The 50,080-nt window shown below is 74.6% G+C and carries 44 protein-coding genes and 1 pseudogene; 26 read left to right on the top strand and 19 right to left on the bottom strand.

The genetic code is table 11. The annotated features are described in order from the left end of the window. Positions 1-254 precede the first annotated feature (254 nt). Positions 255-980: pseudogene (locus tag ABZY91_RS24665) on the bottom strand (XRE family transcriptional regulator). Between the two features lie 229 nt (positions 981-1,209). Then, a complete protein-coding gene (locus tag ABZY91_RS24660; protein WP_355405258.1) occupies positions 1,210-1,806 on the bottom strand; it encodes a hypothetical protein in 597 nt (198 codons plus the stop codon). A gap of 388 nt (positions 1,807-2,194) precedes the next feature. Here ABZY91_RS24660 and ABZY91_RS24655 point away from each other — a divergent pair, with 388 nt between their 5' ends. The 4 genes from ABZY91_RS24655 (at position 2,195) to ABZY91_RS24640 (ending at position 4,578) form a co-directional block, all read left to right on the top strand. Further along, entirely contained in the window at positions 2,195-3,409 is a 1,215-nt protein-coding gene (locus ABZY91_RS24655) for a helix-turn-helix domain-containing protein (RefSeq protein WP_329951126.1), read from the top strand. Between the two features lie 475 nt (positions 3,410-3,884). After that, a complete protein-coding gene (locus ABZY91_RS24650; RefSeq protein ID WP_329881792.1) occupies positions 3,885-4,121 on the top strand; it encodes a hypothetical protein in 237 nt (78 codons plus the stop codon). Continuing rightward, on the top strand, positions 4,118-4,273 hold the full coding sequence (locus tag ABZY91_RS24645; RefSeq protein ID WP_329881793.1) for a hypothetical protein: 156 nt from the start codon (positions 4,118-4,120) through the stop codon (positions 4,271-4,273). The genes ABZY91_RS24650 and ABZY91_RS24645 overlap by 4 nt, the downstream gene beginning before the upstream one ends. A 134-nt stretch (positions 4,274-4,407) precedes the next feature. After that, on the top strand, positions 4,408-4,578 hold the full coding sequence (locus ABZY91_RS24640; protein ID WP_329951125.1) for a hypothetical protein: 171 nt from the start codon (positions 4,408-4,410) through the stop codon (positions 4,576-4,578). Positions 4,579-4,734: 156 nt separating this feature from the next. Here ABZY91_RS24640 and ABZY91_RS24635 read toward each other — a convergent pair whose 3' ends face one another. The 4 genes from ABZY91_RS24635 to ABZY91_RS24620 all read right to left on the bottom strand — a co-directional run bounded on the left by ABZY91_RS24635 (position 4,735) and on the right by ABZY91_RS24620 (position 9,052). Further along, positions 4,735-6,021: an FAD-dependent oxidoreductase gene (locus ABZY91_RS24635; RefSeq protein WP_355405257.1), complete on the bottom strand. Its 1,287-nt coding sequence runs from the start codon at positions 6,019-6,021 to the stop codon at positions 4,735-4,737. Positions 6,022-6,210: 189 nt separating this feature from the next. Beyond that, positions 6,211-6,642: a nuclear transport factor 2 family protein gene (locus ABZY91_RS24630; RefSeq protein ID WP_355405256.1), complete on the bottom strand. Its 432-nt coding sequence runs from the start codon at positions 6,640-6,642 to the stop codon at positions 6,211-6,213. Positions 6,643-6,648: 6 nt separating this feature from the next. After that, positions 6,649-7,452, bottom strand: coding sequence for an MBL fold metallo-hydrolase (locus ABZY91_RS24625; protein ID WP_355405255.1), 804 nt, complete (start codon positions 7,450-7,452; stop codon positions 6,649-6,651). Positions 7,453-7,627: 175 nt separating this feature from the next. Further along, positions 7,628-9,052 (bottom strand): MFS transporter, encoded by a 1,425-nt coding sequence (locus ABZY91_RS24620; RefSeq protein WP_355405254.1) that lies wholly within the window; start codon positions 9,050-9,052, stop codon positions 7,628-7,630. A gap of 100 nt (positions 9,053-9,152) precedes the next feature. On the opposite strand from ABZY91_RS24620, the gene ABZY91_RS24615 reads away from it, so the two are divergent. Then, on the top strand, positions 9,153-10,250 hold the full coding sequence (locus tag ABZY91_RS24615; protein WP_329951120.1) for a DUF5937 family protein: 1,098 nt from the start codon (positions 9,153-9,155) through the stop codon (positions 10,248-10,250). A 167-nt stretch (positions 10,251-10,417) separates the two neighbouring features. After that, entirely contained in the window at positions 10,418-11,377 is a 960-nt protein-coding gene (locus ABZY91_RS24610; RefSeq protein ID WP_355405253.1) for a PhzF family phenazine biosynthesis isomerase, read from the top strand. Positions 11,378-11,492: 115 nt separating this feature from the next. On the opposite strand, the gene ABZY91_RS24605 is transcribed toward ABZY91_RS24610, so the two are convergent. Then, the gene (locus ABZY91_RS24605) at positions 11,493-12,053 is read right to left on the bottom strand and encodes a hypothetical protein (RefSeq protein WP_355405252.1); all 561 of its coding nucleotides are present in this window, start codon (positions 12,051-12,053) and stop codon (positions 11,493-11,495) included. Positions 12,054-12,185: 132 nt separating this feature from the next. Here ABZY91_RS24605 and ABZY91_RS24600 point away from each other — a divergent pair, with 132 nt between their 5' ends. Next, entirely contained in the window at positions 12,186-13,415 is a 1,230-nt protein-coding gene (locus tag ABZY91_RS24600; protein WP_355405251.1) for an aminoglycoside phosphotransferase family protein, read from the top strand. 90 nt (positions 13,416-13,505) lie between these two features. On the opposite strand, the gene ABZY91_RS24595 is transcribed toward ABZY91_RS24600, so the two are convergent. Next, on the bottom strand, positions 13,506-13,790 hold the full coding sequence (locus tag ABZY91_RS24595; RefSeq protein WP_355405250.1) for a ferredoxin: 285 nt from the start codon (positions 13,788-13,790) through the stop codon (positions 13,506-13,508). Between the two features lie 176 nt (positions 13,791-13,966). Then, positions 13,967-15,208: a cytochrome P450 gene (locus tag ABZY91_RS24590; RefSeq protein ID WP_355405249.1), complete on the bottom strand. Its 1,242-nt coding sequence runs from the start codon at positions 15,206-15,208 to the stop codon at positions 13,967-13,969. A gap of 445 nt (positions 15,209-15,653) precedes the next feature. Between ABZY91_RS24590 and ABZY91_RS24585 the strand changes: the two genes are divergently transcribed. The 6 genes from ABZY91_RS24585 (at position 15,654) to ABZY91_RS24560 (ending at position 19,911) form a co-directional block, all read left to right on the top strand. Then, complete coding sequence (locus ABZY91_RS24585) at positions 15,654-16,739, top strand: S-(hydroxymethyl)mycothiol dehydrogenase (RefSeq protein WP_329881805.1); 1,086 nt, start codon at positions 15,654-15,656, stop codon at positions 16,737-16,739. Beyond that, positions 16,736-17,371: an MBL fold metallo-hydrolase gene (locus ABZY91_RS24580; RefSeq protein ID WP_355405248.1), complete on the top strand. Its 636-nt coding sequence runs from the start codon at positions 16,736-16,738 to the stop codon at positions 17,369-17,371. The genes ABZY91_RS24585 and ABZY91_RS24580 overlap by 4 nt, the downstream gene beginning before the upstream one ends. Before the next feature lie 222 nt (positions 17,372-17,593). Next, complete coding sequence (locus tag ABZY91_RS24575; RefSeq protein WP_329951114.1) at positions 17,594-17,995, top strand: TIGR03618 family F420-dependent PPOX class oxidoreductase; 402 nt, start codon at positions 17,594-17,596, stop codon at positions 17,993-17,995. A gap of 225 nt (positions 17,996-18,220) precedes the next feature. Further along, entirely contained in the window at positions 18,221-19,483 is a 1,263-nt protein-coding gene (locus tag ABZY91_RS24570) for a cytochrome P450 (RefSeq protein WP_355405247.1), read from the top strand. Between the two features lie 82 nt (positions 19,484-19,565). Then, the gene (locus ABZY91_RS24565; RefSeq protein WP_329951112.1) at positions 19,566-19,730 is read left to right on the top strand and encodes a hypothetical protein; all 165 of its coding nucleotides are present in this window, start codon (positions 19,566-19,568) and stop codon (positions 19,728-19,730) included. Then, positions 19,723-19,911 (top strand): hypothetical protein, encoded by a 189-nt coding sequence (locus ABZY91_RS24560; protein WP_355405246.1) that lies wholly within the window; start codon positions 19,723-19,725, stop codon positions 19,909-19,911. Before ABZY91_RS24565 ends, ABZY91_RS24560 begins: the two co-directional genes overlap by 8 nt. On the opposite strand, the gene ABZY91_RS24555 is transcribed toward ABZY91_RS24560, so the two are convergent. Beyond that, positions 19,884-21,068: an alpha/beta hydrolase gene (locus tag ABZY91_RS24555; RefSeq protein WP_355405245.1), complete on the bottom strand. Its 1,185-nt coding sequence runs from the start codon at positions 21,066-21,068 to the stop codon at positions 19,884-19,886. The two genes, ABZY91_RS24560 and ABZY91_RS24555, sit on opposite strands and share 28 nt — an antisense overlap. A gap of 160 nt (positions 21,069-21,228) precedes the next feature. Next, positions 21,229-22,521 carry a DUF5685 family protein gene (locus ABZY91_RS24550; RefSeq protein ID WP_355405244.1) on the bottom strand — a complete coding sequence of 431 codons (1,293 nt, stop codon included), beginning with the start codon at positions 22,519-22,521 and terminating at the stop codon, positions 21,229-21,231. A 231-nt stretch (positions 22,522-22,752) separates the two neighbouring features. Between ABZY91_RS24550 and ABZY91_RS24545 the strand changes: the two genes are divergently transcribed. Genes ABZY91_RS24545 through ABZY91_RS24535 form a run of 3 tightly spaced genes read left to right on the top strand, consistent with a single transcriptional unit; the run spans position 22,753 to position 25,672 of the window. Beyond that, the gene (locus ABZY91_RS24545) at positions 22,753-23,316 is read left to right on the top strand and encodes an XRE family transcriptional regulator (RefSeq protein ID WP_329881813.1); all 564 of its coding nucleotides are present in this window, start codon (positions 22,753-22,755) and stop codon (positions 23,314-23,316) included. Continuing rightward, positions 23,313-24,917, top strand: coding sequence for an MFS transporter (locus ABZY91_RS24540; RefSeq protein WP_355405243.1), 1,605 nt, complete (start codon positions 23,313-23,315; stop codon positions 24,915-24,917). The genes ABZY91_RS24545 and ABZY91_RS24540 overlap by 4 nt, the downstream gene beginning before the upstream one ends. Positions 24,918-24,976: 59 nt before the next feature. Next, positions 24,977-25,672 (top strand): alpha/beta fold hydrolase, encoded by a 696-nt coding sequence (locus ABZY91_RS24535; RefSeq protein ID WP_355405242.1) that lies wholly within the window; start codon positions 24,977-24,979, stop codon positions 25,670-25,672. A gap of 77 nt (positions 25,673-25,749) precedes the next feature. Here ABZY91_RS24535 and ABZY91_RS24530 read toward each other — a convergent pair whose 3' ends face one another. Further along, a complete protein-coding gene (locus ABZY91_RS24530; protein WP_355405241.1) occupies positions 25,750-27,204 on the bottom strand; it encodes a DUF2252 domain-containing protein in 1,455 nt (484 codons plus the stop codon). A 296-nt stretch (positions 27,205-27,500) separates the two neighbouring features. Here ABZY91_RS24530 and ABZY91_RS24525 point away from each other — a divergent pair, with 296 nt between their 5' ends. After that, on the top strand, positions 27,501-27,908 hold the full coding sequence (locus ABZY91_RS24525; RefSeq protein ID WP_355405240.1) for a DUF2809 domain-containing protein: 408 nt from the start codon (positions 27,501-27,503) through the stop codon (positions 27,906-27,908). A gap of 154 nt (positions 27,909-28,062) precedes the next feature. Here ABZY91_RS24525 and ABZY91_RS24520 read toward each other — a convergent pair whose 3' ends face one another. Further along, positions 28,063-28,845 carry an SGNH/GDSL hydrolase family protein gene (locus ABZY91_RS24520; protein ID WP_329951105.1) on the bottom strand — a complete coding sequence of 261 codons (783 nt, stop codon included), beginning with the start codon at positions 28,843-28,845 and terminating at the stop codon, positions 28,063-28,065. A gap of 515 nt (positions 28,846-29,360) precedes the next feature. Here ABZY91_RS24520 and ddaH point away from each other — a divergent pair. Both ddaH and ABZY91_RS24510 read left to right on the top strand, forming a co-directional pair. Continuing rightward, the gene (ddaH, locus tag ABZY91_RS24515; RefSeq protein ID WP_329881819.1) at positions 29,361-30,188 is read left to right on the top strand and encodes a dimethylargininase; all 828 of its coding nucleotides are present in this window, start codon (positions 29,361-29,363) and stop codon (positions 30,186-30,188) included. Between the two features lie 190 nt (positions 30,189-30,378). Continuing rightward, positions 30,379-30,789 carry a PPOX class F420-dependent oxidoreductase gene (locus ABZY91_RS24510; protein WP_329951104.1) on the top strand — a complete coding sequence of 137 codons (411 nt, stop codon included), beginning with the start codon at positions 30,379-30,381 and terminating at the stop codon, positions 30,787-30,789. 10 nt (positions 30,790-30,799) lie between these two features. On the opposite strand, the gene ABZY91_RS24505 is transcribed toward ABZY91_RS24510, so the two are convergent. From ABZY91_RS24505 to ABZY91_RS24485, 5 genes are all read right to left on the bottom strand, one after another. Next, entirely contained in the window at positions 30,800-31,507 is a 708-nt protein-coding gene (locus ABZY91_RS24505; protein WP_355405239.1) for an LUD domain-containing protein, read from the bottom strand. Beyond that, positions 31,504-32,961 (bottom strand): lactate utilization protein B, encoded by a 1,458-nt coding sequence (locus ABZY91_RS24500; RefSeq protein ID WP_355405238.1) that lies wholly within the window; start codon positions 32,959-32,961, stop codon positions 31,504-31,506. The genes ABZY91_RS24505 and ABZY91_RS24500 overlap by 4 nt, the downstream gene beginning before the upstream one ends. Positions 32,962-32,975: 14 nt before the next feature. After that, positions 32,976-33,722, bottom strand: coding sequence for a (Fe-S)-binding protein (locus ABZY91_RS24495; RefSeq protein ID WP_355405237.1), 747 nt, complete (start codon positions 33,720-33,722; stop codon positions 32,976-32,978). A gap of 195 nt (positions 33,723-33,917) precedes the next feature. Continuing rightward, positions 33,918-35,132 (bottom strand): globin domain-containing protein, encoded by a 1,215-nt coding sequence (locus ABZY91_RS24490; RefSeq protein ID WP_355405236.1) that lies wholly within the window; start codon positions 35,130-35,132, stop codon positions 33,918-33,920. Positions 35,133-35,256: 124 nt separating this feature from the next. Continuing rightward, entirely contained in the window at positions 35,257-35,700 is a 444-nt protein-coding gene (locus tag ABZY91_RS24485) for an Rrf2 family transcriptional regulator (RefSeq protein ID WP_355405235.1), read from the bottom strand. A 438-nt stretch (positions 35,701-36,138) separates the two neighbouring features. Here ABZY91_RS24485 and ABZY91_RS24480 point away from each other — a divergent pair, with 438 nt between their 5' ends. Continuing rightward, positions 36,139-36,915 carry an SAM-dependent methyltransferase gene (locus ABZY91_RS24480; protein WP_355405259.1) on the top strand — a complete coding sequence of 259 codons (777 nt, stop codon included), beginning with the start codon at positions 36,139-36,141 and terminating at the stop codon, positions 36,913-36,915. Between the two features lie 41 nt (positions 36,916-36,956). Here ABZY91_RS24480 and ABZY91_RS24475 read toward each other — a convergent pair whose 3' ends face one another. Then, positions 36,957-37,775, bottom strand: coding sequence for an SDR family NAD(P)-dependent oxidoreductase (locus tag ABZY91_RS24475; protein ID WP_355405234.1), 819 nt, complete (start codon positions 37,773-37,775; stop codon positions 36,957-36,959). Between the two features lie 88 nt (positions 37,776-37,863). Here ABZY91_RS24475 and ABZY91_RS24470 point away from each other — a divergent pair, with 88 nt between their 5' ends. From ABZY91_RS24470 to ABZY91_RS24445, 6 genes are all read left to right on the top strand, one after another. Beyond that, on the top strand, positions 37,864-38,823 hold the full coding sequence (locus tag ABZY91_RS24470; RefSeq protein WP_355405233.1) for a helix-turn-helix transcriptional regulator: 960 nt from the start codon (positions 37,864-37,866) through the stop codon (positions 38,821-38,823). A 629-nt stretch (positions 38,824-39,452) separates the two neighbouring features. Continuing rightward, positions 39,453-40,559 (top strand): ATP-grasp domain-containing protein, encoded by a 1,107-nt coding sequence (locus ABZY91_RS24465; RefSeq protein ID WP_355405232.1) that lies wholly within the window; start codon positions 39,453-39,455, stop codon positions 40,557-40,559. A gap of 333 nt (positions 40,560-40,892) precedes the next feature. Continuing rightward, entirely contained in the window at positions 40,893-47,330 is a 6,438-nt protein-coding gene (locus tag ABZY91_RS24460; RefSeq protein WP_355405231.1) for an amino acid adenylation domain-containing protein, read from the top strand. Beyond that, the gene (locus tag ABZY91_RS24455) at positions 47,327-48,202 is read left to right on the top strand and encodes an alpha/beta fold hydrolase (RefSeq protein WP_329881831.1); all 876 of its coding nucleotides are present in this window, start codon (positions 47,327-47,329) and stop codon (positions 48,200-48,202) included. Before ABZY91_RS24460 ends, ABZY91_RS24455 begins: the two co-directional genes overlap by 4 nt. A gap of 4 nt (positions 48,203-48,206) precedes the next feature. After that, positions 48,207-49,547, top strand: coding sequence for an MFS transporter (locus tag ABZY91_RS24450; protein WP_355405230.1), 1,341 nt, complete (start codon positions 48,207-48,209; stop codon positions 49,545-49,547). Positions 49,548-49,695: 148 nt separating this feature from the next. Further along, a partial coding sequence (locus ABZY91_RS24445) for an AMP-binding protein (protein WP_355405229.1) occupies positions 49,696-50,080 on the top strand: 385 nt, incomplete at its 3' end.

Raw genomic sequence — 50,080 nt, 5'->3', positions numbered from 1 at the left:
GGACCGGCGAATGCCCCACCTGCCACCGCGAGTTACCCACCAAACACCGACCAGGGCGCACCGGACCACGCCAGACCTAACGAAGTACTACTAGGGCCGCGCACGCGTCCAGTCGGTTCCTCTGATGCGGCACGATCGACGCATCCGATACGCGGCGTTCCACGGTCTTCGACGACGGCCGGCGCGGCCGGGTCCGTGCGACCTTCGCCGATACGGATGTCCCGGTGGCGCGGCACCGACTCCGTGCTCCTGGATCAGGCGGGGTCGGGCAGCGTCGGGACGACGCTGAACCGACGAATGGCGTCAACAGCGGTCGACCGATCCAGCAAAGTGAGTTCCCACGGGCCGGTGTTGACGTCGAACTCCTTCCCGAAGCCGATCCACTTGCCGGTCATGCGCCGCCCCGTGGGGTCCACGAGCAGTTGAATCGCGCCGTGGTAGCGGGCCCCCCGGGTAGTAGCCGTCGTCGGCAGTCTGCTCGGTCCAGGTGCCCGTGACCACGTTGCGGTCGACGGTCAGGTCGAGGTGAAGTGGCGAATCGGCGTTCGACGAGGCGCCCGGTAGCGACGACGCCGCAAGCCGGTTGCCCCGTTGGGTGAGCACCACGTGGTGCAGCCCCGAGTACGTGTTCTCACGGCTACTGCTGAAGTACTCGTAGTGACTGAGCCAGACCCCGCTGTAGTCGTCCCCCGTGGGGGCGGGCAACGGCTGAGGAGTTGGGAACGAGCGGTCGGAGGTCATGTCGTGTCCTCCAGTCCCGTCGTCCGTGACTCGCGGGGGTAGCTGAGCCGACGTGAAGCCAAGGCGGTCGGCAGACACGTTGGTCACGGCCTCCAGCGCTCGAAGGTACACGGGTCGAGGCGCGCGAACCTCTCCGGACTCCCAGCGTTGCACAAGCCGCTTGCTGGCGTCGTTGGGTTCGCCCAACTGCTCGCCGACGTCGCGCAGCTGGCGGGCAGGTTCGTCCTGACTGAGGTCATACCTCTGAATCTAAACTCCAAAGGGGGCTCTGGGAAACCTAAATGACGGACTGTCAAGGCAGTGGTAGTGACGCCGTCGAAACGGCCGTGCCGAACGCGCCACGATCAACCTTGTCCACCCCGTGACGTTATGGACTGTAAGGGGTGTCTCATGTCAGGGGTGGGAGAGGTGGTGCGGGAGGCCGGTGTCGGTGGCAGGCGAGCTGTGCCCCGGCTGCCGCACAGTGACCTAACACTGCGTGACGCGAATCCCCTTCGACCGCCATGGTTCCGGCGCTTCCTCAGCGTCGGCGAGTCGCTGGATCCATGCCAACTGGCTCTCGAAATAGTGCCAGTACGGCGTGGGACCGGTCGCAGTATCTCCCTTCCCGAAGACGAGAATCGGCCCGTCCGTGCCGCGCTTTCCGTGCCCGTAGATCATGACCCGCATCGTGTCATCGATCATTTCCATGGCAAATGAGCAAGGAAAGTTGAAAAGGTAGATCTTGAAGTCGCCGCCGCGCCGGGCAGCCTCGGTCAAGGGGGTTAGCACCTCGCGCATGTACCGTGCGGGATCCTCCATGGCTGCCTCCGCCGGCTCCAGTCGATACCGGTCCTTCCTGGAGGCGCAGAAAGGATCCATGATGAAGACCCTGATCGGCACCTCGTGCGACTTGGAGACAAAGAGGTTCAGAAGTTCTTCACTGCCATAGAAATTGCGCGTCAGACCGAACATCGTGATCCGCAACCGAGCCTCACGGATGCGCTGGATCAGATCGGCCTTCGAGTCGGCATTGGTGATCGGAAAGAGGTCATGGAGTCCAGCCGACTCCAGATGTCCCAACATGCGTCCACTGTAGTCCCGGCCGAAACCCAACCGGACCGACTATCTGGAGGCCAAGCGTTCGCCCGACTGTCGACCCGTGGACCCACCTCCTCCGAATTCCACGGAACGGACTGGCCAGGGTTGTCCGGGCGGGCGCGTCTCTGCTCCGCTCCCGGAGAGGATCACCCGCAGCGTCGGAGTGATCATCTCGGCTCGGCTGTCGAAGCTGCCGGGAACCCCCACGCCTCCGGTGTCCGACGCCCCTCCGCGCCCGGATCGCTCGCAGTCGCCCCGCAAGCAGTCTCACGAGTGCCATGGGCGGGGGGTGGTGCGGGAGGCCGGTGTTGAGGCTGAAGGTTGTGTTCGATCCATAGAGACTGGCGGACGCTCGGCGTTCTACGCTGAGCCCATGGCACTAGATCCCGCCCTGCCTGTCGGCCGGCGTATCCAGTACTACCGGGAGCGCGCCGGGAAGAGTCGAGTCGTGTTCGCGGCGCTGCTTGGCCGGTCGCCCTCTTGGCTGAAGCAAATCGAGATCGGCGTCCTGTTGCCGCCGCGCCTTCCTGTGCTGATGCGCATCGCCCAACACCTGGGGATCGATGATCTCTCGGCGCTTATTGGTGACGTCAGCATGCCCCGGTCACTGTACTCCGAGATAGAGCACCCCGCGCTGGCCTCGGTTCGCCGAGCCGTTGACAGCGCGCCGCTCGGTACCGCAGGCGGGCCGGCTCCGCAGCTGGAGCACATCGCGGTACAGCTTTCGGAGGCATGGCGGACGAGGATGACGCGGGGCGATCATCGCACGGCGCTGGCAGAACTTCTCCCTCCGCTCGTCTCGGCCGCCTCCGTGGCCGCATCCCATCCGGAGTGTGTCGATCGACGCCGCGCGGAGATCATGTACGCCTCCGCGCTGAACCTGACGCAGATGTACGCCGCATTCCAGGGGGATGGCAACCTCGTCTGGCGGGTGGCGGAGCGGGCCCTCGCCACGGCGCGCGCGTCCGGTTCTCCAGCGGCCATCAGCCAAGCGTGCTGGTTCCTCGTGGAAGCGTTCCGTAAGGCGGGACAGTGGGAGAGCGCACAGACCCTCACCGAGGACGCACTCAGGCTGTTGGACCCCGTGAGAACGGAAAGCCCTGCTCTCGCCTGCGCTTGGGCTGACATGGCTTATCACGCTGCCATCACCCACGCTGTTGCGGGGGAAGGTGGTGACGCCTGGAGGTGGATCGACCGTGCGTCCGCCGTCTCCGAGATGCTGCCGGTCGGTCACTGGAGCGCGCCGACATCAGGATCCCGGCAGGCTGCTGCGCTGCACTCGGTGACGGTGGCTGTGGAACTGCGGCAGAGCGGTACGGCCCTTCGGTGGGCACGACGGCTGCCCGACGCTGACGTAGTGGCGGTTCCGCGCCGGGGGAGGCACCTCATTGAGGTGGCCCGGGCACACGCGCTGAGGGGGGAGACGGACAAGGTTGCGGAGCGGTTGACCACCGCTGTGGCGGTTGCCCCGGAGACGGCGCGATGGAACGAGGAAACCCGCTCCATGGTGCGGACCTTGATCGACGGTGGCCCCGCCGATCACGCGGCCGGCCGGAGACTTGCCGATGCCATCGGGATGGCCGCCTGAGAACAGGGGGCAGATACTCTGCCCCTCCTCCCCGTAACGAGCCCGTAGCGTCGTGTGACGAAACGGGCTCTTTGCGTGAAGGGGCGAACGAAATGGCGGCGGCAAGACAGCGGAAGCAAGGGCAGCTTGACGACCCGAGGCGACCGTTCCCCGGACGATCGGGAGGGACGGTCAAGGTGCCCAGCGGTTGGCACCCCTTGGACGACTACCGGTCGGCGCCGCGAAGCGACTTCACCTCGACCGGCGAAGCCCTCCAGCGGGACGCGATCCTCGCGCACTGCGAGTGCGTCACCTGTGTCAGCCGGCGGTCGGTATGACGGCCCGCAGGCTGGAGCCCGTCGACCCGTGGACCCACCTCCTCCGAATCCCACGGAACGGGCTGGCGAGGGTCATCCAAGCGGGCGCGGAGGCGGAGAGCAGCACGCTGGCATCGTCGTCCGACGCTCCCCGCCCGGTTCGCGGCCGGTGGCGGTTCATGGACTGGGTACTGCGGATCGACGTGGAACCCGACCGGCCCCCGGTCCTGCACCGCTACCGGTGCGAAGGGGAGTCCGAGGACGGCCGGCCGTGCGCGGCGCAGAGCCCGGTCACGGAGTCGTTCGAGGTCGCACAGCAGTGGCCCGGGAAGCACTTGCGGGACCACCAGGATCACCGGAGCTACGCGCACGTCGTGACGACGCCGTGGGTCATGGTGCCGAAGGACGAGCTGTGATCACGGAGACCGGGCCCGAGGTCGTCAACTGCCTGGTGTGTGCCGCGTGGGCAGCGCTGGAGCAGGTTTCCGAGGAGGCCGAAGACCACTCCCGGGCTGTCGACGCCCGGATCCACGCCGCACGACACCGTGAGGCCGAGCACGGTGGATGACGACGGCATGGAGGACTACCGAGGCCCGTCACCGGGCCCGTTGGCGGTCGCCGTCTCGCTGGCCGGCATCGCGCTCTTCGCCGTGCTGCTTCTGACGGCGTTCAACCCCCGACTCGGATAGGAGACACCGGACCATGGCTCGCGATCCCGACCCGCCCTTGAGCGATCAGCACCGCCAGGCCGCCAAGGCCCACACGAACGACGCGCGGGAGAAGAGCGACAACGGCAAGGCCGCCGGGAAGTCGATCACTCACGCCAACAACGCCAACACCACGGCTGCCCGCCTGGGGCGCAAAGGGCGTTGAGCTCCCGTCCCGGCAGCCGGATCGTGGCAGAGCAGCCACCGGGACGGAAGGGTGGAGCAGAGCCCCCGGACAGCGGGCGCTGTCCGGGGGCTCCGTGCCGAACCGACGTGAGGATCACGGACGGTCGGCTGATCGAGCCGGAGTGCCGGACGTGTCTCAGACGTCGCCGAGCGGAACCTCCGGATCCGTCAGCCGGTCCACGTCCACCGTCCGCTGTGACCGGATCAGGTTGCGGATCGGATCGACGACATCCCAGATGTTCACGTTCATGCCCGCCAGCACCCGGCCGTCCTTCAGCCAGAAGGCGATGAACTCCTTCGCCTTCACGTCGCCCCGGAACACCACCTTGTCGTAGCCGCCCGGCTCCACGTAGCCGACGTACTCCATCCCCAGGTCGTACTGGTCCGAGAAGAAGTACGGCACCCGGTCGTAGGCGGCGTCCTCGCCGAGCATCACCCGGGCCGCCGTCTGCGGCTGGTTGACCGCGTTGGCCCAGTGCTCGACCCGGATGTGCCGGCCGAGCTGGGGGTGGAAGGCGTTGGCGACGTCACCGGCCGCGTAGACGTCCGGGTCCGACGTCCGGAGGTGCTCGTCGGTCTTGACGCCGTTCTCGATCTCCAGCCCGGCCGCCTCGGCGAGTCCGGTGTCCGGGGCGATGCCGATGCCGACCACGACGGCGTCCGCCGCCACCGACGAGCCGTCGGCCAGCCGGACACCCGTCACCTGCCCGTCCTCGCCGGTCAGTTCCGCGACCTTCGCGCCGAACCGCAGGTCCACCCCGTGGTCGCGGTGCAGGTCGGCGAAGACCTGGGCGACCTCGCGGCCCAGCACCCGGAGCAGCGGGAGTTCGGCCGCCTCCAGCACGGTCACCTCGGCGCCCGCCGCCCGGGCCGCCGCCGCCGTCTCCAGGCCGATCCAGCCGGCCCCGATCACCACGATCCGCCCGCCGGACCGGAACGCCGCCCGGATCCGGTCGCTGTCCTCGACCCGGCGCAGGTACAGCACACCGTCCTGGTCGGCGCCGGGCACCGGCAGCCGGCGCGGCACCGAACCGGTGGTCAGCAGCAGCTTGGCGTACTCCACCTGGCTGTGGTCGGCCAGCGTGACGGTGTGCGCCGCCAGGTCGATCGCGGTCACCGCCGTGCCCAGGCGCAGGGTCACGTCGTGCTCCGCGTACCACTGCGGGGGATGGACGTAGATCTTCTCCCGCGCGGACTTGCCGAGCAGGTAGCCCTTGGAGAGCGGCGGCCGCTCGTACGGGCGCTCGTGCTCGTCGCCGATCAGGACGATGCCGCCCCGGTAGCCGGCCTCGCGCAGTGCCTGGGCGGCCTTGGCGCCCCCGAGGGAGGCGCCGACGATGACGTACGGGTGCTCCGTCCCGCCGTCGCCCGTGCCGCCGGTGGTGCCCGTGCTGTCCGTGCTGTCCGTGCTGTCCGTGCTCATGGTGAACTCCTCGCTCTCCGGCCGGAATCACGGACAGCCTGCCGTCGCCCGGCGGGGCTGTCGAGACCGCACTCGGGCGCGCCGCGCGGGCTCCCCCGAACGGGTGACGAGGACCGGGCGGCGGCCCCACCGCGTACGGACGGTCCGGAACGGTGGGGACGGAGCGGGGTGGGGGGCGGAGTCAGGGCGTCACGGTGACATCGCGTCGCGGACCAGGGCGGTGTCGGTGAACTGCTCGAACCGGACGATCCGGCCGCCCCGCACCGTGAAGTGGTGCGCCACCCGGATCGCCAGCGACCGGCGGGTCATCCGGTGGACGGCCGTGTAGCGGGCCAGCACGACCACGTTCTCGCCGTCCACCACGTAGCGGTCGTCGTGCGCGGTCCAGCCCTCCCAGTCGGCGGCCAGCCGCTCCATCACCCCGCTGGTGACGCCCTTGGGCGTCCGGTACGTGCCGGCCAGGGGGAAGCCCGCCATCTCGGTCCACTCGACGTCTTCGGCGAGGGTGGCCCGCAGCGCGGCGAGATCGCCGCGCGCCGAGGCCAGGTACTGGCGGCGGACCACGTCGGCCGGCGCGTCGGACTCGGCGAACGCGGCGGTGGACCTCGGGATCTCGATCATCGCGTCTCAGCCCCAGGTCATCTCGCCCTTGGCGACCTTGGTCCCGAGGTCGACCGCCAAGGTCATGCCCAGCTCCGGGAACCTCCGCTCCAGCGCCTCCTTGGCGGACGCCGCGTCCGGCGCCCGGCCGACCTCCGTCTCGAAGGCCCGCAGGTAGTCCCGGGTGTGGTCGATCGGACCGGTGTCGGTGGGCGAGCCCGCCGTCCGGTGGCCGGCCGCCACGAACTCCGGTTCGAGCACCGCCATGTCGTCGAGCAGGCCGATCCAGGCCGCGCGCTGCTCCGGGGTCGGGGTGTCCGCCGTCCACACGTGCAGGCCCTGGAAGAGCAGGACCCCGCCCAGGACGGCGCGGTGGTGGTGCTGCCACAGGTAGTGCCGGTCGGGCAGGTGGAAGTCGGCGCCGCGCAGTTCGAACCGGTGTCCCTCGAAGACCAGCTCGTCGTTGTGCAGCACCTCGGGGCGGACCAGCCGGGTGGGCAGCTCGGGGCCCAGGTGCTCCCAGGCCGCGAGCTTGGTGTCGAAGGTCTCGTCGATGTGCTCGACGGTCAGGGCGGAGGCCAGGAACCGGGCCTCCGGGAAGACGTCCTGCACCTCCTGGGCGCCGAAGTAGAAGTCCGGGTCCCCGTGGCTGACGAACACCGTGGTGAGGCGCTTGCCGGTGGCCCTCACCCGCTCGGCCAGCCGGCGCCCGTCGGACCGGGTGAATCCCGCGTCCACCAGCAGGGCGTCATTCGGGCCGGTCACCAGCACGGAGGTCTTGTTCAGGGAGCTGTCGGGGCTGTCGATGATCTCGAAGTCGAGGGCGCTCATGCGGGGTGTCCTTCCTCGCGGCCGGGCGCGTCGTCCCGCGCGGAGTGCGTCCACGCGTCGCCGCCCAGCATCGGCGACCGCGCGCCCGCCCGCACCCCGGGGCGGGCCGGCGGGTGGACGGCCCGGCGGCTGAGGGGCGGGAGGCCGAACGGTCGAACGGCCGGGCGGTCGGGGGTCACCCGGTCGGGGCGAGGCGGGTGACGGCCGCGGCGGCGAGCAGGGTGGTGGCGGCGAGGACCCCCCAGAGGACGCCCGGGCCGACGGCCAGCAGGGCCGTCAGGGCCGCCGGAGCCAGCGCGCGGCCGACGCCCATCGACAGCTCCCAGCGGGCCAGCGCCCGGCCGAGCTGCTGCGGCGGTGCGGTGGCGGCGACCAGGGCCGTCCCGGAGCCGGAGTAGAGGATCTCGCCGAGGGTGAAGAGCACCGAGACGGCCGCCACGGTCGCGGCGCCTGCCGTGCCGCCGAGCGTTCCGGCCGCCCAGAACCCCAGGTACGAGAGCGCGAGGGCGGCGCCGCCGGCCGCCAGCACCGCGCGTCGGGACCGGTCGGCGAGGCGGAGCACCAGAGCCAGCTGGAGCGTGATCACCAGCACCGTGTTGCCCACGAACACCCCGGACGACCAGGCGGGGGAGGCGTGCAGGTGCAGCACCAGCAGGGCGGGCAGCGCCACCTCCAGCACGTCGAAGGAGAACGAGTAGGGAAGGTTGGCGAGGCTGAGCAGGGTGATCCGCCGAAGCTCGGGGCCCGTCGCGGCCGGGCCGGAGGGAGCGCCGCCGGCCTTCCCGGTGGCCACGGTGCCGCCGGTGCCCGGGGCGTCGGCCGCGCCGGGCGGCCGGCTCGTGTCGACCCGCAGGGAGTGGACCAGGACCGCCGCGACCAGGCAGGCGGCGGCGGTCACCCCGGCGAGCAGCCGGATCGTGCCCGAGCCGCCGGCCACCGCCAGGGTGGCGAGCAGCGCGCCCGCGCCCAGACCGGCGTTGCGCAGCGTCCGGCCGGCCGCCAGCGCGGCGTCCCGGGTGCGGCCCTCGGTGAGCGTCGAGACCACGGCGGCGTGGGTGGTCGGCCAGGACTGGCTGCCGACGCCGAGCAGCACGGCGGCCGCGGTGAAGCCGGCCACCCCGTCGGACAGCAGCAGCGTCAGCGCGCCGGCCGCCCGGACCAGCAGGGTGGCCGCCGCCGGGAGGCTGCGGGCGCCCCGGTCGATCCAGCGGCCGGTGAGCGGGAGGACCAGCAGGCCGACGACCATGCCGACCGACATGGCCAGGCCGGCCGTCCCGGCGTCCAGGGCCAGCACGCCGATGCCGTAGAGCAGGAGGAACGGCCGGAGCAGGCCGGTGCCGAGGGCGTCGACGACGAGGGCGGCGGCGTAGCGGCGACCGCCGGCGGCGGTGAGCAGGGAGATCAGGGCGGCCGGGCCCGCGGGGCCTTTCGGGCCCGGCCGACCGGCCGGAGGCTCCGCCGGAGTGGCCGCCGGATCCGGAGCCGGAGCCGTATCCGGAACGGGAACGGTGCGGGGGGCGGGAACGGTGCGGGGGTCGGGGACGTCGGTCGGGACGGTCGGCGCGGGCTGCTGCCGGGCCGGGCTCTGGAACGGGGTCATGGCCGGTACCGTCCGCCCGGACCCCGCGCGCGGGCACGTCGATTGACGAGTACCGTCAATCGACGCGGGTCCGCCGGCGGGCGGGTGGCAGGATCAGGGCGTGAGCCTGACCATCGACATCACCTCCCTGCCCGACGAGCGCCTGATCTTCACCCCCTCGCCGCTGGCCGAGATGAGCGCGATGCTGCACGTCCTCGGCGAGCCGGCGCACCATCCCGAGCGGCACGGGTGGGCGGCGAGCACCACGGCGTCCATCCCGCCCGCACTCGCCGAGCGGCTCGCCGAGGCGGACTTCCTCTGGCGCTCCTCGCGCGCCGACTTCCTCGTCCCCGGAATCCCCGGCGCCACCCTCGCCGACGAACTGGACGCCGTCGACCGGATCGACGACGAGCAGTACGTCCGGGCCGCGCTGGTGCTGACCTGCGGGGCCTCCCGCCTCGCCCACCGGATCACCTCGCCGCTCACCGACCCGGTGGCGCAGGAGCGGGCCCGCGAACTCGCGCTGGCGCGCGGCCCCCGGCAGGCCGACTTCGCGGACCGGCTGCTCACCGACCCGACGGCGGTCCGCGCCCTGGTCCGGCGGATGCTGGAGGACTGCGCGGAGGCGTTCTTCGCCGACGCCTGGCGGCGGGTGCTGCCCGACCTCGCGGCCGACGCCCGGCGGAAGACCGACCTGCTGGTGCGGCGCGGCGCCGCCGAGGCGCTGGCGGCGGTCTCCTCCTCGGTGGCGCTGGAGGACGCCGGCGGGGGACGGCGCCGGATCGTCGTCGACAAGTTGCAGGACAACGCCACCAACGGGGCCGGCGCCGGCGGCGTCACCTTCATCCCGACGGCGTTCGGCCGGCCGCACCTGGTGGTGGTGCACACGGCCGGGTGGCGGCCGGTGGTGCAGTACCCCCTGGCCGAGGACGGGGTGCCCGAGCCCGTCTCGCTGGCCGTCGTCCAGCAGCGGCTGGAGGCGCTCGCCCACCCCGTCCGGCTGCGGCTGGCCCGGACCATCGCGCGCGGGCCGCACACCACCGGCGAGCTGGCGGCGGCCTGGCAGCTCAGCGCGCCCGAGGTCTCCCGGCACCTGGCGGTGCTCCGCAAGGCCGGGCTGCTGGTCACCCACCGGCGCGGGCGGTACATGCTCTACCGGCTCGACCTGGCGGGCAGCGCCCGGCTCGGGACCGACCTGCTGGAGGCGGTGCTGCGCTGACGGCGGGCCGTGGCGACGGTGCGGCGTCATGACGGCGCCGCGTTGACGGTACGGCGTTGACGGTGCGGCGTGCGGAACACCGGGGCCGGCGGGCCGCGTGAGGGGTCGGCCGCCGGACGGGCACGGCGATCGGGAACAGCGGCGTGACCTGCCACGTTCGAGCGGACATGACCAGTGACGCCGTGTCGGCGACCCCCCTGACTCCCGAGACCTCCGCATCCGCCGGGGGCGCCGGGCCCGAGATCCTCCGCTACGCCGCGTTCGCCACCGACCCGGGCGGCGGCAACCCGGCGGGCGTGGTGCTGGACGCCTCCGGGCTCTCCGCCGAGCGGATGCTCGCCCTCGCCGCCGAGGTCGGCTACTCGGAGACGGCCTTCCTGGTCCCCGCCGGGGCGGGCGGGGCCGAGGACGGGTCCGAGGCCGAGGCCGAGGTCGAGGCCGGGGCCGGGGGGCGTTACACCGTGCGGTACTTCAGCCCGCTGACGGAGGTGCCCTTCTGCGGCCACGCCACCGTCGCCTCCGCCGTCGCCCTCGCCGAGCAGGTCGGTCCCGGGCGGTACGTCTTCGTCACCGCGGCGGGCGAGGTCCCGGTCGAGGTCGACAAGGGCGCGGACGGCACGCTGCGCGCCACCCTCACCAGCGTCGAGCCGTACGTCGAGGAGGTGGGCGGGGCGGACGTCGCCGAGGCGCTCGCGCTGCTCGGCTGGGCGCCCGGGGACCTGGACGCCGCGCTGCCGCCCCGGATCGCCTACGCGGGCGCCCGGCACCTGGTGCTGGCCGCCGCCACCCGCGACCGGCTGGCCCGACTGGCCTACGACTTCGACGGCCTGGCCGCCTTCATGACCGCGCGTGACCTGGTCACCGTCCAACTGGTCTGGCGCGCCGGCCCCGAGGTCTTCCACGTCCGGGACCCGTTCCCGGTCGGCGGTGTGGTCGAGGACCCGGCGACGGGCGCGGCGGCCGCGGCCTTCGGCGCCTACCTGCGCGAACTCGGCGCCGTCGCGGACCCGGTGGTCCTCACCCTGCACCAGGGCGAGGACCTGGGCCGCCCGGGCGTGCTGCGGGTGGAGCTGCGCGAGGAGGACACCCGCGTGCGGGTGTCCGGCGCGGCGGTGGCGATCCGGTAGGCGGTGCGGCGGCCGGCCCGGCCGGTGGCGGTCCCCGTTCGCCCTCCGCGGGGGACGAACGGGGACCGAGCAGGGGCGAACGGGGACAAGGGGGGTGCGAGCGCGCGGTGGGGTGTTACACCGTGGGCGGGCACACCAGCGTGCTGGTGACGGCGGGGGTGGGGACCTCCGCGCCGTCGTGGGACAGCGTGCCCAGTGCGTACTCGTAGTGGAAGTAGTGCGGGGCGAAGTCGACGACCGGGTGGACGGTGCAGTCGGAGGTCGCGGGGTACCGGAAGGACAGCGTGATGGTCCGGCTGGTCCCCGGATCGATCGGCACCTGGGGCGAGGTCAGGTTGAGGATCACCCGGCTGCTCTGGTAGTCGCACAGGCTCACGTCGCCGGTACATCCGACGAACTCCGCGCGCGCACCGGTTGCGGGCTGCGGGCCGACCTCGACCATCGGCAGCCACAGGTAGAGGAACTGCACGGCAGTGGTCTGCGGATTGGTGAACGTCACGGTCAGGTTGGCGACCTGGCCGGGTGTCACCGTGGCGTGGTCCACACTCAGGGCGAAGTGCGGCGCCAGGACGGCGGGCGCGGCGGTGGCCTGCCCACCGAAGCCCATCAGGCTGAGGAACAGGACGAGTGCGGCGACGAGCCCCGTGCGCTTCGTCGCCGAAGTGGTTGTCTGCATGGCTGGGTAGCGTAGGCAGCCGCGCCCGCCGCGTCTGCCCCGCACCCGGAGAACCGGCCATGATCCGCACCGGCCCCGGGCGGGGCGGTAAATCGCTCGCGCGGATGGGATGAGCCGGGGGAACATGCCCGGATGCGAGCGAACGGTCGGACGGTCAGCGTCCACCTCACCCACGGGGACGACTACCTGGGCCCGGTGGGCTCCTTCGAGCTGGCGGAGGCGTGGTGGTCGTCGGCCGGGCCGGTGGCCGAACGCGTCGCGGCGGAGGTCGGGGTGCCCGTGGTGGTGGTCCGGCTCACCGGGGTGACGGGCGGTGAGGGGGGCGGCGGCGGACACACCGTCTACCACGTGGAGACGTGGGAGCGCCCGGCCGCGGCGGCGCCGCGGCCTGCGGAGCCCGACGTCGCCGCACTCCTCGGACCCGCCGAGCGGCGGGCGGGCTGGGCCACGCCGTCCGGGCTGCGCGAGGCGCTCGCCTGGGCGGAACGGGAGCTGGCCGCGGCCGGCCGCCCGGCCACCGGTCGGGCCGAGCAGGTCCGGACGTGGAACCTGTCGGGGCTGTTCCGCTTCCCGACCGCCGCCGGACCGGCCTGGCTGAAGGTGATCAACCCGGCGTTCAACGCCCGCGAGGCGGACGTGATCGCGCTGTTCGGGGCCGTGGACCCGGCGCTGGTGCCGTCGGTGATCGCCGCCGACCCCGGCGCCGGCCGGCTGCTCCTGGACGAGGTCGCCGGAGAGGACTGCTGGGGCCCCTCGGAGGCGGAGGTGGCCGGCGCCGTGTCGCGGCTGGTCACCGCCCAGGCGGTGCTCGCGGCCGACGGCCGGGCCGCCGCGGCCGGTCTGCGCGACCGGACCCCGCGCGCGCTCGCCGCCGGGGTCGACGGCCTGCTGGACCGGTTGGAGGCCGAGTCGGACCTGACGGCCGACGAGCTCGCCGCCGCCCGGGTGCTCGCCGCCCGGCTGCCCGCCCTGGTCGAGGAGCTGGCCGCCTGCGGGCTGCCGGAGACCCTCGTCCACGGTGACTTCCACCCCGGCAACTGGCGCTCCGACGGCGGGGATCCGGTGGTCATCGACTACGCGGACTCCTGCCTCGGCCACCCGGCCATGGACGGGATGCGGCCGCGCGCGTTCGTGAGCGGGGAGGGGTGGGCGCAGGTGGTCCGGGAGTGGGCGGGCGCGTGGCGGGCGCAGCTCCCCGGCTGCGAGCCGGAGCGGGCCCTCGACCTGGTCGGCCCGCTCTACCACCTCGCGTACGCGCTCCGGTACCAGGAGTTCCTGGACCACATCGAGGTGAGCGAGCGTCCGTACCACGAGGGCGACCCGGCCTCGGAGGTCCGGCAGGCACTGCGGGCGGCGGGCTGACGCCCGACGGGTGCGCGGTGCCCGCCGTGCGGCCGTCGGAGCTCCGGGCCGGGGGCTCCGACGGCCGTGGGCGTTCAGGTCGGCCCGGGATCAGCCGGTCGGGCTGATCGGGCGGCCGTCGTGGGCTGCGTACAGGGCGAGTGCCTCCACCGGACAGAAGTCGACCGCGTCGGCCAGCTCCGGTGTCAGGTGTTCTCCGGCGAGACCCTCGGGGAGGTGGCCGGAGAACTCCCCGGAGAACTCCGCGGCGAGGTCGCCGTCGGCGTCCGCGAACGGGCCGTTCAACGGCCGGGCGAGCCCGTCGGCGCCGAGGGTCAGGGAGCCGGGTGCGGTGTTCGCGCACATGGCCGAGCCGATGCACCGGTCCCGGTTCACCCGGACGACCACCACCGGCTCGGCCGCGTGCGTGGCGACCTGGGCGGCAGTGGCAGTGGCAGTGGTGGCAGTGGTGGCAGAAGTGGTAGTGGCGGGGCCGTGAGCCGGTCCCGGCCCCGAGCCCGTCCGAAGGCCCGGCTCGGTGCCCGGCTCGGTGGCCGGACGGCCGGCGGCCGTCACCAGGCGACCTGGAGGCTCTGCGGGCTGCGGGTCAGCAGACCGCGCCGCCAGCCGATGGCGTCCGCCGGTTCGGCGAGCCGCAGCGAGGGGAGCCGGCGGGCCAGCCGGTGCAGCGCGAGCTCCAGCTCCATCCGGGCCAGCCAGGCGCCCAGGCAGTGGTGCGGACCGGCGCCGAAGGTGAGCGTCGGCCCGGCGAGCGGGGAGAACAGCTCGGTGAGCAGGTCCCCGGTGAACACCGACGGGTCGGTGTTGGCGGCGTCGGTGCTGGCGGCGACCACGCTGCCGGCGGGGATCAGCACGCCGCCGATCTCCACGTCCTCGACGGCTCGCCGCAGCAGGCCGGGCAGGACGTCGGCGTCCCCGAGCGGGACGGCGCGCAGCAGCTGTTCGGTCGCGGCGGCGGCGCTCCGCTCGTCCGAGGCGAGCTGCCCCCAGGCGTCCCGGCCGTCGCCGAGCAGGTAGACGACGGCGTTGCCGAGCGAGGTCATGGTGGTCTCGTGCCCGGCCACCACGAGGCCGATCACCAGCGAGACCAGTTGCTGCTCGGTGATCCCCGGGGTCTCGGCGGCGGCCGCGAGCAGGCCGCTCACCAGGTCGTCGCCGGGGGCGGCGCGGCGTTCGGCGATGAGGTCGGCGCCGAAGGCGGCGAACTCGTCCATGGCGGTCCGGATCGCCTCCGCCGAGTAGGCGGAGGTGGAGAGGGCGTGGTCGCTCCAGTGCGCGAGGCGCTTGCCGTCGAGGCCGTCCAGGCCCATCAGGCGGCTGATGACGGCGACCGGCAGCGGGCGGGTGTAGCCGGCGACGACGTCGGCGGGGGAGCCCTGGTCGATCAGCTCGTTGAGCAGACTCTCGATCACCGAGGCCACCCACGGGCGCCAGCGGGCCGTTGCCCGGGGGGTGAAGGCGCGCTGGACGGTGCGGCGCAGCCGCTGGTGTTCGGCGCCGTCTATGTTGAGCATGCTGGACGGGTCGTCGAGCAGGTTCGGGGTGCGGGAGACCGGCGGGGCGCCGGGCGCGTAGAGCGTGGACCGGCCCAGGCGCTGGTCGGTGAGCACCTTGCGGACGTCGGCGTGTCGGCTGACCAGCCAGACCGGGGTGCCGGTGGGCAGCGCGGCCAGCCGGGGCGGGCCGGGTGCGAGCAGGCGCAGGCAGTGCAGGGGCGGCAGCACGGCGGACGCGGTTCCGGGGTTCGGGTCGGTGCCGGTTCCGGCACCGGTGGCACTGTTCTCGGCGGACATCCGTACTCCAGACTCCAGGGCGGTGGCCGCGGGGCGGCGGCCGTGCGGGGGGTGGATCCGGGCGGTGCGCGGGGACGGCAGGGCGGTTGGCGATGTGCCGGTCGGCCAGGTTCGGTTCGACCGTACGTGGGCGACGGGCCACAGTCAGCTACGATTCCAGCCAACGCCGGGGCGCCGAGAGCACGTTGACGGGCGCTCGGCAGCGGTCGCGCGCCCCTGCGGGCGGCCGGTTCCGCCCACCGCGCGGACCGTTCCGCCGTCCTCCCGGCCCCCGCGCCGAACCCGGCCCCGGGTGCCTCCGATCCCGTGGTGAGCCGGATCACCGGAGCCGTTCCACGGAAGGCCGCCGGGCCGGACGCTAGGCTTCGTGGGCGAGTCGTCGGACTCGCGTCGACGCAGGTCAAGCCGGTTGCAGAGTCGCGCCGGCCGACGGAGGTGGAATCGGATGGCCCAGCAGGTCAAGGCAGTCATCGCGCGTGCCAAGGGCGCGCCCGTAGAGGTGACGACGATCGTCGTCCCCGATCCCGGGCCGGGTGAGGCGGTGGTGCGGATCCAGGCCTGCGGTGTCTGCCACACGGACCTGCACTACCGCGAGGGCGGCATCAACGACGAGTTCCCGTTCCTGCTGGGCCACGAGGCCGCAGGCATCGTCGAGTCGGTCGGCGAGGGCGTCTCCGAGGTCGCTCCCGGTGACTTCGTGATCCTCAACTGGCGCGCCGTCTGCGGCCAGTGCCGCGCCTGTCGGCGCGGGCGGTCCCAGTACTGTTTCAACACCCACAACGCCAAGCAGCGGATGACCCTGCTGGACGGCACCGAGCTGTCCCCGGCCCTGGGCATCGGTGCGTTCGCGGAGAAGACGCTGGTCGCCGCCGGCCAGTGCACCAAGGTGGACCCGGCCGCCGAGCCGGCCGTCGCCGGCCTGCTCGGCTGCGGCGTGATGGCGGGCATCGGCGCCGCCATCAACACCGGCAACGTCGGCCGGGGCGACACGGTCGCCGTGATCGGCTGCGGCGGCGTGGGAAGCGCGGCCGTGCTCGGCTCGCGGCTCGCCGGCGCGGCGAAGATCATCGCGGTGGACATCGACGACCGCAAGCTCGCCACCGCCGAGAAGCTCGGCGCCACCCACACCGTCAACTCGAAGGACACCGACCCGGTCGAGGCGATCCGTGAGCTGACCGGAGGCCACGGCGCCGACGTGGTCGTCGAGGCCGTCGGCCGGCCGGAGACCTACCGGCAGGCCTTCTACGCCCGCGACCTGGCCGGCACGGTGGTCCTGGTCGGCGTGCCGACGCCCGAGATGCAGCTGGAGCTGCCGCTGCTGGACGTGTTCGGGCGCGGCGGCGCGCTGAAGTCCTCCTGGTACGGGGACTGCCTGCCCTCGCGGGACTTCCCGATGCTGATCGACCTCTACCTCCAGGGCCGCCTCGACCTGGGCGCGTTCGTCACCGAGACCATCGAACTCGACGCGGTGGAGCAGGCGTTCGAGCGCATGCACCACGGCGACGTGCTCCGTTCGGTGGTGGTCCTGTGAGCGGCGCGGCCCGGATCGACCGGCTGGTCACCGCCGGCACCTTCGAACTCGACGGCGGCAGCTGGGAGGTGGAGAACAACGTCTGGATCGTCGGCGACGACGCCGAGGCCGTGGTGATCGACGCGGCCCACGACGCCGAGGCGATCGAGGAGGCGCTCGGCGGGCGACGGCTGGTCGCCATCGTCTCCACCCACGCGCACAACGACCACATCGACGCCGCTCCCGCGCTCGCCGAGCGCACCGGCGCGCCGGTCCTGCTGCACCCGGACGACCTTCCGCTGTGGAAGCTGACCCACCCCGACCGCCTCCCGGACGGCGAGCTCGCCGACGGCGGGCGCATCGAGGTGGCCGGCACCACGCTGACCGTCCTCCACACGCCCGGCCACGCCCCGGGGGCGGTCTGCCTCTACGCCCCCGACCTGGGCACGGTGTTCACCGGCGACACCCTCTTCCACGGCGGGCCCGGTGCCACCGGCCGCTCGTTCTCGCACTTCCCGACCATCATCGACTCGATCCGGGACCGGCTGCTCACGCTGCCCGGGGAGACCGTCGTCCGGACCGGCCACGGCGACCCGACGACCATCGGCGCCGAGGCACCCGCCCTCGCGGAGTGGATCGCCCGCGGGCACTGACCCGGGGGAGCCGCCGCAGGGGTGACCGTGCGGCGGCGTGGACGCGGCCCGGTGCGCCCCGCACCGGGCCGCGCGCGTGCCCGGCCGCGGCGGTGCGGGCCGGACCCGCACGGGCCGGTCCCGCCGGGCGGCCGGGACCCGCGGCGCCGGAGGAAGCCGGTGCCCGGTGAGCGGAGCGTCCGGTGGGCGGGGCGCCCGGTCCGGCGACGTACGATCGCGGGCATGGCCCATGATCCACGCGAGCTCGACGAAGCCTTCCTCGCCTTCTGGCAGGAGCGGCACATCTCCACGCTGACCACCCGGCGGCCCGACGGGACGCCGCACGTGGTGCCGGTGGGGGTGACGTACGAGCCGGAGGCGGGGATCGCCCGGGTGATCAGCAGCCGGACCAGCCGGAAGGTGCAGAACGTGCTGGCGGCCGGGGCGGAGGGCATGCGGGTGGCGGTCTGCCAGGTGGACCGGGCCCGTTGGTCGACGCTGGAGGGCGTGGCCGTGGTCCGGGACGAGCCGGCGGAGGTCGCCGAGGCGGTGCGGCGCTACACCGAGCGCTACCGCGAACCGCGGGTGAACCCGGACCGGGTGGTCATCGAGATCGCCGTCGACCGGGTGCTCGGCCGGGCCTGAGACCGCCTCGACCGCCGGACGTGCCTCCGGGGTCCCCCGGCGAGCCCGTCCCCCGGCGCGTCCGCCGGCGTGTCCCCACCGCCTCCGGCGGTGGGGAGGCGTGCTTGTCGGGTCCACCGTCCGCTGGCAAGCTGGCGGGATCGCCCCGGAGTGCACCCGGGGCCCCGGGGCACGGTTCCGGCCGCACCCCCCCGCAGCGCCTGACGACGCCTCAGGAGGCCCTCCGTGGAACGCGACCGCTGCCCCGTCCGGCTCGACCCGGGCGGCCGTGACATCCACGGCGAGGCCCGCCGGGTCCACCAGGACGGTCCGGTGGCCCAGGTGGAACTCCCCGGCGGCGTGGTCGCCTGGTCGGTGGGCAGCCAGCGGCTCGTCAAGCAGCTGCTGGCCGACCCGAACGTGTCCAAGAACGCCCGGCAGCACTGGACCGCCTTCGCCGCCGGCGAGATACCCGCCGACTGGCCGCTGATGCTCTGGGTCGCGGTCGAGAGCATGTTCACCGCGTACGGCACGGACCACCGACGGCTGCGCCGCCTGGTGGCCGGCGCCTTCACCGTCCGGCGCACCGAGGCGCTGCGCCCGCGCGTCGAGGGGATCGTCACCGGGTTGCTCGACGGCCTGGCCGCCGTCGCCGAGCCTGGCCGGGTCGTCGACCTGCGCGAGGGCTACGCCTATCCGGTGCCGATCCAGGTGATCTGCGAGCTCTTCGGGGTGCCGGACCACCTGCACGAGGGTCTGCGGAGGTGCGTGGACGGCTTCTTCGACACCACCATCACCCCCGAGGACGCCCACGCCAACGGCGAGCGGGTGTACGTGCTCCTCTCCGAGCTGGTCGCGATCAAGCGCGAGACGCCCGGCGACGACCTGACCAGCGGGCTGATCGCCGCGCGCGACGCGGACGGCGACGGCGGCTCGCTCACCGAGAAGGAGCTGCTGGACACCCTGCTGCTGGTGCTCAGCGCCGGGCACGAGACCACGGTCAACCTGCTGGACAACGCCATCCACCTGCTGCTCACCCACCCCGAGCAGCTGGACCTGGTCCTGAGCGGGAAGGCGGGGTGGAGCGACGTGATCGAGGAGACCCTGCGGGTGCAGTCCCCCGTCGCCAACCTGCCGCTGCGCTACGCCGTGGAGGACATCCGGGCGGGCGGGGTGCTGATCGGCCGGGGCGAGCCGATCCTGGCCGCGTTCGCCGCCGCCGGGCGGGACCCCGAGGTGCACGGTGCCGACGCGGACGTCTTCGATCTGCGGCGCCCCACCAAGGACCACCTGGCGTTCGGCCACGGCGCGCACTTCTGCCTGGGCGCTCCGCTGGCCCGGATGGAGGCGCAGATCGCGCTGCCGGCCCTCTTCGAGCGGTTCCCGGACCTGGCGCTGGCGGCGGGGGCCGGCCTGGCGCCGGTGGAGTCCTTCATCTCCAACGGGCACCGGCACCTGCCGGTGGTCCTGGTCCCGTCCGCCCCGGGCGCGGGCCGGGCCGACGGCTGACACCCCGGGGCCCCGGGGGCGGGAGGCGGCGGGAGTGACGGGTGTTTATCGCGCGTTGATCGCCGTCGCCTAACGTCGGGGCATGAACGAGGGAACGACGGGGGACCAGGGCGTGCGGGCCCTGGCGGAGGGCCGGATGACGGCCGAGGACACCGACCGGTTCCGGGTGCTGCTGGCCCGGCTGGAGGATTCGCTGGCGGCCGACCGGCGGTCGGCGGGGGCGAGATCGGTGGCCCGGGATGTCTGAGGCCGGTGGCGGCCGTACCCGGGGAACCGAGGTGCTGCCGCTCTGGGTGCGCGGTCCGGAGCACGCCGGGGGCGAGTTGCGGGAGGCGGTGCCGGCCGGCGCCGCCGGGCCCGTCGCGGGCACGGCGCCGGCCGGACCGGCCGGTGAGGCGGGCTACTTCACGAAGCGGACGTCGGGGTAGGCGCGGGACGGCCGGTCGAGCAGCGGGCCCGGGCGGTCGCGCAGGTGCCGGTCGAGGAACGCGCCGAGGTAGGCGCGGGTGGCGGCCAGCGCGCGGGTGCCGCGGATCGTGCCGAAGCTCTCGTCGGCGAGCTCCGGCGGCAGCTGGTCGCGGACGCCGAACGCGTCGACCTGCCAGTGCACGTCCGAGAAGGAGAGGTGTCCTGCCTCGGGCAGGTCCAGCCAGCGGCGCCAGCCGCCGAGCCGGTTCCAGGTGTCCTCCCAGTTGGCCGTGGATTCGGCCGAGCCGCCGAGCCGGGCGCTCAGCAGCAGGACCGGCCGGGAGAGGCCCTCGGCGGGCGGGACGAAGACGGTGCCGTCCAGGTTGGCGGCGGCCCGGATCCGGCCGTCCTCGCGCATCGCCTCCAGGGAGCCGGCCCCGCCGAGCGAGTGGCCGGCGGCGCCGATCCGCGCCGGGTCGATCGAGAGGCCGCGCACCGGGCCCCTGCCCGGGGCGGTGAAGCGGTCGATCACGAACCGGAGGTCGCGGGCCCGGCTGCGGGAGACGTCCACCCCGAAGGCCCACGGGTCCTCCGGCTCCCCGCAGATCAGGCAGGGCTCGATCCGGCCGTCGGGGAACTGCACGGAGGTCTCGTAGGTGTGGTCGACGACGGCGACCGCGTAGCCGCGGGAGGCGAGGTCCTCGGACAGGGCGGTCAGCGAGGTGCGGCTGTTGCCGAAGCCGGGGGAGAGCACGACGAGGGGGAGGCGCCCGCGGGCGGGCGGCGCGTCGGCCAGGGCGTTGGTCCGCACGGTGCTCGCGTCGAAGAGGCCCCGGTACAGGGCGTCGGACAACTCCGGTGACACGTAGGCCGGGTGGCTGCCGCGGGTGGTGCCGGTCGGGTACCGGACGGTGACCATCAGTTCGCGGGACGGCGTGCCGGCCCGCCACGGATCGGGCCGGCTGTCGTCCACCAGGCGGACGTCGGTGACGCCGACCGGCTGATGTCCGGTCGGGGCCGGGACCCGGGGCGCGCCGCCGGCCGGGGGGCGGTGGCCGGCGGCGCCGGGGGTCGGGGCGGGGGGTGCCGCGGCGGCGGCCGGACCGGCGAGGGCCAGCAGCAGGGCGACGGGCAGGCCGAGCAGGGCGGCGGAACGCCACCGAGTGGTCTTGGACATGACGCCACGTTAGGTCGGGTTCTCCGGGCGGCACGTCGGCCCGCCGGTGGACGGCGGCTACGCCGGGAGGCGGACCCGGCGCGGCCGCCCGTACGCCGGAGGTCCGGGACCGGGTCCGCCCGTGGTGGGGGGTGGCGGGCCGGTGGCGGCCTGCCGGGGCTCAGCAGTCGCAGCCGCACCCGTCACAGCCGCACCCGCAGTCCGAGCAGCAGCTGCTGTTCTCCCCGCAGCACTGGCAGCAGTCGCAGCAGTCCGAGCAGTTGGAGCAGTCGCACTGGTGGCACCAGCCCTCGCGGCGTTCGCGGGAGAACGGGTCCTCGTGCTCGCAGCAGCACAGCCGGCACGTGCAGGCCATCAGGGCCCACATGGCGCAGCCGGCCAGCAGGTTGCGGCGGTCCGGCGGCGGGGCACCGGGCGGGGTGAAGCCGGGGCCCTGCGGGATCCAGGGCGGGACGGGCGCGCCCGGGCCCTGCGGCGGGGCCTGGTCCGGGTCGTGCCGGGGCGGTGCTTGGTACGGGTTGGAGCCGGCGGGCGCGGTGTCGGGTGCGCCGGCCGCCCCGGAGCCGGTCCTGGTGCGGCAGGCGGCGGTGTGCGCGGCGGGACCGAAGACCCGCTCGACGGCGCGTTCGGTCTCGTGGGCGAGCAGGACGTGCACCAGGGTGCGGTCGGTCAGCTCGACCTCGGCCAGTGCGAGGCGGATGCCGTGCACGGCGTCGCGGCAGAGGCGTTCGGCCTCGGCGCGGTCGGTCCCGGTCGCGGTGAGCGGGTTCCACGCGCCGCTCGCGGCGTCGGCGGCCTCGTCCTCGGCGGCGTCCAGCAGGTGCGCGAGGCGGCCGAACAGCCGCCCGGCCTCGGTCAGCGGTGCGGCGTTGCCCGGCCGGCCGGCCAGGACGGCGGTGTGCGCGAAGGCCGCGGCGGTGGCGCTCTCGGTGGGCTCGGTGACCAGCAGGACGGACCCGCCGACCTGCAGTCCGCGCTCCAGTTCGCCCTGGCGGGCCGCCGCGTCGAGCAGGACGGCGGTGTCGAAGCCGACCACCGACGCGCTGCCCGCGCTCCGCCGGTCCCACCGCCGGGTCACCGCGCGCGCCCCGGCGGCGACCGGGCGGCGGGCGAAGACGCCGTCCCGGTCCTCCACGTGGTCGCGGATCTTCACCGAGGCGAGGGTCAGCGAGACGGCGGCGGCGAGCCGGGCGCCCTCGCCCCGCGCGACGGAGGCGGTCCGCATGCCGCGCAGCGGGCAGGGCCCGGCGGTCCGCCGCCCGCCGGGGGCGTCGGCGGCGGCCTGGGCCTCGACCAGGACCGAGATGATCAGACCGTCGTAGTTGGTGGCGGTTCGGGCCAGCTGCCCGTGGTCGTCCCGCAGGGCGAGGCAGAGCCCGCAGAGGTGGGCCATCCACGTGGCCTGCAACCGTTCGGAGAGCCGGTGCCGACACGGTCTGATGATGCCGAACATGTGATCCCCCGTGATGCGCGTGGGCCGTCCGGCCCATGGTCGCGGACATCATATGATCGGCGGCCGGTGTCGCAGAAGCCCAGGTCGGCCACCGTGGAGCCCGGGTCGGCCACCGTGCCGTCCCCCGGCGCCGGCGCCGACCGGCGGGAGTGCACGGCTCCGCCACCCCGCCGTGGGACGGCCGGCGGGAAGCCCCGAAGGGGATCCCATATCCGGGATAGCATCGCGGATATGGGAATCGAGACGGCCGCCGACGAGCGGCTGGCAGGGCGGTTGGCCGAGTTGCGGGTCGAACGCGGTTGGACGCTGGAGGAGTTGGCACGGCAGGCGGACGTCAGCCGGTCGACACTGTCCCGGGTCGAGCGGGCGGAGGTGAGCCCGACGGCGGCGCTGCTCGGACGGCTCTGCGCCGTCTACGGGCGGACCATGTCGCGGCTGCTCGCCGAGGTGGAGTCGGCGCCCGCGCGGCTGGTGCGGGCCGACGAGCAGTGGGTCTGGCGGGACGAGGCGACCGGGTTCGTCCGGCGGTCGGTCTCACCGCCGCACGGGTCGCTGCGCGCCGAGATCGTGGAGGGGCGGCTGCCGGCCGGCGCCGACATCGCCTACGACCGGCCCTGCGCGCTCGGCGTGGAGCACCACCTCTGGCTGCTGGAGGGCCGGTTGGACCTGACCGTCGACGGGGAGGCACAGCCGCTGGCGGCCGGCGACTGCCTGCGGTTCGTCGCCGAGACCACCCGCTTCCGTTGCCCCGGCCCGGAGGACGCCCGGTACGCGCTGGTGGTGGTCGTGCCGTGACGGCCACCACCGACCGCGCGGCGTCCACCCCGCCGGTCAAGGAGCGCTTCGACGCCGCCGGGCGGCGCGTGCTGCTGGTCTGCGTCGCGGGCGGCTTCACCACCCTGCTCGACCAGTCGGTGCTCAACACCTCGATCCCCGCGCTGCGCGAGTCGCTGCACGCCCAGCCCGCCCACCTCCAATGGATCGTCGCGGGCTACTCGCTGGCCTTCGGACTGGCCCTGATACCCGGGGGGCGGCTCGGCGATGTCAAGGGCCGCAAGTGGTTCTTCGTCTCCGGGCTCGCCCTGTTCACCGTCGTCAGCCTGCTCTCGGCGTCCGCCACCGAACCGTGGGTGCTGGTGACCGCCCGGCTGCTCCAGGGTGCCGGCGCCGGACTCGTGAACTCGCAGATGATCGGCACCCTCCAGGACGTCTTCGGCGGCCAGCTGCGGGCCCGTGCACTCGGCCTCTACGCCGTCACCGGCGGGCTGGCCTTCGCGCTCGGCCCGCCCGTCGGCGGCGCGGTGCTGGCGGTCGTCGGACCGGAGTACGGCTGGCGGATCACCTTCCTGCTCAACGTCCCGTTCGGGCTGGCCACCGTGCTGCTGGCCGCCCGCTACCTGCCGCGCCCGCGCCCCAGCGCGCGGCACGCCGACCTCGACCTGGTCGGCCTGCTGCTGGTCGCCGCGCTGACTCTCGCGCTGATGCTGCCGTTCGTCCAGCCGCCCGGCTGGACCGGCTGGCTCGGCTTCGCCGCCGGGGCGGTGCTGCTGCTCGGCGCGCTGGCCTGGTGGCAGCGGCGCTACGCCCGGGCCGGCGGCCACCCACTGATCCACCCGGCGCTGATCCGCTCGGCGCCGTACGCGCTGGGCACGGCGGTGGCGATGGCCCAGTTCGGCTCCTCGCTGGCGGCCGGGCTGGTGCTGACGATGTTCCTGCAGGACGGCCTCGGCCTCTCGCCGATGGGGGCGGCCCTGGTCTCGCTGCCCTCGGCGGTGGCCATGGGATTCGCCTCGGCGGTCGCCTGGCGGGTGGTCCGGCGGTTCGGCCGGCGGACCGTCACCGCCGGCATGACCGGTTCGGCGCTGGTGATGCTGGCCGGCGGCCTGGTCGCGCACTGGGCTCCGGCCGGGCCGCTGCCGTGGCTCCTCGCGCTGCTGCAGCTGCTGGGCGGCGCGGCGGTCGGACTCATGACGGCGACCAACCAGGCGTACGTACTGCGCCACGCGCCGTCCGAGGCGGCCGGAGTGAGCGGGGCGATCCTGCAGATGGCGCAGCGGATCGCGGCGGCGGTCAGCATCTCCGCACTCTCCGGCGTCTACCTGCGGGCGACGGGCGACGGTGGCGGACACCGGGCCGCGTACGCGTGGGCGACCGCGGTCTGTGCGGCGGTGGCCGGCCTGGCGGTGGTGGCGTCGATGCTCGCCGGCCGGGCCGCGGGACGGGACGGCGGGACGCGGACCGGTGAGGCTCCGGAGCAGCCGGCGGAGGAGACGCGGGAGGGGGGACCCGGATCGGGGGCGGGGGCGGGGGCGTCGGCCTCGGCGCCCGGAGCGACGCAGGCGCCGGCCTCCGGCGCACCGTCCGGATCCGTTTCCGGTGCGGGACCGGGGAATTGAGCGGCGGGCGAACGGCCGCTCCGTCCCCGGGCCGGCCGGGGCGCCGTACGGTGAGCGGTATGACTGCTCATCGCACGGTCGACCTTCCCGAGCTGTCCCTCGCCTACCGGGAGAGCGGACCGGCCGACGGCCCGCCGCTGGTGCTGCTGCACGCGCTCGGCGAGCGGGCCACCGACTGGGACGACGTCCTGCCCGCCCTGGCCCCGCACCACCGCGTCTACGCGCTCGACCTGCGCGGCCACGGCGACAGCGGCCGGCCCGGCCGGTACGCCGTCGAGCTGATGCGCGACGACGTGCTCGGCTTCCTGGACGCCCTCGGGCTGGAGCGGGTCGACCTGCTCGGGCACTCGATGGGCGGTGTGGTCGCCTACCTGGTCGCCCAGGAGCGGCCCGAGCGGGTCGCCCGGCTGGTGCTGGAGGACGTCCCCGCCCCCCACCCGCGCCCGGCGAGCCCCGTGCCCGACCGGCCCGCCGGCCCGATCGACTTCGACTGGGCCGTGGTGAAGGCGGTCAAGGGACGGATGGACCGGCCGGACCCGCGCTGGCTGGAGCGGATGACGGCGATCACCGCGCCCACCCTGGTGGTGGCCGGCGGCCCGGCGAGCCACGTGCCGCAGGACCGGATCGCCGAGCTGACCGGGCTGCTCCCGGACGGGAGGGTGGTCACCGTCGAGGCCGGGCACCTGGTGCACCGGACCCGGCCCGCGGAGTTCGTGGCGGCGGTCGCGCCGTTCCTGGAGCCGGCGAGGTCCTGAGGCCCCGGCCGGCCGCTCCCGCGGGTCCGGCCCGGACCGGCGGGAACGGCCGGACCTGGGCCGGGCCCCGGGGGGAGTCAGACCCCGTGCTCGGCCGGGAGCCGGCCCGCACGGATCGCCGCGACCAGCTCGGCGTGGTCCGCCTCGGTGCGGTCCGCGTACGCCACCGCGAACCCGGCGACCGCTTCGTCCAGCGCCTCGTTCTTGCCGCAGTAGCCGCTGATCAGGCCGGGGTCCGCGGTGTGTGCATGGGCCCGGGCCAGCAGGGCGCCGGTGATCCGGGCGTAGTCGTCCAGCTGCGCGGGCAGCAGCGCGGCCGGGTCGACGCTGCCCTTGCGGTTGCGGAACTGCCGCACCTGGTAGGGGAGTTCGTCCACCGTGGTCCAGCCGAGCAGGGTGTCGCTGACCACCTGCATGCGCTTCTGGCCGAGCACCACCCGGCGGCCCTCGTGGACCTCCGGCGTCGTCACGGGGTAGCCCGCGCGGGCCAGGTGGGGCAACAGCACGGACGGCCGCGCCTCCTTCACCTGGAGCACGAGCGGCTGCTCGCGGTGGTCGGTGAGCAGCACCACGTACGAACGGGTGCCGACGCTGCCGGTGCCCACCACCCGGAACGCCACGTCCTGCACCCGGTAGCGGGAGAGCAGCGGGTGCAGTTCGGCCGGGACCGTCCGCACGTACGCGCCGAGCGCGGTGGCGACGGCGGAGGCCGTGTCGTCCGGCACCTCGCTGAGCACCGGGGGCGCCGCCGTGAAGCGGTGGCCGCCGTCCTCCGCCCGCACGGTCGACCTGGCGGCGAAGCGTGCGCTGGTGTTGCCGAGCGCCTTGGCGCCGACCCTCTCCAGGACCTCGGTCAGGTCGTGCGCCTGGGCGAAGGAGACCAACTGCTCGTCGGCGACGGCGTTCCAGGCGTCCAGCGCAGGCAGCTTGGCGAGCGTGCGCATGGTCCGGCGGTACGCGCCCGCCGCGTCGAACGCGGCCCGGCGGGCGGTGGTCTCGTCCGCGCCGACCGCCCGGCCGGCCAGCACCAGGCTGGTCGCGAGCCGCTTGAGGTCCCACTCCCACGGGCCCGGGACGGTCTCGTCGAAGTCGTTGATGTCCATCACCAGGTGGCCGCGGGCGTCGCCGTACAGGCCGAAGTTGGCGGCGTGCGCGTCGCCGCACAGCTGGGCGGTTATCCCGCTGGTGGGGGTGACCGCGAGGTCGGCGGCCATCAGACCGGCCGAGCCGCGGAGGAAGGCGAACGGGGTGGCGGCCATCCGGCCCAGCCTGATCGGCACCAGGTCGGTGAGGCGGCCGGCGTTGGACGCCTCGATCGCCGCCACGGCGGACGGGCGGTCGTCGGACGGGGCGAACTCGGCGTGCCGCTCGCGCGGGGTGCGGGTGCGCAGGTCCTTGCCGCGGTCGCGGGACCGGCCGTCCTGGCGCGGCGCGAAGCCCTCGACGGCGAACCGCCGCCCCCGGCCCTGCCCGGCCTCCGTCGTGTCCGCCGCCACCCCGGACCCGTTCACCGCATCGGTCAGCTGCGTCACTGTGCCCCGCCCTGTTCTGTCGTTCCCGCCCGCGACCCGCACGGACCCGGTCCCACACGGACCGGCCAGCAGGTTACCGGGCCGCAGGCGCGGCCCGCCGGGAGGGAGGGACGTCGGGCGGGGCGGCGGCGGTTCCGTACGGTCCGCGGGAGGCGGGGGCGGGGGGCGCGGAAGGGGCTGCGGGGAGGGCGTGGCGACACCCCCGGCTCGCGGTCGCCGCCGCGGTCGAGTCCCCGACGTCGGCGGAGCTGCGCCGGCCGTCGCTGCCGGGTCCGGCGGCTGGTTAGGGTACCGGAATGGATGATCTTCGAGGGCGCGGCGCCGTGCGTGCGGTGGCCGTGGTGGCGGCGGTGCTGACGGTGGCGGCCGGGCTCGGGGTGCGCGCCGCGGTCGGCGGGGAGGTCGCCAAGTACGCGGGGGACGCGCTGTACACGGTGCTGGTGTACGCGCTGGCCGTGACCGCGGCGCCGGGCCTGCGGCCGGTCGCGGCCGGGGCGTGGGCGGCCGGGCTGAGCTGGGCCGTCGAGCTGTTCCAGCTCACCGAGGTCCCGGAGGAGCTGGCCCACCGCAGTGCGCTCGCCCGGCTGGTGCTCGGCTCCACCTTCAACCCGCCCGACCTGCTCTGGTACCTGGTCGGTGCGGTCCTGGCCGCGCTCGTGCACGCGGGTGCGGGGCGGGCCGGCCCGGCCGGCCGCCGGGTCTGAGGCAGACGCGGGCCGGGTCGGGCCCGGTGGCACCCCTGTGGCCGGGTGCCACCGCCGGTCGGGGCGCGGCGGTGGCGCGGCGGTGGCACTCCGGACGGATCCGGGGGCCGGTGGTCCGGTGGTCCGGTGGTCCGGCCGAGTCTCCGACGGGGCGTCAGAGGGGCATGAGCTCCGGCCGCTTGGCCTCGACGTGGTCGCCCGAGGACTCGCCGCGCAGGCGGCGGCCGACCCAGGGGATCAGGTACTCGCGGGCCCACTGCAGGTTCTCGCGGCGCTGCTCGGCGGGGGACGCCACCGGCAGGACCGGCCAGGGCGCCTCCGGGTCCTGCGCGGTGCGCAGGCCCAGCGAGCGGGCGGCCAGCAGGGCGACCCGCTGGTGGCCCTCCGGGGAGAGGTGCAGGCGGTCCTCGCTCCAGGCCCGGCGGTCCTGGACGGCGCGGAGCGACCAGAGGTCGGCCACCTTGCAGCCGTGCCGGTCGGCGACGGCCCGCATGTGGCTGTTGTAGGTGGCGATCTTGCCGCGGAGGTGTTTCAGCAGCGGCACGCCGCGGGTGTCGAAGCCGGTGCAGATGAGTACCGTCCCTGCCGCCTCGACGAGTTGGACGACGGCGGCCTCGAACCGCTCGGCCACCTCGTCCGGGTCGCTGCCGGGTCGCAGGATGTCGTTGCCGCCGGCGCAGAAGGTGACCAGGTCGGGCCGGATGCGCCGGGCCTGCGGCACCTGCTCGGCCATGACCTGGTCGAGCAGCCGGCCGCGCACCGCGAGGTTGGCGTAGCGGAAGTCGCCCGGGGGCTGCCCGTCGGCGAGCAGCCCGGCGAGCCGGTCGGCCCAGCCGGCGAAGGCACCGCCGACGCCGGGGTCGTTCAGGCCCTCGGTGAAGCTGTCCCCGATGGCGACGTACGAACTGAGGTCAAGGGTCTCCTGGAGATTCGGCATGAAGGAGATAGTTCACTGTCTCAAGTAACCTACGCCACCGTAGGTGGCCGGTGGCGGTACGTGAGATCGGCCACGTACCGTTCGGGGAGCCCTCCGGCGGTGGGCGGGGGTGGTCCGGGAGGTCGGCGACGGGTCGGGCCGTACGACCGGGCGGGGTGTCAGGAGGTCTACGGCGGAGACCGTTTGCCGGTCTCGCGGGACCGCGGCCCTTCCGCTTCCGCGGCCCGGTGACCGGCGGGCCGCCCGCCCTTCGGACCGGTCGGAGCCGGGCGGGTGGGTGCGCTCCCCGTGCGCCGGGGGACGCGCCGGCGGATGCGCCGGGTGCGCGGGGGACTGCGTCGTCCGGCGTTCCCGCGCGGGTGTACGAACGGCGCCGTCCGGGCAGCGGCCCTCTGGACTACGCGGCACGGTCCCGGCGCCCGACCGGACACCTCGCCCGGCGGCCACCGCCCCGCAGCCGTCACCGAGCACCGAGCACCCCGAACCCCTCACCCCCGGACGGCGGAGGTCGCCGCATGCCGAACCGAATCCCGGAGCGCGCCGCGAAACCGCGGCGCTACCTGATGTGCCGGCCGACGTACTTCACGGTCGACTACACGATCAACCCCTGGATGGACCCGTCCCGGCCCACCGACACCGAGCTCGCCGTCCTCCAGTGGGAGCGGCTGCGCGCGCTGTACGGGCGGCTCGGCCACACCGTCGAGCTGATCGATCCGGTGCCCGGGCTGCCCGACATGGTCTACACGGCCAACGGGGCGACCGTGCTCGGCGGCCGGGCGCTGGTCGCGACCTTCCGCCACCCCGAGCGGGCCGGCGAGTCGGACGCCCACCAGGCCTGGTTCCGGGCCGCCGGCTACCGCGAGGTGCAGCGGGCCGGGCACGTCAACGAGGGTGAGGGCGACCACCTGGTGGCCGGTCGCCGGGTGCTGGCCGGCACGGGCTTCCGCACCGACCCGGCCGCGCACGCCGAGGCCCGCGCGCTCTTCGGCGTCCAGGTGCTCAGCCTGACCCTGGTCGACCCGCGCTTCTACCACCTGGACACCGCGCTGGCCGTCCTCGACGAGGACCAGGTCATGTACTACCCGGAGGCGTTCACCCCGGACAGCCAGGCACTGCTGCGCAGCCTCTACCCGGACGCGATCCTCGCCGACCGGGCCGACGCCGAGGTGTTCGGGCTGAACGCCGTCTCCGACGGGCGCCGGGTGCTCCTGCCGGAGGCCGCCAAGGCGCTGGCCGCGCGGCTGACCGAGCAGGGGTACGAGCCGGTACCGGTCGACGTCTCCGAGCTGCTCAAGGGCGGCGGCGGCCCCAAGTGCTGCACCCTGGAGCTGCGCCCCGCGTAGGGCGGGCCCGGCCGGGCAACGCGGATCCGCCCGCCCCGGCCGGGCGCCCGGCCGACCTGACCGCCCGGCCGACCTGACCGCCCGCCCCGGAGGCCCGCCCCGGAGGCCCGTTCCGGCCCGGCAGAACCGGCAGATCGGGCAGACCGGGAGAGCTTGACCTCAACCGCGCTTGAGCTTCTAGGGTCCAGGCATGATCTTCACCGCGAGGGAACTCGCCTACCTGGCCGCCCAACCGCTGGCGCGCCTGGCGACCATCGGCCCCGACGGCCGCCCGCAGGTCCGTCCGGTGGGCTTCCGGCTCAACGACGACGGCACCATCGACATCGGCGGACCCGACATGGCCCGCAGCCGGAAGTACCTGAACGCGCAGGCCCGCCCCGAGGTCGCCGTGCTGGTGGACGACATGGCCCCGGCCGACGACCCGGTCGCGGGCGGGTGGGGGCGCGGCGTCGAGATCAGGGGGGAGGCCGAGACGCTGGCGGTGGAGGTGCCGCCGGTGGCGCCCGGCTACTTCAGCCGGGACATCATCCGCGTCCGCCCGCGCCGGGTCGTCGCCTGGAACCTGGGGGAGCGGGGGACCTTCGCGCGCGACGTCGGGTGAGCCCGGCCCGTCACCGGGGCGTGGCCAGGACGACCTCCAGGGTGCGCGGACCGTGCACGCCCTCCACCCGGTTCAGCTCGATGTCGCTGGTGGCGGACGGGCCGGAGATCCAGGTCTGAGGTCGGGCCGGGTCGAGTCGGGGGAGGGCGAGCGGGACGGACGCGACCACCTGGCCGGGCGCCAGGACGACGCAGACGTGGTGGTCCGGGACGAGGCTGAGCAGCCGGCGGCCCTGCCCCGGGCCGCCGTCCAGGACGAGAGTGCCGGTCTCGGCGATCGCCAGGGCGCAGCCGGTCACCACGCTGTCGACGGTGTCCAGCCGTGCGGCGGTGAGGGCTCCGCCGGGGCCGCCGTCCGGCAGCGGGCGGGCCGGGGCGGCGGCGGTCCAGCCGGGCGGCAGGCCCGGCGGGACGGCCACGGTGCGGGAGCCCCGGGCGTCGAGGAGGGCGCCGATGACCTCGGGCAGGCGGTCGACGGTGCAGCGGTGGACCAGGGCCCGGTAGTCGGCCAGGTTGTGGTGGAGCAGGTCGATCAGCGCGTCCGGATCGTCCGTGCGGACGTGGCTGCGGAGGTAGTCCCGGGGGACGGGCTCCTCCGTCGTGGCGCGGGCGCCGGGGTGGCTGTCGGGCGGGCTGTCGGGAGGGCTGCCGGGGCGGACCGCGGCGCGGATCCGGGACAGGATCGCCTCGCGCGATCCGCCCGTCGGTCGGTCGCTCATGTGCGGTTCCTCCGCCACCAGTCGCGGAACGGTTCGGGCGGGACCGCCGGCAGCTCGCGGGTGTCGGTCCAGGCGCGGCCCGGGCCCGGGAGCCGGCGCGGGTGGAACCGGCGGGTCCGGGCGGCGGCCCGTTCGGCCGCCCGGAGCAGGGCCGGTCGGTCGAGGACGTAGGTGGCGGCGGCGACGGCGGCGCGTTCCAGCCGGTGCCCGGGTCGGTCGGTGACCCGCTCGCGCAGGTGGACCAGGACCTCGGGGATGTCGATGGCCACCGGGCAGACCTCGTAGCAGGCCCCGCAGAGCGACGACGCGTACGGCAGGGAGGCGTCCAGCTCGGTGGTGACGCCGCGGAGTTGCGGGGTGAGGATGGCGCCGATCGGGCCCGGGTAGACCGAACCGTAGGCGTGCCCGCCGGCCCGCTCGTACACCGGGCAGACGTTGAGGCAGGCCGAGCAGCGGATGCAGCGCAGCGCCTGGCGGCCGGTCGGGTCGGCGAGGGCGGCCGTCCGCCCGTTGTCGAGCAGGACGAGGTGGAACACGGACGGGCCGTCCGCGCCGGCCCCGGTGGCTCCGCCGGCCCCGGCGCCCGCGTCGCCGCCCCCTGCGGTGCCGGTCCAGAACGAGGTGTACGGGTTCATCCGCTCGGCGGTGGAGGAGCGGGGCAGCAGTTGGAGGAAGATCTCCAGGTCCCGCCAGGTCGGCACCACCTTCTCGATGCCGACCACCGAGATCAGGGTGCGCGGCAGGGTGAGGCACATCCGGCCGTTGCCCTCGGACTCCACGACCACCAGGGTGCCGGTCTCGGCGACCATGAAGTTGGCGCCCGAGACGGCGACTTCGGCGCGCAGGAACTTCTCCCGGAGGTGGAGGCGGGCCGCCTCGGCGAGGTCGGCGGGTGCGTCGGAGAGTCCCTCGGGGGCGGGGCGGCCCCAGTCGGCCATCCGTGCGGCGAAGATCTCGCGGATCTCGCCGCGGTTGCGGTGGATCGCCGGGACCAGGATGTGCGAGGGCCGGTCCTCGCCCAACTGCACGATGAGCTCGGCGAGATCGGTCTCGTACGCGGTGATCCCGGCGGCGGCGAGTGCCTCGTTGAGGCCGATCTCCTGGGTGGCCATCGACTTCACCTTGACCACCTCGCGCTCACCGGTGGCCCGGACCAGTCCGGTGACGATCCGGTTGGCCTCGTCGGCGTCGGCGGCCCAGTGCACGGTGCCGCCGGCGGCGGTCACGGCCTGCTCCAACTGGACCAGGTAGCGGTCGAGATGGCGCAGGGTGTGGTCCTTGACGGCCTTGGCGGCTGCGCGCAGCTCGGTCCAGTCGGAGAGTTCGGCGACCGCGCGGGCCCGCTTCTCCCGGATGGTGCGGGTGGCGTGCCGGAGGTTGGCGCGCAGCCGCTCGTCGGCCGTGGCAGCGGCGGCGGCCTCCGGGAAGGCGGGAGCGGCCGGTACGGCGGGCATCCCCAGGAAGGTGTTCACGCCGCCCGCCAGGGCTCGGCCTCGGTGCTGGCGAGGATCTCGGCGAGGTGGAGCGGGCGCAGCGGCGCGCCCTGGCGGCGGAGGGTCCCGTCGAGGTGCAGGAGACAGGAGTTGTCGCCGCCGCAGAGCACCTCGGCGCCGGTGGCCAGGGCGCTGCGGACCTTGTCGGCGGCCATCGCCGCCGAGACCGCAGGGTTCTTCACCGCGAACGTCCCGCCGAAGCCGCAGCACTCCTCGGCGCCCGGCAGTTCGACCAGTTCGAGCCCCCGGACGGCCCGGAGCAGCCGCCGCGGCCGCTCGCCGAGGCCGAGCAGTCTCAGTCCGTGGCAGGAGGGGTGGTAGGTCACGGTGTGCGGGAACCACGCGCCGACGTCCTCGACGCCGAGGACGTCGGTCAGGAACTCGGTCAGCTCGTACACCCGTGGTGTCAACTCCGCTACCTCCCGGACGAGTTCGCGGCCCGCCCGGGCGGCGATCCGCGGGTAGGCGTCGCGGACCGTCGCCACGCACGAGCCGGAGGGCGTCACCACGTGGTCGTAGCCCGCGAACGCCCGGGCGGTGCGCCGCACCAGCGGCTCGCAGGCCCGCCGGTAGCCGGTGTTGTACTGCGGCTGGCCGCAACAGCTCTGCCCGGGCGGGAAGTCGACGTCGACGCCGAGGCGCTCCAGCAGCCGTACGGTGGCGATCGCGGTGGACGGGTACAGCGCGTCGTTGACGCAGGTGGCGAACAGCGCGACGCGCAACGGTCCTCCCCGGGCCCTCGGTCGGCGTCCCGGTGACGGCGACGGTGGTCGGCGGCGGCCGGGGCCGCCCCGGCGCCGGACCGGCCGGCCCGTCGGTGATCGTACCGAGCGGGCCGGCCGGGCGGCAGGGCACCACGCCGCGGGCTGCGCCGCGGGGGCGCGGCGCAGGAGCGGGGCCGGGCGGGGCGGTCGTGCTCAGGCGTCCCGGCCGAGCCAGAGGTCCGGACCGAACACCTCGTAGTGGATGTCGGCGGCGGGGACGCCCGCCGCCAGCAGCTGCCCCCGCACCGAGCGGAGGAAGGGCAGCGGGCCGCACAGGTAGGCGGTGGCCCCGGTCGGGACCTCGACCGTCGTCAGGTCGACCAGGCCGGTGCGGTCGGCGGGCCAGTCGCCGAGCGGCCGCTCGTAGAAGACGTGCGCGGTGCCGGCCGGGAGCTTGGCGGTGAGCCGGGTGAGGTCGGCGCGGAAGGCGTGCGAGAGCTGGTCGCGGTCGCCGTGGACGGTGACCACCCGGCGGGTGGAGCCGGTGGCGGCCAGGTGGGCCAGCATGGCGGTGATCGGGGTGTTGCCGATGCCGGCCGACGCGAGCAGCACCGGCCCGTCGCCGTCGGCCAGCGTGACGTCGCCGAACGGCGGCGCGACGTCGAGGACGTCCCCGGCGCGCAGGTGGTCGTGCAGGTGGTTGGAGACCTCGCCGGCGGGTGCGTCCGGGCGGTCGGCGGTGGCACGCTTGACGGTGAACCGGAGCGCGCCGTCCGGGGCTCCGGAGAGGCTGTACTGGCGGATCTGTCGTGCGCCGTCGGGCAGTTCGGCACGCACCGAGACGTACTGGCCGGGCCGGGACGCCGGCAGCGGGCGGCCGTCGGCCGGTCGGACGAGGTAGCTGGTGACGTCGTCGGTCTCCTGCTGCCGGTCGATCACGGTGTACGGGCGCCAGAGGTCGGCCGGGTCGCCCTGCTGGACGGCGACGGCCTCGGCGCGCAGCCGGTCCTCGACGGCGATCAGCCCGTTGGCCATCAGCCAGTACACCTCGTCCCAGGCGGCGGCGACCTCGGGGGTGACGGCGTCGCCGAGCACCTCGACGATGGCGGCGAACAGGTGCTCGTGGACGATCCGGTACTGGTCGTTGCTGATGCCGACCGACACGTGCTTGTGCGCGATCCGGGCCAGCAGCGCGTCCGGGCGGCCGTCGGGGTCGGCGATCAGCGCGGAGGCGAAGACGGCTATCGAGCCGGCCAGCGCCTGCCGCTGGCTGCCGTTGGCCTGGTTGCCCCGGTTGAAGAGGTCGCGCAGCAGCTCCGGGTGGGCGGCGAACATCCGGTCGTAGAAGAGCGGGGTGATGGAGCCGATCGCACCGCCCACGACGGGCAGGGTGGCTTCGACGACCTCGGCGGACTTGGCGGACAGCATCGGGTTCGCTCCAAATTGGTATCTGAGAGTCGTATTATCGGCCGCGCGGATGCGCGGACGGGTGCGGCGTGCGGAGGTGCGGGTCCGGCAGGTGCGGGCCCTGGGGCCGGGCTGGGAACGGGTGTCAGTCGGGGGGTCTGCGGGAGAGGCCGAGCAGGACCGGCCCGGTCGGGGCGGCGACCAGGTCGCCGATCGAGAGCGGGTCGAGGGTGGTGAAGAACGCCTCCTGCGCGGAGCGCAGCACTCCCCGCAGGCGGCAGGCCGCGCGCAGCGGACAGGGCGGCTCGTCCTCGCAGCCGACCACGTCACCCACCCCTTCCAGCTCGCGCAGCAGCAGTCCGAGGGAGCCGGTACGGCCCGCCGCGGTGAGGGTCAGCCCCCCGCCGCGGCCGCGTCGCGCCTCCACCACGCCGAGGTGCTGCAGCCGGCTGACCACCTTGGCGGCGTGGGTGTACGGCACGCCCACCGCCTCGGCCACCTCGCGGGTGGTCGGGTTGGCCTCCTCGTCGAGGACGGCCAGCCGCATGGCGATGCGGAGGGCGATGTCGGTGCTCTTGGTCAGCCTCACGTTCGAGAGGCTAGCGAATGCGACTGCAGGACTCCAATTTTCTGCACACGGGGTGCGGGCCGGCCCCGCTGCCCGCGCGGGCAGCGATCAGGGCAGCGATCAGGGCGGTGATCCGGACGGTGGTGGGGGCGGTGCGGGTCGGGTCGGTGCGGCGCAGGGGGCCGACGTGGCCGCAGACGCGGGCCGGAGGCCGCTCGGGGCCCCGTCCGAGGGGCCGCCCGGCGGTCCGCCCCGGGGCCCGGAACTCGCGGCCACTGCCAGCGGATTACGGTTACCATGCGCACCATGGGTCCGCCGCCCGGCTGATCGCCGGGGCCGGGCACGGGTGACACGGAAACGGCAACGGGGTCGAAGGGGAGGGCGAGGATGTCGCGCGCTGACTGGGTATCGGGGGACCGGGGCGGGGAACAGACCGGGTGGACGGGCGTCGACCTGCGGATGGACGTCCCGCACTCGGCGCGGGTCTACGACTACCTCATCGGCGGCAAGACCAACTTCGAGCCCGACCGGGTCGCCGCCCACGCCTCCGTCAAGGCCTGGCCGGCCCTCCCGGTCTCGATGCGGACGACCCGCACCTTCATGGAGCGCGTCGTCCGCCACCTGGCGGAGAAGCACGGCGTGCGGCAGTTCCTGGACATCGGGACGGGCATCCCCACCTCGCCCAACGTGCACGAGATCGCCCAGGGCGTCGCGCCGGATGCGCGGGTCGTCTACGTCGACAACGACCCGATCGTGCTGACCCACGCGCGCGCCCTGATGTCCAGCACCCCGGAGGGCCGCACCGCCTACCTGGACGCCGACCTGCGCGACGTCGACTCGATCCTGGACTCGCCGAGCCTGCGCGAGGTGCTCGACCTCTCCCGGCCGGTGGCGCTCTCGCTGATCGCGATCGTGCACTTCGTGCTGGACGGGGACGACCCGCAGGGCATCGTCCGCCGGCTGATGGACCGGCTCGCCCCCGGCAGCTTCCTCGCCCTGACCGTCTTCACCGGCGACACCGACCCGGTCGGCGTCGGCGGCGTCGGTCGCGAGTACAACGCCCGGGGCATCCCGCTCCAGATCCGGGACAAGGCCGAGACCCTCGCCTTCTTCGACGGCTACGACCTGCTCGACCCCGGGGTCACGCTGGTCCACCACTGGAACCCGGACCCGGACGCCGCGCCGGTGCGGGACGCGAGCATCGCGATGTACGGGGGCGTGGCCGTCAAGCGCTGAACCGCGGCGCCGCCGGGGCCGGGGGAGGCGGCGCGTTCGCCTCAGCTGTTCCGCAGGATCCGGTAGGCCGTCCCCGGGTGGACCCGCAGCAGTGCGAGCAGCGTCCGTGAGACGCCGACCGCGATCACCGGCCGGCCGCGCTCCAGCCCGCGGACGACGGCCCGGGCGGCCGCGGCCGGCGGGATCTTGCGGGCGGCGCCCTCGCGGCCGGCCGTCATCGGCGTGTCCACCAGGGGCAGCACCACCTCCTGGACCCGGAGCCACGGTGTCTCGTCCTCGGCCCGGTAGCGCAGCGACCGGAGCAGGGTGTGCACGGCGGCCTTGGTCGCGCAGTAGACCGGTGCCGACTTCTTGGGCGCGTAGGCCAGGCCCGAGGTCACCGCGACGAAGGCCGTCTCGCGGCCCGGGCCGACGCCGCGGGCGGCGCCCCTGCGGGCGCTCCCGGAACGGCCCGGATCCCCTGCGCTCCCGGCGGTTCCGGCGGCGGGGCCGGTGAGGTGGGGCCAGCTCGCGGCGGCCAGTTCGACCACCGAGCGCAGGTTGACCGCGAGCTCCTGCTCGGCGAGCGCCAGGACCTCAGGGTCCGGCCCCCGGGTCAGGTCGATCAGGTGCTGCACGCCCGCGTTGGCCACCACGACATCGAGTCCGCCGAGGAACCCGGCGGCGAGGTCCACCACCCGCGTCGCCTCGCCCGCCACCGCGAGGTCGGCGGTGAACGACCCGAGGCCGGCCCCCGACCGGTCCGCCCGCCGTCCGCAGGTCACCACCCTCGCCCCGGCGGCGGTGAGGGCCCCGGTCAGGGCGAGGCCGACCCCGCTGGTGCCGCCGGTGACGAGGATGCGCTTTCCGTTCACGTTCATGGCGGCCAGCCTGGGGCCGGGTGCGGGCGCCGGCTTGTACCAGTGCGCCACCGCCGCGGGCCCCGGCAGCCGCCGGTAGCATCGCGCCGTGCCCACCGCCGTACGGGAGATGGCGCGGACCGTCCACCCGGAGCTGGCCGGCGCCGCGCTCGCCGCGCTGCTCCGGCACGGGTCCGGGCCGCTCGGGCCGGCCGGGCGGACCGTGCGTCGGCTGCTCGCCGCCGGTGCCCCGGTGCCCGAGGGCGTGCACCGGGAACTGCTGGGTACGCTGTACGGCTGCGGACGGGAGGCGGTCTCCGACGCCGGGCGGCTGCTCTTCGAGCGGCCGCGGGATCCGCTGCTGCGCGCGCTGATGACGGGGGACGACATGGCGGCGCTGATCGCCCGCGCCCGTCCGGTCGAGCTCTGGCTCCACGTCGGCCACCGGACCAGGACGGTGCTGCGGCCGGGAGAGCTGACGGTCAGTCACCGGCGTTACCTGGGGGGTGATCCGGTGTCCGCCGAGAGCGTCTTCGTCTGCGCGGTGCACACCGCCGCGGTGGCGGCCGTGACCGGACGCCCGGTCGAGGTGGCGCTGCTCGCCGCGGACGGCGCCGTCCTGGCACCCGACGCACCCTGGCGGCCCGGTCCGGCGCCCGCCGTCCGGGGGTGGCGGCTGCGGTGGGACGAGCGGGCCGGCCCGCCCGGTCCCGCCCGGCCCTCCACCGCCGGGGCGTCCGCCACCGGCCTGCCGGGTGCGGCACGGGAACTGATCGCGGGAGAGCCGGCGGCGGACTGGCGGCTCTCCGCCGTGGCCGCCGCACTGGGCGTCGCGCCGCGTACCCTGCAGCGTTCCTTCACCCGGGCGGGGACGACCTTCCAGGCCGAACTGGCCGCCGTCCGGCTGGACGTCGCCGGCCACCTGGTCCGCCGGACCCGGCTGCCGCTCGCCGAGATCGCGGCCGCCGCCGGCTTCACCGACCACCCGCACCTGACCCGCCGCTTCCGTGAGCACCACGGCTGCGGGCCGGCCGAGTTCCGCCGCCGGGGCGCCGACGGGACCGAGTGACGGAAGGGGTGTGGAGAGAGCCGTGTACCCCCGAGGTGCTGTCTGCCAATAGCGGGAGAACAGTTGCGCCAGGCGGCGGCAGGGCCTTGACGGGCCGGTGTTTCACCGGAATGCTGATCGAGGCACCGAGCGGTCGAGGGTGCCCGGGGGCGGCTCTGCGGAACAACGAGCCGGGGTGCCTCGTCGAATCCTGCACAGCCCGGCGTGGATCTGCCGGGATCGGTCCACGGGGGGAGGCGGAAATGAACGGACGGTTCGGCGGTGTGCTGCGCGGCGCACCCGGACGTTGTCCCGGCCGCCTGCTCCCCGCTGCGCCGGGCGGGTGTTAGAGCCTCACACACGTATCAGCGTGCGACGCCGACTGGTCGCGCCGGAAGCCGGGGGAGCGGTGACCGGGGGCGAACGGTCGGCGCACAGGTGCGCCATCGCGCAATGGCGGGTTGTTCATGGCCAGTAGGGGGACTGTTTCAATGGCGAAACCGCGAGTTCTGGTTATTGGAGACAGCATTCGGCTTGTCCGGAAAGCCGGGCCGGCGAATGTCGACGTCGTTTATGCGCAGAAGCCTTCGCAATTCGATCCGGCGGTCGTCCCGCATTGCGATCAATTGCTGTTGGTGGATTATCAGCACGTGCCGACCGTCGTGGCTCTGGCACGGGCGCTGCACGGGGTGCAGCCCCTCACCCGCGTCGTGACGCAGACGGAGGCGGCGCAGCTGGTCGGCGGGCACCTGGTCGACCTGCTGGGGTTGCCGGGGAACGGCGCCCGCACGACGCGTCTGCTGCACGACAAGTCGGTGATGCGCGCGCTGCTCAACGAGCAGGGGATCGCGGCGGTGCCGTTCGTGGTCAATCCCACCCGCGAGGAGTTGGCGGAGTTCGTCGCGGCGCACGGTGCGGCGATGGTGAAGCCGACCAAGGGCTCGGGCAGCCTGGGGGTGCGGCCGGTCGGCTCGGTCGACGAGGTCGACGAGGTGTGGGCCTGGTGCGAGGAGTTCGGCATCGGGGACTTCCTGGTCGAGAAGCTCTTGGTGGGACCGGAGTTGAGTGTCGAGGCCTTCTCGGAGGCGGGTCGGCACACGGTCGTCGCGGTGACCGCGAAGGACACCGAGGGCGGGGTCGTCGAGCTCGGGCACGTCGTGCCGGCTTCCTTCGACGGCGAACAGCTCTCCGCCATCAGGGACCTGACGGTGCGTCTGCTGGATGCGGCCGGCCTCCAGGACGGCCCCTCGCACACCGAGATGATCCTCACGGCCGAGGGGCCGCGGATCGTCGAGTCGCACTGCCGGCGGGGCGGGGACTTCATCAACGACCTCGTGCGCCTGGTGTACGGCGTGGACCTGGAGGAGGCGACGTACCGGCTGGCCGGACCGTCCGCCCCTCTGGCCGATCTGCGGCCGGCGCGGGGCGCTGCGGCGGTCCGCTTCCTCACGGCCGCGCCCGGGACGGTCGTCTCCGTGGCGGGGCTGGCCCGGGCGCGGGAGCTCGACGGTGTGGTCGTGGCCGCCGTGAGTGTCGAACCAGGTTCCGTCGTCAGTGAGTTGCGCTGGTCGGAGGACCGGTGCGGGCACGTCATCGTGCAGGCCGAGAGCGCCGAGGCGGCGGTCCGGCTGGCCCGGAAGGCGGCCGAGTGTATCGAGATCGTCACCGAGCCCGCCCCGGCGGCGGCCGAGCGACCGGCCACGCTGGACGGGCTGCTGGGCGAGTTCGACGAAGTCCTGGACCCCTTCGAGGCGTAGCCCGAGGCGCGGTCCGGGGTGTGGTTCGAGGCACGGCCGGGCGGCTCGCCGCCCGGCGGTGACGGCCGGACGCCCCGTCGGCCTCCGCGTCCTGACTCCCGTGTCCTGCCCCGTGCCGGGGGCGCCGAGCGGCGCCCTCCGGCCGCCGCCCCGTCGCGCCCGGAGCCGGGTCCGGGGCCGGCCCCCGGGGCGGTGCGGGCGCGACGGGGCGGGGTGGCCGTCGGGCCTGAAACCCGTGCGGCGTTCGGTAGTTGTTCGGCAGGCGTTCGACCGCCGGCCGACCCCGCAGTCTTGAGTTAGACAAACCAGTCCATTCGCGGCAGATGGAATGTCATGACCCTGATATCCAGCACGCAAGACGACGGTTCCCTCTCCTACACCCAGGAGAGCCTGTGGCTGTTCCACCACCTGGCCCGCCCCGACGAACCCGCGTACAACGAATCCCTGGCCTTCGAGCTGGCGGGCAAGGTCGACCCGGGCGCCGTACGCGGCGCCGTCCGGGCGGCCGTCGAGCGGCACGAGGCGCTCCGCACCCGGTTCCGCGCGGCCCCGGACGGCCTGCCGCGCGCCGAGGTCCTCGCAACGGTCCCGGACACGCTGGACTTCACCGACCTGCGGACGCTGGAGCCCGCCGAGGCCGACGCCCGCGCGGAGCAGCTCCTGGCCGACCACCACCACCGGCCGTTCGACCTCGGCGCGGCTCCGCTGCTGCGCACCCTCCTGGTCGCCCTGCCCGAGGACCGGTGGCTGCTGGCACTGACGGCCCATCACATCGTGGTCGACGACTGGAGTCTGCGCCTCGTCCTGGAGGAGGTCGGCGAGGACGTCCGGGCGATCACCGAGTCGGGGAACCCGGTGCGGCGCCCCGGACCGGCCGCCACGTTCCGCGACTTCGTGCGGAGCAGCAGGGCGGCCTTCGAGCGCGGCGAGTACGCCGAGCAGATCGAGGCCTGGCGGCACTCGCTGGCGCACAGCCCGGACCTGCTCGGCATGCCGCTGGATCGCCCCAGACAGGCCCGGCCGACCTTCCGCGGCAGCAGCCGTACGCTCACCGTGCCGCTCACCGAGGTCGAGCCGCTGCTGGAGGCGGGCCGGCGCGAGTGCCGGGCCACGGCCTTCCCGGTCTTCCTGGCGGCGTACGCGGCCCTGCTCAACCGGTACACCGGCCAGGACGGGTTCGCCATCGGCACCACGGTCCTGAACCGGCCGACCGAGGCGGACCTGTCGCTGGTCGGCTGCTTCGTGAACACGCTCCCGCTCGCCCTGCCCGTCGACCGGGAGGCGCCGTTCCGCGACCTCCTGGAGGCGGCCCGGGAGGCGACCGACCGGCTGCTCGACGACGGCGACGCCCCGTACCCCAAGGTGCTGGAAGCCCTCGGTGCCGAGCGGGCCGTCAACCACAACCCGGTCTTCCAGACCATGCTGACCCTGCTCGGGCCGGAGCCGGAGCTGGACCTCGGTCCCGAGACCACGGCCCGCTACCGCCCCGTGCGCCGGACCGCCGCCAAGTTCGACCTGATGCTCTACATCGCCCGGACGGACGGCGGGTACGAGTTCGAGCTGGAGTTCAACACGGACCTGTTCGACCCGGAGACCGCCGAGCGGCTGCTGGGGAACTACGCGCGGCTGCTCAGGGCGCTCGCCACCTCCGTCGACGCCCCGGTCGGCGCCCCGTCGATGCTCGGCGAGGACGAGGAGCGCCTGATCCTCGACACCTGGAACGACACCGCGAAGGCGTACCCGCCGGGCACGGTCGTCGACGTGATCGAGGAGCAGGTCCGCCGCACCCCGGACGCCGTCGCGGTCGAGTACGGCGACCGGCTGCTCACCTACGACCTGCTGAACCGCAGGGCCAACCAGGTGGCGCGGGCGCTGCGTGCCGGGCTCGGCGACGCGCCGGGCGGCGTGTCGCGCGGCCCGTTCGTCGGCGTCTACATGGAGCGATCCGTCGAGATGGTCGTCGCGCTGCTCGCGATCGTCAAGGCGGGTTGCGCGTACGTGCCGATCGACCCCGACTACCCGGCCGCCCGGATCGAGTTCATGATCCAGGACGCCGGCCTCCCGCTGATCCTCACCCAGGAGCGGCACCGTGCCGCGCTCGAAGCGACGGGCACCGGCGGCGCCGCCCTGCTGGTCCTGCCGGACCCCGCCCTGGACGCCGAGGACGACGCGGACCCCGTCCGCGCGCTCGGTCCCGACTCGCCCGTCTACATGATCTACACCTCCGGGTCCACCGGGCAGCCCAAGGGCGTGATCAACCGGCACGACTCGCTGGCCAACCGGCTCCACTGGATGCAGGACGCCTTCGCCCTGACCGGCGAGGACAAGGTCCTGCAGAAGACGCCCTACAGCTTCGACGTGTCCGTCTGGGAGTTCTTCTGGCCGCTCATGGTGGGCGCGGCCGTCGTCGTCGCCGAACCCGGCGGGCACCGGGACCCGGAGTACCTGAAGCGCGTCATCCGCGACCACCGGGTCACCACCGTCCACTTCGTCCCCTCGATGCTCAACGTCTTCCTGGAGGCGGAGGAGCTGACGGAGCACTGCGGCTCCCTGCGGCGGGTGGTGTGCAGCGGCGAGGCGCTGCCGCGCAGGACGCTGGAGGTGTTCGCCGGGGCGCTGGACTGCGAACTGCACAACCTCTACGGGCCGACCGAGGCCGCCATCGACGTGTCGCACTGGGCGTGCACCCTCGACTACCCCGGCCAGGTGGTGCCCATCGGCACACCGATCGCGAACGTCCGGCTGTACGTCACGGACCGCCACCAGGTGCTGCAACCGGTCGGCGTGCCGGGCGAGTTGTGCATCGGCGGCGTGGCCGTCGCGGCCGGCTACCACCGCCGGGACGAGCTGTCGGCGAAGGTGTTCCTCGACGACCCGTACGGCACGGAGCCCGGGGCCCGGCTGTACCGGACCGGGGACCTCGCCCGCTTCCTGCCGGACGGCCGGATCCAGTACCTGGGGCGCATCGACAACCAGGTCAAGCTGCGCGGACTCCGCGTCGAGCCGGACGAGGTCGCGGCGGTGCTGCGCGAGCTGCCGGGCGTGCAGGACGCCGCCGTCGTCGTGCACACCACCGGCGCCGCCCAGGCGCTGGCCGCGTACGTGGTGCCCGCGGGCGACGGGCTCGACGCGGAGGACCTGCGGTCCCGGCTGCGCGGCCGGCTGCCGGAGTTCCTCGTCCCGCAGTACCTGGTGGCGGTGCCGGACCTGCCCACCACTCCGAACGGCAAGCTGGACCGGCGCGCGCTGCCCGACCCCGTCGCGGCCGGCGCGTCGGCCCGGAGCGCCGCCGCGCTCGCCGGACCTCGTCAGCACGAGGTGGCCCGGGTCTGGCGCGAGGTGCTCGGCGTCGACGAGGTCGGCGCCGACGACCGGTTCTTCGCGCTCGGCGGCGACTCCATCCTCGCGCTGCGGGTCGCGGCCCGGCTGCGCGAGGCCGGTTACGCCGTGGAACTGCGCGACGTGATCGCCCTGCCCACGGTGGCCGAACTGGCCGCCGCGCTGGAGGAGCGGGACCCGCAGGAGCCGGCCGCCGCGGCGGACCCGGGGCCCTTCGGGCTCGTCGGCCCGGCCGACCGGGCCCTGCTGCCGGCGGACGCCCGCGACGCGTGGCCCCTCACCAGGCTCCAGTCGGGCATGATCTACCACTCGCTGCTGGACGAGGACTCGCCGGTCTACCACGACATCTTCGACTACGAGTTCTCCGGTGAGGCCAGCTTCGGTGAGGCCAGCTTCGGCGGGGCCGAATCGGGTGAGGCCGACGCGGAGGTCCGCGCCGGGCAGGTCCGGCAGGCGATCGCCGCGACGGTGGCCCGCCACCCCCAACTGCGGTCCTGCTTCGACCTGGAGCGGTACGGCGAGCCGCTGCAGATCGTCCTGCCGCGGGCCGACGCCGCCGTGGAGGTCGTGGACCTCACCGGACTGGACCGCGCCGGACAGGACCGGGCGATCGCGCAGTGGGTCGAGCAGGAGAAGCTCCGCCCCTTCGACCTGGCGGCCCCGCCGGTCCGGTTCCGCGTCCACCTGCGGGACGCGACGCGGTTCAACCTCGGCGTCTCGTTCCACCACCTGATCCTCGACGGCTGGAGCGTGGCCCTCGTGGTGGCCGGGATCCGCGAGCGCTACGCGGAGTTGCTCGCCGGGCGGGAGCCGGCGGAACCGGCCGCGGAACCCGGGTTCGGCGGCTACGTCGCGCTGGAGCGGGCGAGCGCCACGAGCGCTGCGGAGCAGGAGGCCTGGCGGCGCCTGCTCGCCGGGTTCCCCGCCACGCTCCCGGCCGGTCCGCAGCCCGACGGCTCGGTCGAGACGGCGACCCTGGAACGGGACGTCCCGGCGGAACTCGCCGAGCGGCTGCGGCGGAGTGCTGCCGGGCTCGGTGCGCCGCTGAAGTCGGTCTACCTGGCGGCGCACTGCGCGGCACTGGCCGACCTCACCGGCACCGCCCGCCTGATCACCGGCCTGGTCGGCCACGGCCGGCCCGAAGTCCCGGGCGGCACCGAGATGGTGGGCCTGTTCCTGAACACGGTGCCGCTCCCCGTGGAGGTGCCGGAGACGCCCGGGCCCGACCTGGTCGCCGCGGTCTTCGCCGCGGAGCGGGCGGTTCTCCCGCACCGGCGGTTCCCGCTCGCCGAGATCGAACGCCTGCGCGGCGGGCCGCAGTTCGACGTCGTGTTCAACTACACGGACTTCCACGCCTACACCGGTCCGGCGGACGGCGTCCGGATCGACGGCGCCCGGTACTTCGAACTGACCAGCTTCCCGATGGTCGTCCACGTCCACAAGGACCAGTTCGACGGTGTGATGCGGCTGGCGGTCTGCCACGACCCCGGCCGGATCAAGTCCTCCGCCGTCGAGCGGTTCCTGGACGGCCTGCTGGAGGCGCTGGAGTCGCTCGCGGCCCCGGACGCGCCGGGACAGGTCGCCGCCCCGGACACCAGGGAGCCGCTGACGCTCCCGGGCACCCGGGCGCCGGAGGCCGCACCGGCGGCGCCGCACACGGCGGCGGACGACCGTCCCGCCGGGGCGGAGACGGCGATCGCCGGGATCATCGCCACCGCGCTGGGCGTCGACGCCCTGGCCGTGGACGCCAACTACCTCGACGCGGGCGTCGACTCCATCACGTCGATCCGGATCCTCGCCAAGATCCGCAAGCTGTTCCCGGCGGCCGTCATGCGCGACGTCATCGAGCTGCGCACCGCCCGCGCCCTGGCCCACCGGCTGGAGAGCCGTGACCGGGACGCCGTGCAGGACGAACCCGTCCCGGCGGGTGAGGGCCTTCCGGCACCGACGGCCGATCTGCCGGACGGCGTCGTCGACGCCTACCCGGCCACCGCCATGCAGCTCCAGATGATCGGGGCCACCCGGCGGGACCCGGCCCAGTCGGCCTACCACGACGTGTTCGCCTACACCGTCCGGCTGCCGCTGGACGAGCAGGCCCTGCGGGCGGCGCTGCGGCGGGCGACCGCATCCACCGCGACCCTGCGGACGGCGTTCCTGCTGGACGCCCGGCCGGTGCCGCTGCAGCACGTCCACGCCGCGGTCGAACCCGACCTCGTGGTCGACGCCACCGGGCGGCCCGGTGCCGCCGACGAGTGGTTCGAGCGCGAGCGCGGCTCCGGCTTCACCTGGGACCGGCCCGGTCTGATCCGGTTCGCCGCCCACCGGACCGGAGCGGAGGGCTTCGTCCTCTCGTTCGGCTTCCACCACGCGGTGATCGACGGCTGGAGCCTCTCGCTGCTCGTCCGGGACCTGCTCACCTCGTACGCGGCGAGCCTGTCCGGGGACGGGCCCTCCGGGGAGAGCCCGTCCGGGGAGAGCCCGTCCGGGCCGGCGCCGCAGTCGCCGGTGCCGCCCGCTCCCGCCTACCGCGACTACGTCAGGGCGGAGGTCGCGGCCCGCGACTCGCAGCAGTCCCGCGCCTTCTGGCGCGAGGTCCTGCGCGACCACCCCGGGACGCCGCTGCCCCGCTTCGCGCCCGACGGCACCGGCAGCCGCTGGACGGAGACGACCCTCACCGTGCCCGCCGGGCAGGAGGCCGCGCTGCGCGAGGTCGCCCGGCAGGCGGGCTGCCCGCCCAAGTACCTGATGCTCGCCGCCCACCTGCGCGTCCTCGCGCTGATCAGCGGTCGGCAGGACGTGGTGACCGGCGTCTTCACCCACGGCCGGCCGGAGGCGGAGGGTGCCGAGCGGATGACCGGCATGTTCCTCAACTTCCAGCCGCACCGGGCCCGGCTGGACGACCGGACCTGGAACGAGCTCGTCGAGGCGGTGTTCCGGGCGGAGGCGCGCGCTCTGCCGCACCGCCGCTACCCGACCGCGGCCGTCGCCCGCGACGTCCTCCACGACCGCGCGGCCGGCCCCGCGGCCGACGTCGCCGCCGGCGCCGACGCCGGGCTCGACGCCCTCGGACGCGTCGCGCTCTTCCCCGCGCTGTTCAACTACACGGAGTTCCCGGCCTACGCCGAGGCCGCCGACGGCGGCGCCGTCATCACGGACGTCCGCTGGTTCGAGCACACCGACGTCCCCTTCCTGGTGAACGTCGGCCGCGACATCGGCCAGTCCCGCCTGGAACTGACCGTCAACGCGGACGGCCGCCTGCTCCCGCAGGCGGTGACCGAGGCCGTCGCCAGGCTCCACGTGGCCGTCCTGACCCAGATCACCACCGACCCCACCGGCCGCGTCCTGGACACGACCGACGAGATCCGCGCGATCGGAGCCGAACTCCGGGCGCGACAGCTGCCGACCGACGGAGAGGACACCCAGAACCGATGACCACCACCCGTACCCCCGAGACCGAGCAGGTCCTGACCTTCGAGCAGCCGGACGGCTACCGGACCCACTACCGGGTCTGGGGCCCCGCGCAGGCCGACGACGTCGTCGTCATGCTGCACGGCGGCATGAGCCACTCGGGCTGGCAGGCGCCGCTCGGCACCCGCCTCGGGCAGCTGCCCGGGACGGCCTTCGTCGCCGTCGACTTCCGCGGCTCCGGGCTCAACGACGGCCGCGGGCACATCCCCGCCGGTCAGCTCGCCGTCGACGACATCGCCCACCTGCTGCGCCACCTGAAGGACTCCTACGGCCGGATCCACCTGGCCGGCTGGTGCTTCGGTGCCCAGATCGCCACCGTGGTCGCGACCGGCCTCGCCGGCCAGGAGGTGATCAGCAGCCTGATCATGACCTCGCCCGGCTTCTTCTTCAACGACCGCTACAACGACGTCCTCGACCGCTCCATCGACGCCGCCCTGATCGCGGCGGAGGAGCTCGGACTGACCCCCGAGCCGGACCGCGCCTTCATCCAGATCCCGCTGCGCACCCCGGACTTCACCGACCGCCCGGAGTGGCACGCGTTCATCGACGCCGACGAGCTGCGGCTGCTGCGGATCACCGTGGGCACCATCGACGCCTGGGAGGAGATCGCCGTCCGCTCGGAGAAGGACTTCGCGGGGATCGGTCCGCTCCCGCTGCTGGCCGTGTTCGGCACCCGCGACAAGCTGGTGGACAACGCCCGCGTCCGCGCGTTCCTCGCCACCCACCCGGACCTCCGGGTGCACGAGCTCGACACCGGCCACGCGCTCCAGTTCGAGGAGCCGGACGCCCTGGCCGCGCTGCTCGGGGACTTCATCGGTCACCCGGTGGCGGGCTGATCCCGTGACGGCCGGACCCGAACCCGACATCGACGTGCCCGCGGACCGCGTTCCGGTCGGCGCGCCCGTGGACCGCGCCCCCGACGGCGCACATGACGCCGAACCCGACGGCGCACGCAACGGTGCGCCCGGGGGCGGCGCACCCTCGGGCGTCAACCGCTACCGCCTGGCGCTGACCACCCCCGGTGCGCTCCGCTTCGTGATCCCCGGGCTCCTCGCCCGGTTCCCGATCGGCATGACGGGCATCAGCATCCTGCTCTTCATCCGCTCCGTCGGGTACGAGTTCGGGACCGCCGGGGCGCTGTCCGCCACCTCCGCCGTGGGCTTCGCGGTGGCCGCGCCCCAACTGGCGCGGCTGGCGGACCGGATCGGCCAGCGCCGGATCCTGCTGGCCTGCGCCGCCGTCGGCGCGGTCGACGGCGCCCTGTTCGTCCTCTCCGCGCTGCGCGGGGCCCCGCTGTGGACGCTGTTCCCCGCCGCGGCGGTGATGGGCGCCGCGACGCCCGCGATCGGCTCGATGGTGCGGGCGCGGTGGAGCGGGCTGCTCTCGGGGTCGCCGATCATGTCGACCGCGTTCGCGCTCGAATCGGTCGTCGATGAAGTGATCTTCATCTTCGGGCCGATCGTCGCCACCTTCCTGGCGACCGGGGTCGACCCGGCCGCCGGGATCGTCTGCTCGCTGGTGCTGGTGTGCGGCGGGAGCGTCCTGCTCGCGCTGGGCACCGCCACCGAGCCCCCGAGGTCGACCGGGCCCAGGCCGGCCGGCAGCGCCCTGTTCCTCGGGCCGGTCGCCGTGATCGCCGGGGTCAACCTCTGCTTCGGCGCCATGTGGGGCTCGATCGACATGGCCACCGTCGCCTTCACCACCGAGCTGCACCGCGAGGGGCTGGCCGGCCTGCTGCTGGCCGCCTACGGGATCGGCAGCTCGGTGGCGGGCGTGGCCTACGGGGCCCGCGAGTGGAACCTGTCGACCACCCGCATCCTGCTGGGCGCGACGGCCCTGATGGCGCTCGGCATCGCGCCGATGCTCCTGGTGAACGACGTCGTCGTCGCCGTCCTGGTGCTCTCCCTGGCCGGCGCGTCCTCGGCGCCGGCCATGGTCGCCGGGATGCTGCTCGTCCAGGACGGGGTCCCGGCCTCCCGCCGGACCGAGGCGATGGCCTGGCAGGCCACCGCGATCTGGCTCGGGGTGGCCGCCGGCTCCGCGGTCAGCGGGCGCCTGGCCGACACCACCGGATCGCACGCGGCCTACGGTTGCGCGCTGGCGTTCGGGGGCGTCGCGTTCGCGGTCGCCGCGGCGGGCCGGCAGCGGGTCGCCGTGAAGCCGCTCCCGGAGCCGGCGTGACCGCCCGCCGGCACGTCACCCCGGGGACCGGGGCGCGGGGAGTGGCGCCGGTCCTCGTCCGCGCCTTCCGGTCGTTCCCGCCCTTCCCGCCCTTCCCGTCCTTTCCGTTCCACCCGAGGTGGACCGATGACCGACACGAGGTGGACCGATGACTGACACCGCCACCCGGCCCGCGGTGGCCGCGCAGGCCTGGCTGCCGGACCTGATCGAGGCCCGGGCCGCCGAGGCCGCCGCCGCGGCCCGCCCGGCCGTCGCGCTGCGCACCGAGCGCGGCGAGGTGGGCTACGCCGAACTGCGGGAACGCGCCGAGCGGACCGCCCGGGACCTCGCCGCCCTCGGGGTCGGTGCCGGCGACATCGTCGGCATCCGGCTGCCCGCCGGCCCCGAGCTGGTCGTCGCGATGCTCGGCGGCTGGTTGGCCGGTGCCGCGTTCCTGCCGATCGACGCGGCCGCCCCGGACGAGTACTGCGCCCGGCTGCTGCGCGACTCCGGCGCGGCGGCGCTCTTCGACCGCTCCGGCGGCCCGGTCGCTC

The sequence above is a fragment of the Kitasatospora sp. NPDC002965 genome, assembly GCF_040611255.1.
In the GTDB taxonomy this organism is placed as follows: Bacteria; Actinomycetota; Actinomycetes; order Streptomycetales; family Streptomycetaceae; genus Kitasatospora.
This window is presented reverse-complemented; position numbering and strand designations above follow the sequence as displayed.

What these genes read in the sequence shown, in the direction of transcription:
- ABZY91_RS24590 (WP_355405249.1), bottom strand. Translation starts at nt 15,208, where the DNA reads ATGTCCGCCGAGAACAGTGCCACCGGTGCCGGAACCGGCACCGACCCG.
- ABZY91_RS24620 (WP_355405254.1), bottom strand. Translation starts at nt 9,052, where the DNA reads ATGACCCCGTTCCAGAGCCCGGCCCGGCAGCAGCCCGCGCCGACCGTC.
- ABZY91_RS24640 (WP_329951125.1), top strand. Translation starts at nt 4,408, where the DNA reads ATGGCTCGCGATCCCGACCCGCCCTTGAGCGATCAGCACCGCCAGGCC.
- ABZY91_RS24630 (WP_355405256.1), bottom strand. Translation starts at nt 6,642, where the DNA reads ATGATCGAGATCCCGAGGTCCACCGCCGCGTTCGCCGAGTCCGACGCG.
- ABZY91_RS24460 (WP_355405231.1), top strand. Translation starts at nt 40,893, where the DNA reads ATGACCCTGATATCCAGCACGCAAGACGACGGTTCCCTCTCCTACACC.
- ABZY91_RS24480 (WP_355405259.1), top strand. Translation starts at nt 36,139, where the DNA reads ATGGACGTCCCGCACTCGGCGCGGGTCTACGACTACCTCATCGGCGGC.
- ABZY91_RS24545 (WP_329881813.1), top strand. Translation starts at nt 22,753, where the DNA reads ATGGGAATCGAGACGGCCGCCGACGAGCGGCTGGCAGGGCGGTTGGCC.
- ABZY91_RS24550 (WP_355405244.1), bottom strand. Translation starts at nt 22,521, where the DNA reads ATGTTCGGCATCATCAGACCGTGTCGGCACCGGCTCTCCGAACGGTTG.
- ABZY91_RS24525 (WP_355405240.1), top strand. Translation starts at nt 27,501, where the DNA reads ATGGATGATCTTCGAGGGCGCGGCGCCGTGCGTGCGGTGGCCGTGGTG.
- ABZY91_RS24660 (WP_355405258.1), bottom strand. Translation starts at nt 1,806, where the DNA reads ATGTTGGGACATCTGGAGTCGGCTGGACTCCATGACCTCTTTCCGATC.
- ABZY91_RS24490 (WP_355405236.1), bottom strand. Translation starts at nt 35,132, where the DNA reads ATGCTGTCCGCCAAGTCCGCCGAGGTCGTCGAAGCCACCCTGCCCGTC.
- ABZY91_RS24635 (WP_355405257.1), bottom strand. Translation starts at nt 6,021, where the DNA reads ATGAGCACGGACAGCACGGACAGCACGGACAGCACGGGCACCACCGGC.
- ABZY91_RS24500 (WP_355405238.1), bottom strand. Translation starts at nt 32,961, where the DNA reads ATGCCCGCCGTACCGGCCGCTCCCGCCTTCCCGGAGGCCGCCGCCGCT.
- ABZY91_RS24610 (WP_355405253.1), top strand. Translation starts at nt 10,418, where the DNA reads ATGACCAGTGACGCCGTGTCGGCGACCCCCCTGACTCCCGAGACCTCC.
- ABZY91_RS24535 (WP_355405242.1), top strand. Translation starts at nt 24,977, where the DNA reads ATGACTGCTCATCGCACGGTCGACCTTCCCGAGCTGTCCCTCGCCTAC.
- ABZY91_RS24605 (WP_355405252.1), bottom strand. Translation starts at nt 12,053, where the DNA reads ATGCAGACAACCACTTCGGCGACGAAGCGCACGGGGCTCGTCGCCGCA.
- ABZY91_RS24505 (WP_355405239.1), bottom strand. Translation starts at nt 31,507, where the DNA reads ATGAGCGACCGACCGACGGGCGGATCGCGCGAGGCGATCCTGTCCCGG.
- ABZY91_RS24600 (WP_355405251.1), top strand. Translation starts at nt 12,186, where the DNA reads ATGCGAGCGAACGGTCGGACGGTCAGCGTCCACCTCACCCACGGGGAC.
- ABZY91_RS24520 (WP_329951105.1), bottom strand. Translation starts at nt 28,845, where the DNA reads ATGCCGAATCTCCAGGAGACCCTTGACCTCAGTTCGTACGTCGCCATC.
- ABZY91_RS24455 (WP_329881831.1), top strand. Translation starts at nt 47,327, where the DNA reads ATGACCACCACCCGTACCCCCGAGACCGAGCAGGTCCTGACCTTCGAG.
- ddaH (WP_329881819.1), top strand. Translation starts at nt 29,361, where the DNA reads ATGCCGAACCGAATCCCGGAGCGCGCCGCGAAACCGCGGCGCTACCTG.
- ABZY91_RS24555 (WP_355405245.1), bottom strand. Translation starts at nt 21,068, where the DNA reads ATGTCCAAGACCACTCGGTGGCGTTCCGCCGCCCTGCTCGGCCTGCCC.
- ABZY91_RS24655 (WP_329951126.1), top strand. Translation starts at nt 2,195, where the DNA reads ATGGCACTAGATCCCGCCCTGCCTGTCGGCCGGCGTATCCAGTACTAC.
- ABZY91_RS24625 (WP_355405255.1), bottom strand. Translation starts at nt 7,452, where the DNA reads ATGAGCGCCCTCGACTTCGAGATCATCGACAGCCCCGACAGCTCCCTG.
- ABZY91_RS24575 (WP_329951114.1), top strand. Translation starts at nt 17,594, where the DNA reads ATGGCCCATGATCCACGCGAGCTCGACGAAGCCTTCCTCGCCTTCTGG.
- ABZY91_RS24560 (WP_355405246.1), top strand. Translation starts at nt 19,723, where the DNA reads ATGTCTGAGGCCGGTGGCGGCCGTACCCGGGGAACCGAGGTGCTGCCG.
- ABZY91_RS24510 (WP_329951104.1), top strand. Translation starts at nt 30,379, where the DNA reads ATGATCTTCACCGCGAGGGAACTCGCCTACCTGGCCGCCCAACCGCTG.
- ABZY91_RS24585 (WP_329881805.1), top strand. Translation starts at nt 15,654, where the DNA reads ATGGCCCAGCAGGTCAAGGCAGTCATCGCGCGTGCCAAGGGCGCGCCC.
- ABZY91_RS24565 (WP_329951112.1), top strand. Translation starts at nt 19,566, where the DNA reads ATGAACGAGGGAACGACGGGGGACCAGGGCGTGCGGGCCCTGGCGGAG.
- ABZY91_RS24475 (WP_355405234.1), bottom strand. Translation starts at nt 37,775, where the DNA reads ATGAACGTGAACGGAAAGCGCATCCTCGTCACCGGCGGCACCAGCGGG.
- ABZY91_RS24650 (WP_329881792.1), top strand. Translation starts at nt 3,885, where the DNA reads ATGGACTGGGTACTGCGGATCGACGTGGAACCCGACCGGCCCCCGGTC.